This is a genomic window from Chromobacterium sp. LK1, from assembly GCF_001043555.1.
Lineage (GTDB): Bacteria > Pseudomonadota > Gammaproteobacteria > Burkholderiales > Chromobacteriaceae > Chromobacterium > Chromobacterium aquaticum.
In genome coordinates this window covers 1-56,350 of record NZ_LDUI01000029.1, presented here as the reverse complement: position 1 = coordinate 56,350, position 56,350 = coordinate 1, and the positions used below count along the sequence as shown (strand labels likewise).

Genomic DNA, 56,350 nt, shown 5'->3' with positions numbered 1-56,350 from the left:
CCGGCTGGGCAGCCGCGAATACGCCAGGCACAGCCATGTGCGCGGCCAGCTACTCTGCGTGGAAACCGGCCTGATCCAGATCCGCACCCCGCACGGCGCCTGGGTGCTGCCGCCGCACCGCGCCGGCTGGGTTCCGCCCGGCATGCCGCACCGGGTGCGCGTCAGCGGCGCGCTGGCCGGCTGGAGCGTGCTGCTGAACCCGGACTGGAGCCAGGCGCTGAGCCCGCAGCCGCGAGTGGTGGCGATCACCGAATTGATGCGCGCCGCGGTGCGCCGCGCGGTGACCTGGACGGATCACGCGCCATGGCGGCCGGAGCAGGAACGCATCGCCGCGGTGCTGCTGGACGAGCTGCGGCAAGCACCGCATCAGGCGCTCTGCCTGCCGATACCGGAACACCCGCGCATCGCGGCACTGGCCCAGCGGCTGCTGACCGAGCCGGCCGGCAAGCTCGCGCTGCCCGACTGCGCGACCGCCGCGGCGATGTCGCCGCGCACGCTGCGCCGCCACATCCAGGCGCATACCGGCATGAGCTTTGGGCAATGGCGACAGCAGGCGCTACTGATACGCGGCATGGAAATGCTGGCGCGCGGCGCCGCCGTGGCCGTGGTGGCCGATGAGCTGGGCTATGCCTCGCCCAGCAACTTCATCGCAATGTTCCGGCGCGCTTTCGGCGAATCGCCGGCGCGCTTTTTCGCGCGGCAAGGGCCGGCCTAGCGGATTGGAACTTGGGCAGGCTAAGCAAGCCGGCGAGGCGCTGGCGCTCAATAACGCTTTCGAGTGGGAAATTCAGATGTCGCAACAACACATTCATGAAACCAATCTTTTCGCCGCGATCCGGCAGTTCGTCCAATTGGTCCGCGCTGGCCGCGAACCCGAGATGGCGCCCCTGGCGGCCGCGACGGCCGCCCTGCCCTTGAAAAACCTCGAGTACTGGGAGCGCTTTCTGTCTTGGGAACGCTACCGGGCATGGCAGCTCGCCGCGCCCAGCAAATGGACGCTGTTATTCCGGCAAACTCCTGGGCCGACCTGGCTGGACCTATGCAGCGAAGACGGCTACCTGCGGGAAAAAACGCTGCGCGCGCTGAAGCACGGCGCGCCCAACGCTTTCTTCTTCGCCCTTGCCCTGCGCCGGCTGAACGATTGGGTGCCGCAAGTCCGAGCCGCGGCGCGCGAAACCCTGCCTGACATCGCCAGCCATACCGCGCCGCAACACGTCGCCGCGGCCTTGTGCGCGCTCCTGCCTAACTGGACATCCTGGGGGCGCCTGGAGGCCCTGGAACAGGAAACGCTGATGGCCATCTCCGCGCAGGACGAAGTGAAGCGCGCGCTCAAGGATAGCTTGATAACCAGCCCCTCCGGCCCCGTGGTCGCCGTGCTGGCGCAACTTGGCCGCAAGGATACGCTGGATGCGTATTTGCAGGACATCGCCAAGCAGGCCATCCAGCCCTCCTTGCGCGCCAAGGCCTATCGCTGCCTGCTGGAGGGCAGAATGACCTGGCTGGCTGGCCGCGAATGGGAATGGACGGATATACGCCGGGCCCAGAAGCGCCTCAAGCCGATACACGGCACCCGCGCGCTCAGCATCCCGGCCGCCTTCCCGGACATGGCGTGGCAAGCGGCCGAGGACCGCTCTCCCATCGTGAGACGGGTTGCCGGCGAAATGCTGATCCGCGACTGGGAAAAAACCGGCCAAGCCCCATTGCGCCTGGTACGGCAACTGGCCGCAGACACCTGCCCGTCCATCGCCGCGCGCGGCCGCTTCCTGCTGGACAAACTGGAACCGCCACCGGCCTGATGAATGTCAATCGAGTAGAATGATCAAGCCCCTGGCCTCGAACCATGGGATGCAAGGCGGATAAGCCGCTTCCTCTAGACGAGTAATGAGAGAAAGACCCCACATGGCGAACGCAGAGTCAGACAGCTTGATCATTCGGCGCGCCAGCGCCGCCGACGCCCCCGCGGTGTTGAGCATTTTCGATGAAATCATCGCCTGGTTTGCCGAAATACAAAATCCGGGACAATGGGGAGCGGAGCCTTGGTCCAGCCAGCCGCGGCAAGTGGCGAGGGTGGTCGAAGCCTGCTCGCTGCCCGGCGCCTGGGTGGCGGAGCAGCGCGACGGCCCTATCCGCGCGGCCTTGGTGCTGGGCGAGGCCATGCCCTATGTTCCGGCCGCGACGGCGCCGGAAATATATGTGCGATTGCTGGTCGCCTCGCGCCACTCCAGCGCACGCGGCATTGGCCGGCGCTTGATGGCTTTCGCGGAGGATCAGGCCAGGCTGGCGGAAGTGAAGCGCATGCGGGTCGATTGCTATGGCGGCGGCTCCGGCGCCTTGGTGCGCTTTTATGAATCCTGCGGCTACGAGCGAATCTCCGCCCTAGACATTGACGGCTGGCCCTGCCAGCTTTTGGGACGCGACGTGTGACGATGCACGATCTGCGTGGCGGCCGGACCAAGCTTCCGTGACCGCCTAAGAACCTGTTCAAAGTCTCGCGAGCAAGGGCGAGACAAGGCGAAAACGAGCGAAAAAGCGGAATGTACATGTGGTACATGAGCATTTTGAGCTCGGTTTCAACGCCGTATCGCTGAAGCGCAGCAGACTTTGAACAGGTTCTAAGACCGAAAGCACTGGCCACGCCCCCTGCCGGCCCCGCCTATTCCACTCGCGCAAACCCTAGGCCGGTTTGCCCAGAGGTCAGTGATTGCCATCGACGCCATCGCCGGCATGCCCGGACCGCTAGTGCCTCCTTCGACACCACCCGCACCGCGGTGCAGATGGTGCTGAACGACACGCAGGCACGCCATCCGGAGGTGAACATCATTCTGTCCCATGCCGGCGGCTTTCTGCCAAGGGATGTGGCGGGAGGAAAACGAAATGGCTGCGGAATAGCTTGGAGAGGCCAAGAATGTGAAACCGGAAGTATCGGCTGGCCGCACTTGGGGAGCATAAGCTGATCGCACACTGCACAAGCTAGGCTCATGGCAGACAGAAACGGCGGGCATTCACCCGCCGTGCACGATAGTGCCTCAGCTAGCCTTGCCTGCCGGAATCTGCTGGGTGATGCAGTGGATATTGCCGCCGCCAAGCAGTACCTCGCGCGCCGGGACGCCGACAATTCGGTACTCCGGGAAGATCTCCTGCAAGCGGCTGGCTGCCGCGGCATCGGTACGCTCATCCAGCAGCGGGAAAATAATCTGTCCGTTGCTGATCAGGAAATTGACATAAGAAGCGGCCATGCGCTCGCCAACCTCACGCGGCACGGCCTGCCCGCTAGCCACCACGCCAACCGTTTCATCCTGCTCATAGAACAAGGGACCCGGAGCCAGCATCTTGTGGATCTTGAGCTGGCGGCCCTTGGCGTCGCGCGCTTTGGACAGCACCTCGTAGGCGGCCTGCGAACGCGGATACTGCGGATCCTGTTCATCGTCGACCCAGTGCAACACAACCTCCCCAGGACGGGCAAAGCAGCACATATTGTCGATGTGACCGTCGGTTTCATCCATGAACACGCCTTCCGGCAGCCAGATGAAGTGCGTCACATTCAGATGCTCGGAAAGCAGGGCCTCGATCTGGGCTTTGGACAAATCCGGATTGCGATTGGGATTGAGCAGACATTCCGCGGTGGTGAGCAGCGTGCCTTCACCATCGACATGAATCGAGCCGCCTTCCAGCACCAGCGGGGCTAGGTAGCGATCAAAGCCATGGTGGGCCAACACCTGGCCCGCAACTTCACTATCCTGATCCCAAGGATGGTACAGCCCGCCATTGAAGCCGCCCCAGGCATTGAACTTCCAGTCCACGCCACGCAGCTGGCCCGCCGGATCGATCACCATGGTCGGCCCGCTGTCGCGCATCCAGCAGTCATCGCTATTCATGGCGACCAGGGTGACTTCGGAGGGCATCACTGCGCGCGCCTGCGACATGAACGGTTCTGGCACGGCCATGAACACAGGCGTGGCCGCCGAAATGGCTTTGGCGATGGCAGCAAAGGCCTGTTGCGCCTCGCGTCCGGCATGGCGCCAGTTATCCGGGCGCTGCGGCCAGATCATCCATACCGCCTGATGCTCCGCCCACTCGGCCGGCATGTGAAAACCATCGGCGGCAGGTAGGCTATTGTGCGTTTTATTGTTCATTTTGATCACCATCGACTTGATAAATGCCATCAGAAGTATTCAATAGATCGTGCATTTGCGGATGACAGACTCGGCTCGTCTCCCGATCTGCGCGATGCGGAGGCTCGACCAATGCACATTCGCCGGGCGGATCAGCGTTCTGGAACTGCAGATTTCCTCTGCAATGAACGACGAAGTGATTGACAGACGTAGTCTATGGAGAGCCAAACTATTCAGCAAATGAACAATACGAATACTTTCATAAATACGGTGAATGGTGTGAAGCTGCATCAACTGGATCTGAACCTGCTGCTGGCACTGGATGCCCTGATCAGCCTGCGCAGTGTCACACGGGCGGCAGAGAAACTGTTTGTCAGCCAGCCGGCGATGAGTCACTCGCTCAATCGCTTGCGGACATTCTTCGACGACCCGCTGCTGGTGCGCTCGCCGCACGGCATGCTGCCGACGCAAAAAGCACTCTATCTGCAACAGGGCGTCCATCAGGCGCTCAGCCTGCTGCAAAGCCATTTCAGCCAGCCGGAGGCCTTTGACCCAGCAACATCGGCGCGCCGCTTCACCCTGTGCACCACGGATTATGTAGAGTGCGTGCTGATTCCGCCTCTGGTGAAAAAACTGGCGGAGGAAGCGCCCAACGTTCATATCGACATCACCATCCTGCGGGAAGACATTCCGGAACTGGCGCTTGCCGACGGTGAAATCGATTTCCTGCTGGGTTTTGACGAATACATGTCCATCCCCAGCTATCTGTGCCGGGAAACCTGGCTGAACGAGCCACTGATCGGCATCTTACGCCATGATCACCCGCTCCAGAATGATAGGCTGACACTATCGGATCTGATTGCCTTGCCGCATGTCTTCCACGCGCCGCTGGGCAATCTGGGATCGTCAATGGATGATTTTCTTGCCGAGCGCGGCTTGCAGCGCAAGATCTCGGTGCACAGCCAAAGCTATATGGCCGCAGCCGCTATCGTCAGCAACACCGATCATTTGTTTATCCTGCCCAAGAAAGTAGCGGCGATGATGGCGGGCTACTGGCCGTTGAAGATGGTTGCGTTGCCGGAAGAATTGCCAGGCTATCACCTTAACTGCATCTGGCACCCGGTGCAGGATAGTAATCCTGCGCTGCACTGGCTGCGCGATTTGATGCGCAGCCTCATCGAATCCGATGATGCGGCCCCGGTATTCGCCGTATGAATAAGTGCATCAAAATGAATCATTTTCCCGCATAACGTTATCTCTTGTAGATTAGCCACCATATTGCAGAACAGCCCATGCGTGCGCTGACCCGCCTGCGCCTGCAGGAAACGGTCGCCGCGATGGGCATGAAATCCGTCTTCTTAGTGGAGGTAGTAGCATGATCGAGGTTACCGAGCTATCCATCGCCGAACTGCGCGCAGCGCTCGAATCCGGGCGTTCGACAGCGGTTGAACTGGTCAAGGCCTATCTGGCGCGGATAGAGGCCTACGATGGCCCCGCGACGGAGACCAGGCTCAATGCGGTGGTGGTGCGTAATCCGGACGCGATCAAGGAAGCCGAGGCATCCGATGCCCGTCGCGCCCGTGGTGAAACGCTGAGCCCGCTGGACGGCATCCCCTATACCGCCAAGGACAGCTATCTGGTGCAGGGGCTGACCGCCGCTTCAGGCAGCCCGGCGTTCAAGGATCTGCTAGCTCAACACGATGCCTTCACCATAGCGCGCCTGCGCGCAGCCGGCGCCATCTGCCTGGGCAAGACCAATATGCCGCCCATGGCCAATGGCGGCATGCAGCGCGGCTGCTACGGTCGTGCCGAAAGCCCCTATAACGCCAACTACCTGACGGCGCCGTTCGCCTCCGGCTCTTCCAATGGCGCCGGTACCGCGACGGCCGCCAGCTTCGCCGCCTTCGGCATGGCCGAGGAGACCTGGTCTAGCGGCCGCGGCCCGGCCTCGAACAATGGCCTGTGCGCCTATACGCCGTCCCGCGGGGTCATCTCGGTACGCGGCAACTGGCCATTGACGCCGACCATGGACGTTGTCGTGCCGTACGCCCGCACCATGGCGGACTTGCTCGAAGTGCTCGACGTCATCGTCGCGGACGACCCGATCAGCCGTGGCGACCTATGGCGCCTGCAGCCCTGGGTGGAGATTCCCAAAGCCTCGGCGGTCCGGCCAGATTCCTATTCCGGCCTGCTGGCTCAGCCCGAGATACTCAAGGGCAAGCGCTTTGGCATACCACGCATGTACATCAACAAGGACGAACTGGCCGGCACCAGCGAAACGCCTGGCATCGGCGGCCCGACCGGACAGCGCATCCATACCCGCGCGTCGGTGATCGATCTCTGGGAAGCCGCGCGTCAGGCACTGGAAGCCGCCGGAGCGGAAGTCATCGAAGTGGATTTTCCGCTGGTTTCCAACTGCGAAGGCGATCGTCCCGGCGCGCCCACCGTATTCAACCGCGGCATCGTCTCAGCTGAGTTTCTCAATGACGAGCTGTGGGAGCTGTCCGGTTGGGCTTTCGATGAGTTCCTGCGCGCCAACGGCGACCCCAAGCTCAACAAACTGGCTGACGCGGATGGTCCGAAGATCTTCCCGCACGATCCGGGCACCTTGCCCAACCGCGAAGGGGACCTGGCCGCCGGCATGGACGAGTACGTCAACATGGCCAAGCGGGGCCTCAAGTCCTATGACCGGATTGAAAGCGTGCCGGATGGTCTGCGTGGCCTGGAAAAGACCCGCAAGCTGGATCTGGAAGACTGGATGGATGCGCTAAAGCTGGACGCCGTGCTGTTCCCCACCGTGGCCGACGTCGGCCCGGCGGACGCAGACGTCAATCCGCGCTCAGCCGACATCGCCTGGAGCAACGGCGTCTGGGTAGCCAATGGCAACCTCGCCATCCGCCATCTTGGCGTCCCCACTGTTACCGTGCCGATGGGAGTGATGGCTGATATCGGCATGCCGGTGGGGCTGACTTTTGCCGGGCGCGCCTATGATGACAACGCGCTGCTGCGCTTCGCCGGCGCGTTTGAAGCCACCGGCAACAAGCGCATGATCCCGCCGCGCACGCCACCGCTAGCTCAATGAGCACCGGCTAGGGCAGATCAGGACGGGGGTTCAGCCGGTAGCAGTGGCTTGGAAGCCATCATTGCTTGCCTTGAGGGGAATTCCCGCTCTGGCCGAACCTTCATCCATGGGTAGTGGCGCTGGACGACGACTTCAGCTGAATAAGCACACAATAGCAACGACAAACCCGCCGTTAGGCGGGTTTGCTGGGATAGTGATGCACAGTTCAGTGTTATCTGCACGGGCCTAATGCCAATGCTTACGAACTCTCTCGTGTAAGGCCCGATCGCCTATCTTTGCAGCAGCTGCAAAAAAATTCGCTCTAGTTTCACGCAGGAAAAAACAAGAAGGGGGATTGGTGGACCGAAGGAGGATCGAACTCCCGACCTCTGCATTGCGAACGCAGCGCTCTCCCAGCTGAGCTATCGGCCCAAAGTGAACGCCATCATATGCCAATCGGCTGGGCTTTGCCAAGGCCCGCCGCTGGCGCGCCGCCAGGCTGGCGCATCCCCGCCACAGTCAAGCATTTAAATGGCATACCCGCGCCCGGTGGGACTACACTGCTCCGGTCCATCCATCCTCGCCGGAGATTCCCATGCTGCGCATCCTGGGCCGCACCAGTTCCATCAACGTCCGCAAAGTGCTGTGGACCTGTCATGAAATCGGCATCGACTACCAACGCGAAGACTGGGGCCGCGGCTTCCAATCCGCCAGCAGCCCGGAATTCCTGGCGCTCAATCCCAATGCTTTGATTCCGACCGTGGTGGACGACGGCCTGGTGCTGTGGGAATCCAACACCATCTGCCGCTACCTGGCCGATTCGCGCCGGGCCAGCCACTTGCTGCCCGCCGATCCGCGCAGCCGCGCCCAAGTGGAAAAATGGATGGACTGGCAGGCCACCGAGCTGAACGGCTCCTGGGGCTACGCCTTCCACGGCCTCAGCCGCCACAGCCCGGAACACCAGGACCCGGCGCTAATCCAGGCCAGCATCCAGCAATGGGGCCACTATATGGCCATTCTGGACCGGCAGCTGGCGTCGCAGGATACGCCCTATATCTGCGGCGATGATTTCACCCTGGCCGACATCGTGCTCGGCCTGTCCATCCACCGCTGGCAGCTGACGCCTTTCGACAAGCCGGAGCTGCCACATGCGCACGCCTATTACCAGCGGCTGATTCAACGGCCGGGGTTTGTGACCCATGGGAGTGTCGGCGTGGCTTAACCAACGCCTCATTGAAAAAGCCCGGCACCGCCGGGCTTTTCACTTCTTGGGCGGACTTAAACCTTCCTCACCTTGCCCTCCAGCTCAAAACTCGCCTCCACCGCCCGGTGGTAGTCATGCTGGCTATCGACATGGGCAAACACATCCAACCTGCGCACGCCCAGTGCCAGCACGCGTTCCAAATGGCGGAAGAACGCTTCCCACGCTCCGCGTTGCTGCGGGTTGGCGAAGTCGATGTCGCGGGCGATGCGGCCGAACAGGCCAGAGCCGACCAACAGCGGATTGTCCTTCAGCCATTGCAGCAGATGGGCTGCGTATTCGCGGCCATCGGCGCAGGCCTGTGGATAAGTATCGTAACTAGGCTCGATTTGCCAGTAATGGGGATAAGTGCGGCCGGGGATGAAGCTGACGAAGGGCAATAGCATTTCGACGGCTTCCAGCGATACGCCTTTATAACGGCGGCGCGGGGGGAAGAATGGATTCATATACAAGCTCCTGAGCAATGCCTGGCGCTGAACTTGCGCAGTTCAGCGCCAAGACCACATGAAAATGAAAAACGCGAATCTGATTTCATTTACCCATGTAGTTCTCTGAACCCACCTCTAATGGGGACAGACCAGAACGTAAGGGATTGGCGTACCGCCGTCACCATCATGGCCACTCACGCGGCGTGATGGTTGGCACGCGCGCGGTGTGCAACGCGTGTTCCTTACAATTCAGGTTTGCAGTCCCGGTGCCGCCATTGCGCGGCACAAGGCGGATTGTCGCCACAGCGACAGGGAGAGGTCAATCGAGCTTGGTCCGGGCATCACGCCCGCATATGCAGCCCGTAGTAAACCGTCTGGTTCCAGTGACCGGTGGTGAGGCCGGCCAGGTATTGCGCCGCGCGGAACAAGTCCGCCGCGCTGCAGCAGCCGGCGCTGACATTGCCGCGGTAGAGCCCGCTATTGGGATCGAACACCCAGATATAGTCACTGCCCTTGTAGACGCCGACGGCGTGGCCGGAAGCGCCGCCGTTGCGCATCAGGTTGAGGAACAGCGCGTCGCCGCGCACCATCAGGTTCTCCAGGATGTTCTGCCAGGCTTGGGCGCTGGCGCCGTGGGCGTTGTTGCAGTAGTGGCAGAAGGCGAGGCCGAAGGTTTCCGCGTGATTGGCGTCTCCCACCCGGTTGTGGGGAGCCACCGAGGGGTAGACCTGCTGTTCCAGGTAGGAGGCGAAGCGAAACAGGTAGGCGCCGTTGTCGAACTGCTGGTAAAGCGCGTCCGCCTGTTGGGTGGTGGGCAGGTAGTCGCCGGCGCTGCTGCCCATATTGAATTTCCCCACGCGGTCCTGGATGTGCTTGAGCCACAGGCAGACCGCGGCCTCGCACACCCCGGCGGCGTTGGCGCCGTTCCCGGCATTATTGAAAGCCCTTTGCAGCGACCACGCCATCGCGTCCCCCTCTTGCTATCCGTCGGTTTTCAGTTGGCAAAAATACGCGCCTGTCATGGCGCGATATTTTGGGATAAACCGTAAACGGCGTTTGCGCCAGTGGAATCCAGCGCGAACGCGGCCCGGCGGCGAGGCCGGGCCATGGCTGAGCGTGAGCGTTTCTCAACGGCGGAACAACTCGGCCTCGCTGGCCGGCTGCAGTCGCGGCGGGCCGGACAACGCTTGCAGGAAGGCATGCAATGCCTGCTTTTCCGCGGCGCTGAGGCCCAGCGGCTTGAGCAGCGGCGATGGCTTGGGCTGGGTGTATTTTTCCACGCCCACTGCTTCCACCAGATTGCCGCCGTTGTTGTAGAACTCGATCACGCCGGCGCCGTCCTCATCCAGCGGCATGTCGCCGCTGTGCATGTAGTCGCCAGTGTAGAGCAGGTCGCGCAGGGTGGGGGTGCGGAACTTGCCCAAATCGGCGTGCAGGCCGGTGACGCCGCCGCGGCCCAGGTCTTCCTTGTCGCGGCCGATGTAGTTGAGGCCGGTGTTGTGGAACTGGTTGTCGGACAGCAGCGGGCTGTTGTGGCAGTTGATGCAGCGCGCCTTGGTGCGGAACAGATGCAGGCCCCACAGCGCTTGGTCGTTCAGCGCGGCGCGCTCGCCCTTGAGGAAGCGGTCGAAGGCGCTGTCGTGGCTGATCAGCGTGCGCTCGAAGGTGGCGATGGCCTTGGCCATGCGCTCCAGGTCCACGCGGCTGTCGCCATAGGCGGCGGCGAACAGCGGCGCGTATTCCGGCGCGGCGGCGATCTTGGCCGCCGCCTGGCCCAGCGGCTGGTGCATTTCCAGCGGATTGACCACCGGGCCCTTGGCTTGCTCTTCCAGGCTGGCGGCGCGGCCGTCCCAGAACAGCGCGCCGACGTAGGCGGTGTTGAGCAGGGTCATGGCGTTGCGGCCGCCCAATTGGCCGATGTGGCCTTGGGACACTGGGCGCGGATCGCTCCAGCCGTGTTCCGGCGCATGGCAGCTGATGCAGGCGATGCGGTTGTTGCGGGACAGCCGTGGATCGCGGAACAGTTTGTCGCCCAGCGCCACTTTGGCGGCGCTATAGGGGTTGTCGGCCGGAAACGGCGCCGCCGGCAGCAGGCCCAGGTCGCGGAAGCCGGCTTGCACCGCCGCGTCCAGCGTGGGGGCGGGCCAGGCCGCCTGGCGCTCCGCGCCGGGCAGGTATTGGCTGTAACTGATCCGCCATTGCGCCAGCTGGGCGGCGTCCGGCGCCTCGCCGTCGCTGTCCGGCTGCGGCGGTTTGGCCGGGCGGATCGAGAGGGCGAGCAGCAGCGGCTGCTCGGCCTGGCCGGCGAGTTCGGCCGCGCTCTGTTTCCCGCCCTCGCGGTCCAGCGCGTAGAGTGAGCCGCGCGCGTCACGCGCCCATACTCGGGCGGCGGCGCTGGCAGCGGGATAGTGCTTGTCCTGTTGCAATTGCAGCCAGCGGCTGGCTTCGGCCACGTTGGGCAGCCGCCAATTGTCCTGCTGGCACAAGCGCTGCTGTTGCAGCGCGGCCAGCGTCGGATTGAGGCTGGCGGCGCCGGCCGGCCGCGGTTGGGCCTGCCACAGGATGATGTCGCGCCAGCTGTCCGGGTGCTGGTTGTCGTCGACGCAAGCGGCCTGGGCCGGCGTGGCCAGTTGTCCATCGGCGCTGACCGGGATGTAGGCCGGTTGCGGCGGCGGATTTTCTTCCGGGTTGGGATCGTCGGCCAGCTTGGAGCCACGAACCAGGCGCAGCCGCGCCGGCTGGCCCAGGCTGAGGCTGACGCTGGACAGGGTGCGGTGGGTGTCGTCGAAGGCCACCGCCAGCGCGCCTTCGCCGCGGCGGCTGGTGGCGGTCCAGTAGAAGGCGGCTTCGGCGTCCGGGAAGACGTGGCGGTCCATGGCCGGCAGGCCGCGCGAGCGGTCGTACTGGCTCCAGTCCAGCAAGGTTTTCAGTTCGCGCTCGGTGGGCAGCCGCCAGCCGCGTTCTTCGGCGATGTCTTCTTCGCTGTCTTCGAAGCCGCATAGTTTTTGCTTGCTCACGGCTTCGGTGTAGGTGACGGCCAGGCAGTCTTCCTGACCGGGTTCGCATTGGGCCGGGCGTTCCGGATTGCGGCTGGCGCTGGCGTAATAGCTGTGGAATTGGCTACGCAGGCCTTGCACGGATTTCACTTCCCAGATCAGGCCGGTCTGCTTGTCTTTCACGCAGCCGGCGCGTTCGCCGGCGTCGGTCAGCGGTGCGCCGTCCGCTTCGGCCAGTGCGGTGAAGCGCGGGCCGGGCGGCTGTTCGCGCAGCGCGGCCAGGCTCAGGCGGAAGTGGCTGGCGGCGTAGTCGGCGGCCACCACGCTGCGGGCGATGCCGGCCTGGTCGAGCAGGGTTTGCAGCTCGCCGGCCTGGGCCAGGCTTTGGCTGCGGCTGAAGCGGGCGGCGGTGTCGGCGCTGATCTGGATGCCGTTGTTGGGATTGTCGTCTTCGTCCAGCGTCAGCAGCAGTTGCACCTGGCGCAGCACGGCCGGGTCCGCCGGGTTCTGGCTGCCGGCCAGTTGCAATGGGGTGAGCTGGGCTGCGCCCAGGCCGCGGCCCAGTTCCAGCTTGCCGATGCGGAAGACGACGGTTTCGCCGTCCAGGTAGCGGAATTCGCCATTGGCGGTGGTTTTACCGGCGTGGCTGCCGCTGTCGTAGTCCAGGCCCGCCACCGGGCTGTCGACGAAGACGCCGGTGCGTACCGGCTGGGCGGCGGGGCCGCCGGAGCAGGCGGCCACTGCCAGGCTGCCTGCCAGAATGAGGGGGAGCAAGGGGCGCGAGTGCATTTTTGTAATTAATAATCATTTTTATTTAAAGACAGCGGATTATGCGTTTGTAAAGTTGTTCGTACAAGAAGCATGTCGGGGATAGGCAAGCCGGGGTCGCGCCTGGTTCAAGCGCGCCCATGGAGGGATGGTTGGATGGGGGCTTGAAGACCGCGCCGTTCTCGGCGCGGCATCAGGGGAATAGTGAGGCGCCGATGGTCAGAGCGGACGACCGGCCGCGCGCAGGGTGGATGGGCTGTCGGAACGGACCGCGACGTAGCCCGGCGAGGATTTGGCACCGCCATGCGGCAATGGCTCGTCGGCCAGTTTGGGGCCACGCACCAGACGCCCCCTTGCCGCTTGGCCGTGGCCCAGGCTGAGACTGCCCAAGCTGCGGTGAGTGTCATCGAAAGCCACTGCCACCGTGCTCTCCTCGGAATGGCTGGTGCCGGTCCAGTAGAAGGTGGCCGCCGCATCCGGAAACGCATAGCGATCCAGAGCCGGCAGACCTTGGGCTTTATCGCGCTGGCTCCAGTCCAGCAGCGTCTTCAGCTCCCGCTCGGAGGGCAAGCGCCAACCGCGATCGCCGCCCGCGGTCTCATCGTCGAAACCGCACAGCTTCTGTTGCCGGACCGCCTGGACATAGCTGGCAAGCAGGCAATCCGTCTGGCCAGCAGCGCATTGGGCAGGCGGCTGTGGATTGCCGCCGGCGCTGACGTAGTAGCTGTGGAACTGGCTGCGCAGGCCTTTTTCGGCCTTCACTTCCCAGATCAAACCGGTTTGCCTGTCCTGCACGCAGCCGGCGCGTTGCGCGGAGCCGTTCAACGGCGTGCCGTCGGCTTCGGCCATGGGGGTGAAACGCGGAGTGGGCGCTTGCGCGCGCAAGGCGGCCAGGCTGAGCCGGAAATGGTTGGCGGCGCGATCCACGCTGACCAGGCGGCGGGCGATGCCGGCCTGATTGAGCAGGGTTTTCAGTTCACCAGCCTGCTCTAGACTCTGGCTACGCGAGAAGCGGGTGGCGGTTTCCGCCGCGATCTGGATGCCATTGTCGGGATTGCCGTCTTCATCCAGCGTCAGCAGCAGCTGCACCTGGCGCAGCGCCTTGGGCTCGGCCGGGTCCTGGCTGCCGGCCAGTTGCAGCGGGGTGAGCTGGGCCGCGCCCAGGCTGCGGCCCAGTTCCAGCTTGCCGATGCGGAAGACAACCGTTTCGCCGTCCAGGTAGTGGAACTCGCCGCTGGCGGTGGTTTTGCCGGTATGGCTGCCGCTGTCGTAGTCCAGGCCCGCCACCGGGCTGTCGACAAACACGCCAGTGCGTACCGGCTGAGCGGCGGGGCCGCCGGAACAGGCGGCGAGCACCAGACAGGCTGCCACCGCAAGGGAAAACGGGAAATACCTATTCATTCTTACAGCAAAATATCATTTTTAGGACGAGTGATTATGCGTTTGTAGATTAATCCGTACAAGGAAAATGTCGGAAACAAGCAAGCCAAGGTCGCGATCAGGCCCGGCTATCGGATCGTCTCCACGCTGCTCACACCTCGGCAACAGCATCCCTTGCCTTGATGGTTCAGCAGCTGAACTTATCATTCTTATCAATTATTCGAATGATATTCCAATAATCACATCAATATACTAATAAGCAATCTCCGCCGCGCCGCGGCCGGGAAACCAAGCAATGGGAGATTGCGATGCATAGCGTTTCACTCGCGGCCGTCGGCGCCGCGCTGCTGCTGGCGACCATGCCGGCGCTGGCGACGGAGCCGGCATTGGCTCTGGCGCAAAAGAACAACTGCCTGTCCTGTCACGCGGTGGACCACAAGCTGGTGGGGCCGTCCTATCGCGAGGTAGCCAAGAAATACGCCGGTCAGGCCGGGGCCTCCCAGTTATTACAGGCCAAGATCAAGGCCGGCGGCGGCGGCACCTGGGGACCGGTGCCGATGCCGCCCAATCCGCAGGTGTCGGACCTGGAGTTGCGCCAGATCGTCGCCTGGCTGCTGAAGCAATAAGCCCGTCTTCATCTTGCCGTTCACCGCCTCCCCACACCGCAAGTGCCTGCGCGTCGGAGATGGAGGCACAGTGAGCATGGCCATGAAATGCCAATGTGCTATCTATGAATTTCGCACTATCAGCCGCTTGCGCCTTGTCCCGCCCAAGTGCGCGGGGCGTTGAACAGCTTCTTAATGGAGGCAGACATGCAATCCGATGACTTTGATCTACGCCGCCGCGCGGTGCTGAAAGGCGGGCTGGCCGCCATGGCTTTGCTGGGCCTGTCCGGCCGCTCGCTGGCGGCGAACTGGCTGGATCAGGGCTTTGCCAACGGCTGGCGCGAACGGGTGCCGTATCCGCAGAAAATGCCGCTGCTGCGCATCACCACGCGGCCAGTGCATCTGGAAACGCCGTTCAGCCAGTTCGATCAGGGCCTGATCACGCCCAATGAGGCGGTGTTCGTGCGCTACCACTTGTCCGGCCAGCCGCTGGACATCGACGAGGCCGAGCACCGGCTGGTGATCAAGGGCAGGGTGCGGCGGCCCTTGTCGCTGAGCGTGGCGGAGTTGCGCCGCCGTTTTGAAACCGTGCGTCAGACCGTGGTGCTGCAATGCGCCGGCAACGGCCGCGGGCTGATGCAGCCGCGCGTGCCGGGCGCGCAGTTGGGCAATGGCTCGATGGCCTGCGTGGAAATGACCGGCGTGCGGCTGCGCGATGTGCTGCAAGCGGCAGGCCCGCTCCCAGACGCGATACAGATCGCTTACCGCGGCACCGATCAGCCGGCCTTGGAGGCGACGCCGGCCTTCATCCGCTCGCTGGACCTGGCGGACGCCCTGAACCCGGAGGTGCTGATTGCCTGGGAGATGAACGGCCAGCCTCTACCGGTGCTGAACGGTTTCCCCATCCGTCTGGTGGTGCCGGGCTTTTATGCGCCGTACTGGATGAAGCATTTGTCGGAGATCGAGGTGATCGATCATGTATTCGACGGCTGGTTCGCCAGCCAGGCCTATGTGGTGCCGGACACGCCGGACAACGGCGTCGCGCCAGGCAGTCCGCCCGGCAAGACGGTGCGCTTGAAGCGGCTGAAGGTGCGCAGCTTCATCACCAATCTGGAAAGCGGCCAGCGCGTGACGGTGCCGGACGGCCAACTGACGCTGCGTGGCATCGCCTTCGACGGCGGCAGCGGCATCGGCGGCGTGGAGGTATCGGCCGACGGCGGCCGCAGTTGGCAGCCGGCGCGGTTGGACCAGGCCGCCAGCCGTTTCGCCTTTCACCCATGGCGGCTGACGCTGCGAGACGTGCGGCCTGGTGCCTTGCGGCTGATGGCGCGGGCCACCGCCAATAGCGGGGAGCGGCAGCCGCTGGAGCAGCCGTGGAACCCCGGCGGTTACGCTCGCAATGTGGTGGAGCGGGTGGATGTGACGGTGGACGGATGAGGAGAACACGATGAACAAGATCTGGATGCTGGCGATACTGGCCTGGGCCTGCTGCCATCCGGCGGCCGCGACCAGCATTGCCCTGCCCAACGAGACCGCGATGTACCCGGCCACCAGCCACCCCGGCTATTTGCCGGCGCTGCAAAAATGCCTGATCTGCCATTCCGCTGATTACGCGGCCCTGCAACCGCCGCTGTCCGAGGCCCACTGGCGGGACATCACCGAGAAAATGCGGCTGGCGTTCAAGGCGCCGCTGACGGCAGAAGAAGCGGCGCTGATCGCCGGCTATCTGGCCGACGCGCAGCGCCAGGGGGTGTTGAGCAGCCGGCCAACGCCGCCAGGAAGCCGCTGAAAACCGGCTCACGATCGGCTGAGCGTCTCGGAGCATGACGCAGCGAGTAAACCGATCTCCGCTTCCATTGCAAAAGCAGCCCGCGGGCTGCTTTCTTATTTAGCGCGCGTGTCAGCGTCGCGCGGCATCCGGCCACACCCAGTCGCCGGGCGGCGGGGTCTGGCTGGCGGACGGGCTCAGCACCTCGGACCAGGCCTTGATGCTGCCCGCGTATTTGCACAGCGCGGCGAAGGCGGAAACATTGCCGGCGTTGCCGTTGTAGACGCCCACCTGCACGCCCTTGGGCGACAGCAGCGGGCTGCCGGAGTCGCCGCCACGGCCCACGGTGCCGTTGGCCAGCAGGGACACGCCGTTGGCCAAGGGCGACGGCCCCAGCCGCTGGATATTGGCGACGCGGACGTCCATCAGGCTGGCCGCCAGCTGGCCGCCGGTCTCGGCCATGCGCAGATTGGCCTGCATCGCGCCAAGCGCGGCATTGCAGTCCTCCTGCGCCACCACCGGCACGGTTCTGGCGCCGTTGACGCCGGCGATGGGACGGGACAGTTTCAGCAATGCCAGATCCACCGCCACGCCGTGATGGTCGAACTTGATCCAGTTGGGCTTGGCGTTGTTGCGCTCGGTGTCGACGCGCTGGGCGAAATGGCGGCCGTAATGGGCGGTCACGCCGCTCCAGTTATCCAGGATGCAATGAGAGGCGGTCAGCACCAGGTCCGGCCCCACCAGCGAACCACCGCAGATATTGCCGCCGTACGGGCTGCGGAAATCCAGTTTGACGTAATGGGTTTCCGCCGGGGAAAACGGCGCGGCGGCGGCGAATTGCGCGCCGGCCAATAGGCATGAGGCGACGATGAGTTGTTTCACGGAATATCCTTTTCAAGAATCATTATTACACTTGCATCATCCAAAAAGACCGGCCGGGCCGCGGGCCTGACTCCGCGCGGGATCTGCCAATCCCCCGCCGTGAGCGCTCCCGTCCGGTTGCAAATATTATGTGATTTGAAAAAAGATTTTTATTCGTGAATTTTTCATATCTCGCTGCCGGCGAAATAACATGGTCATAGGTTTTTATTAAAACCTTTTAATTTATTCTTCGCTAAGCCCGGCCTGACGGGCAATACATGATTCTTGCCGGAGATGAAATAGCCTGTTTGTTAATTTTCACCGTGCCGACGCGTATTTTAATAATCCATATTTAATTAATTTTGAATTGAATATTATTTTGGAAGATTAAATAAATAAAAACCGCATCATCAACGATGCGGTTTTTATCTGATTCCAGCCGGCATTCAATGGACGGAGGCGGCTACACCTCCAGTTATCCACAGCCCTCCAGGCATGCCTGGCTTATCCACAGCCGCGCGCGGGCTCCGCCGGCAGCAGCCGCGGCGTCAGGGCCAGCAATATCGCCCACAGCGGCGCCAAGGCCGTCAGCATCAGCCACAACGACACGCCCGGCATCAGCGCGCGCAAGCGTATGCCAACCCAATAGGCCAAGGGCCCGGCGATCGCGCCGATGACAGCCAGCAGCCGCGGCGATGGACGCCAGTCTTTCAACAAAGCCAGCCACCAGACACTGAAGCTCAGCCACAGCGTCGCCGTCCACAAGGGCAGGGCACCGACGCCGGCGAAACGGTATAGCCCCAGGCTGACTGCGGTGAGATCGAGCAGACAGCCCGCCGCGGTCAGCAGCAGCGCGCGGGTTTTAAATCCTGCCGGCAGCGCTTGCCAGGCCAGCAGCGCGCCGGCCAGCAACAGCACCACGTAGCGGTCGCGGAAGCTGAACAGCAGCCAGGCACCGACGCCGAAGATCAGGCTAGCCAGCAGCAGCCTGGGCCAGGGCTTGCGCGCCTCAGGCGTCATAGCCCAGATTGGGGGCGAGGTCGCGTTCGGCCTGTTCCACGCTGACGCCGCGGCGTTCGGCGTAGCTGGCCACTTGGTCGCGCTCTATCTTGCCGACGCCGAAGTAGCGCGCGGCCGGATGGCTGAGGTAGAAGCCGGACACCGCGGCGGTGGGCAGCATCGCGTAGCCTTCGGTCAGCGTCATGCCTATGGCCGGCGCGTCCAGGAGTTCGAACAGCGCGCTCTTGACGGTGTGATCCGGACAAGCCGGGTAGCCGGGCGCGGGGCGGATGCCCTGGTACTTTTCGTCGATCAGCGCTTCGTTGTCCAGTTGCTCGGCGGCGGCATAGCCCCAGAATTCGCGGCGCACGCGGGCGTGCATCAATTCGGCGAAGGCTTCGGCCAGCCGGTCAGCCAGCGCCTTGAGCAGGATGGAGGAGTAGTCGTCGCCGGCGTCCTCGAAGCGCTGGACGTGCGGCTCGATGCCGATGCCAGCGGTGACGGCGAAGGCGCCGATATAGTCCTGCACGCCGCTGTCCCGCGGCGCGATATAGTCGGCCAGCGCCCAGTTGGCCTTGCCGTCCATCTTGGGCAGTTGCTGGCGCAGGCCCACCCAACTCATCAGGCTGGCGCGCGTGTCCGGGTCGCGGATTTCAATATCGTCGTGGTTGACGCTGGCGGCCGGGAACAGGCCGATCACCGCGTTGGCTCCCAGCCAGTTCTCGGCAATGATCTGCTTGAGCATCACTTGCGCGTCCTCGTACAAGGCGCGCGCGGATTCGCCGACGATCTCGTCGTTCAGGATGCGCGGGAAGCGGCCGGCCAGCTCCCAGCTCTGGAAGAACGGCGTCCAGTCGATGTAGGCGGCGATCTCGGCCAGCGGGTAGCGCTCGAAGCGACGCACGCCCAGCCATCGCGGCGTGGGCGGCTGGTAGGCGGCCCAGTCTATCGCTTCCTTGTTGGCGCGCGCCTGCTCCAGGCCCACCACCTTGCGGCTCGCCTTATTGGCGTGGCCCTCGCGCGCGCGATCCTGCTCGGCCTGGTTTTCCGCGACGAAGCCGTCGCGCAGGGTGTCGGACAGCAGGTTGGAGCAGACGCCGACGGCGCGGCTGGCATCCGGCACATAGATCACCGGATGCTGGTAGTGCGGGGCGATCTTGACCGCGGTGTGGACCTTGGATGTGGTCGCGCCGCCGATCAGCAGCGGGATGCTGAAGCCCTGGCGCTGCATTTCCTTGGCCACATGGCTCATTTCTTCCAGGCTGGGGGTGATCAGGCCGGACAGGCCGATGATGTCGGCCTTGTGCTCGATGGCGGCGTCCAGGATTTTCTGGCAGGGCACCATCACGCCCAGGTCTATCACCTGGTAGTTATTGCAGCGCAACACCACGCCGACGATATTCTTGCCGATATCGTGGACGTCGCCCTTGACCGTGGCCATGATGATCACGCCCTTGGCCGGCGCGTCGGCCAGGCCCAGGCGAATCTTTTCCTCTTCGATGAAGGGCTCCAGGTGGGCGACGGCGGCCTTCATCACCCGCGCGGACTTGACCACCTGCGGCAGGAACATCTTGCCGGCGCCGAACAGGTCGCCGACCACGTTCATGCCGTCCATCAACGGGCCTTCGATCACGTGGATGGGGCGCGCGGATTTCTGCCGCACTTCCTCGGTGTCCTCGACGATGAAGGTGGTGATGCCCTTGACCAGCGCGTGTTCCAGCCGCTTTTCCACCGGCAGCGCGCGCCAGGCCAGGTCTTCGCCCTTTTTCTCGCCGGTGGCTTCGCCCTTGTATTTTTCCGCCAGCGCGATCAGGTGTTCGGTGGCGTCGCCGCCGTCCTTGGGCGCGCGCATCAGCACCACGTCCTCGATCCGTGCGCGCAGTTCCGGGTCCACCTCGTCGTAGACCTCAAGCGCGCCGGCGTTGACGATGCCCATGGTCATGCCGCGCTGTATCGCGTGGTAGAGGAAGACGGCGTGGATGGCCTCGCGCACCTTGTTGTTGCCGCGGAAGGAGAAGGAGACGTTGGACACGCCGCCGGAAATCTTGGCGTGCGGCAGCTGTTGCTTGATCCAGCCGGTGGCTTCGATGAAGTCCAGGCCGTAGCGCGCGTGCTCCTCGATGCCGGTGGCGACGGCGAAGATATTGGGGTCGAAAATGATGTCTTCCGGCGGGAAGCCCACTTCGTCCACCAGGATGCGGTAGCTGTTCTCGCAGATTTCTATCTTACGCGCATAGGTGTCGGCCTGACCGGCTTCGTCGAAGGCCATCACGATCACCGCGGCGCCGTAGCGGCGGATCAAGCGCGCCTGCTCGACAAATTTGTCCCGACCTTCCTTCATCGAGATCGAGTTGACGATGCCCTTGCCCTGTATGCACTTGAGGCCAGCCTCGATCACTTCCCACTTGGAGGAATCGATCATGATGGGCACGCGGGCGATGTCAGGCTCCGACGCGATCAGGTTGAGGAAGCGCACCATGGCGGCGTGGGCATCCAGCATGCCCTCGTCCATATTGATGTCGATGACCTGGGCGCCGTTTTCCACTTGCTGACGCGCCACGTCCAGCGCGGTGGCATAATCGCCATTGAGAATGAGCTTGGCGAAGGCGCGGCTGCCGGTGACATTGGTGCGCTCGCCAACATTGACGAACAGATCGCCATCGCCGATGTTGAACGGCTCCAGGCCGGACAGCCGGCACTTGGCCTCGATCCGCGGCAGCGGCCGCGGCGCGACGCCGTCCACCGCGCGGGCGATGGCGGCGATATGCTCCGGCGTGGTGCCGCAACAGCCGCCGACGATGTTGATCAGGCCGGATTCCGCCCATTCGCGCACGTACACGCCCATCGCCTCCGGCTCAAGATCGTAGCCGCCAAAGGCATTGGGCAGGCCGGCGTTGGCGTGCACCGACACATAGCTGGCGGACACCCGCGCCATTTCCTCGACATAGGGCCGCAGCAGGTCCGGGCCCAGCGCGCAGTTGAGGCCGTAGCTGACCGCGTCGGCGTGGGACAGCGAGTTGTAGAAGGCCTCGGTGGTCTGCCCGGTCAGGGTGCGGCCGGATTGGTCGGTGATGGTGCCCGAGATCATGATGGGCAGCCGCGGCGCGTCCGGGCGCTCGTCGAAATATCGATGGATGGCGAACACCGCCGCCTTGGCGTTCAGGGTATCGAAGATGGTTTCCACCAGCAGCAGGTCCGCGCCGCCTTGCACCAGGCCGTCTATCGCCTCGGTGTAGGACCTCACCAGCTCGTCGAAGCTGACGTTGCGGTAGCCCGGATCGTTGACGTCCGGGCTGATGCTACAGGTACGGTTGGTGGGGCCGAGCACGCCGGCGCAATAGCGCGGCTTGGCCGGATTGGCGGCGCTGGCCTTTTCGCACAGTTCCTTGACCAGCCTGGCGGCGGCATGATTGATTTCCCAGACCAGGCTTTCCATCGCGTAATCGGCCATGGCGATGGAGGTGGCGTTGAAGGTGTTGGTTTCGATGATGTCGGCGCCGGCGTCCAGATAAGCCTGGTGGATGCCGCCGATCACGTCCGGGCGCGTCAGCGCCAGCAAGTCGTTGTTGCCCTTGACGTCGCAAGGCCAGTCGGCAAAGCGTTCTCCCCGGTAATCGGCCTCCTGTAACTGATGGCGCTGGATCATGGTGCCCATGCCGCCGTCCAGGATCAGGATGCGCTGGTCAAGGTGTTGCCGGAGGCAATGCGGGGATGTTTTTGTCATGGCGGCTGAACTTTTTTTGTCTACAACAATAACAAGTGCAACGGACTCAAAAGATCATCTTAACACTCGCGATCAACTGTTCGGACGCTTGCTTAAGAATAAAGAGAGAAGATCCATATGGCGATTACGAATAAGCTGTGGCTGCTGGCGGGACTGGCTGCGGCATGGGGCGAGGAGGCCTGGACGGCGGGCAATTTGCGGATAGGCGTGGCGGATACCGACGCGGCGCCGGTGGTGGTGCTGTCGCCGGACGGCGAGCATCTGCGCAGCGGGCTGTCCAAGGATATCGGCGAGATGCTGGCATCGGAACTGGGTATGCGGCCCGAATTCATGCTGATCGCCCGCAAGCGGGTGGAGGTTTCCATCGAAACCGGGCGCGTGGACATCGTCTGCAACGCCAACCCGGACTGGTTCGGCAATGCGGCGCGGCTGGGCTGGACCCACGAAATCTACCCCCAGCTCGAGCGCCCGCTGACGCTGAAGCAAACCACTGAGCTGCGCCAGACCGGCGATCTCGCCGGCAAGCGCATCGTCACCATCCGCGGCTACAACTACCCGACGCTGGAACGCTTCTGGCGCAGCAACCCGGCCTCGCACAACGAGGAGGCGCGGATGGAGCTGCTGGTGAAGTCGGTGCAGAAAAGATTGAGCGACGTCGCCATCGTGTCGGAGCTGGAGTTCGCCGCCTGGGCGCGCAATTGGCCGCAGGAAGCCGCCTCGCTCAAGCTGCATCCGCTGGTGGTTACCTTCATGCCCACCATGTGCGCAGTGTCGCCGCATTCCGACATCAAGGTGGCGCAGCTGAACCAGGCGATAGACCGCCTGCAGAAAAGCGGCCGCATCAAGACGGTGCTGAAGACCTATCAGTGGCAGCCGCAGGAATGAGCGCCGCCAGCCGGCGGCGCCGGCTCTAATCCTGATCGCGGAAGCGCTGCTCCAGCTGGTGCAGCACCGCCAGCGTGGTCTCCATCTGGCTGGCGGGAATATCCGCCAGCGCGTGCCGGAAAAACGCTTCGCGCCGCGGCTGCACCTCGTCTATCAGCACCTGTCCGGCCGGCGCCAGCGTCACCAGGGTCTGGCGGTTGTCGGCCGGGTCGGTAATGCGGCGCACCAGCGCGTCCCCCTCCATCGCTTTCAACTGCCGGGTCAAGGCGCCGGGGTCCATGGACAGCCGGGTGGCCAGCTGTTTCTGCGTCGCCTGTTCCAGGTCGATCAAGGCCGCCAGGATGCGCCAGCGCGGCAAGGGATAGCCCACTTGCTGTTCAAACGCCGCGTACATCGCGCGGCCGGTGCGGCCGATTTGCTGCAACAGATTGGGGGCGCACTCAGTCATGGATGACCGCCGTTTTGGTTTTGACATCGCGCAATTCTACATGCGGCACCCGTCTCACCAGCAAGACGCCCAGCACCACCAGCGCCGCCACCAGCCACTGGCTGACGTGAATCGCGTCCACCAGCGCCAGCCGCGAGGCGCCGAGCAGCGCGCCGCCGTTGAGCTGGGCCGCCGCCGCCAGTTGTTCGAAACGGGCGGAAGTCTCGGCGCTGAGCAGGATCTGCGGATCGCGCAGCCAGCCCTGCCACTGCGGCGCGATGGGCAAGGCGTTGACGCCGGCCACGTAGTGGTGGGTAACGAAGACGCCGACCAGCGCGGTGCCCAGCATGCCGCCTATCATCCGCGTGGACTGTATCATCGCCGTGGCCACGCCCAGTTGCTGACGCGGCGCGCTCTGCTGCACGAAGATGGTCAGATTGGGCAGCAGCAAGCCCAGACCCAAGCCACCCACCGCCATTAGCACGGCTACCAGCCAGTGCTTGGTGGCGGCGTCCACCCAGCCCAGCGCGCCGGCGGTGAAGGCGAACAACAACAAGCCCAGCGCCAGCAGCCGCGTCGGGCGGCGCACCCGGGTGACGATGCGCCCGTTCAGAATGCTGCCCAGGGTGATGCACACCACCAGCGGCGTCACCAGCAGGCCGGCCTGATTCGGCGACAGGCCGAAGCCACCCTGGAACATCAGCGGCGCGTAGTACATCACCGCGAACATGCCGCCGCCCAGCAGCAACGACAGGCCGAACAAGGGCGCCAGGCTGCGGTGGCTCAACATGTCCAGGGGCAGCAGCGGGTTGGGGCAGCGCCGTTCCCACCATAGCAGCAGGCCCAGCGCGGCCAGGCCGCTCAGACCCAGGCCGGCCATCAGCCACAGCGGCTTATGCAGCGGCAGCCATTCCACCAGCAGCTGCATCGAGCCCAGCAAGATGGCGATCAGCAGCGCGCCCTGCCAGTCCAGCTTGCTGGCCGGGCCGGCGCGGCGCATCGCCGGCAGATGGCTCCACACGAACCACAGGCTGGCCGCGCCCACCGGCAGATTGACGAAGAACACCCAACGCCAGCCCAGGTATTCGGTGAGAAAGCCGCCCAGCGTCGGGCCCACCGCATTGGCCAGGCCGAAGGCGGCGGTCAGCATCACCTGCCAGCGCAGGCGCTGCGCGGTTTCCGGGAACATGTCCGGCACGCAGGCGAAGGTGGTGGCCACCAGCATGCCGCCGCCCACGCCTTGCAGCGCGCGCGCCAGCACCAGCTCCAGCATGTTCTGGGCCAGGCCGCACAGCATGGAGGCGGCGGTGAACAGGATGATGGCGGTCAGCACGAAGGGTTTGCGGCCGTGATCGTCGCCCAGCTTGCCGAAGATGGGCACGGTGATCACCGAGGTGAGCAGGTAGGAAGTGCCGACCCAGGCGTACAAGTCGAAGCCGTGCAGCTCCGCCACCACGGTGGGCATGGCGGTGCCGACCACGGTCTGGTCCAGCGCCACCATCAGCAGCACGAAACACAGGCCGAGCATGGCCAGCACTTTTTGGCGGAAATCCAGCGCGCCGGCCGCTCCAGCGGTTGCGGCTAAGGTGTTCATTTCTATTGACCCATCAATAATTGACTAGTCAATTATTTTGCGCCGAGAAGGGCCAGGAATCCAGTGGCGGACACAAAGATTTACAAAGCAGGCTTTAGAACAGCATCTTAGAACCTGTTCAAAGTCTCGCGAGCAAGAGCGAGACAAGGCGTTGCGGCTGAGAAAGCGGAATGTACAAGCGGTACATGAGCATTTCGAAGTTGTTTTCAACGCCGTATCGCCGAAGCACAGCAGACTTTGAACAGGTTCTTAGGCGGCGGTGCGGACGCGCCGCCGCGCGCTTCAGTAACCGCGCCGCGCCAGCCAGCTGCTGGCCTCGCTCTTGGCCAGGATGGCCACCAGCCAGTCGCGGAACACCTTGACCTTGGGCAGCTCCGCCAGCTCGTGCGGATACACCAGGTAGTAGCTCCACTCGGTCTCCAGCACGGTGTCGAAAGGCATCACTAGCCGGCCGGAATCCAGGTCCTGAGTCACCATGGATACCTGGGCCAGGGTCACGCCCATGCCGGCGACGGCGGCGTGCAGCGCGTATTCGGAAGCGTCGAAGGTCACGCCGCTTTCCGGATTCACGCCGTTGACGCCGGCCAGCTTCAGCCAGCGCTTCCAGGTGTCCTGATCGCGCCACGGATGCAGCAGGGTGTGGTGGCGCAAATCGTCCGGGGTGTTCAGCGGGTGCTTGCCATTGAGCAGGGCCGGGGAACAGACCGGGATCAGTTTTTCGCGGCAAATGCATTCGGTGCGCAGATCCGGCGCCACTTCGGCGCGCGCCATGCCCACCACCGCCAGATCGTATTCGGCGCGGTTGAACGGCTTGTCGTGGATCAGCTGGGTCACCAGGTGCAGCGTGTATTCCGGATAACGGGTCTGGAAGTCCGGCAGATTGGGCAGCACCCAGCGCATCGCCGGGGTGGGCGGCATGCGCACGCGCAAATCGCTCTGCCGCAGCCGCAGCGCTTCGCTGGCCTCGTTCAACAATTGGAAGGCCTCGCGCGCCGGCTTGATCAGCGCCTCGCCCTCGGCGGTCAGCGACAGGCCGCGCGCCTGCCGGGTGAACAGGGTGGCGCCGTAGTATTCCTCCAAAGTCTGCACATGGCGGCTGACCGCCCCCTGGGTCAGACTCAGCGCGGCGGCGGCGCGGGTGAAGGATAAATGCTCGGCGGCAACGACAAATACGCGTAATGCATTCAGCGGTGGCAGCTTCATCTTACATGCCTTTTTATCATGGTTATCATGAAATTAACTGCTTTGTCATGCCGAGCGCAACATCGTATGCTTGGCATGCTGGCCGCGGCGCGGCCGCCAACGGGCGGATTCCGGCAGCCATGCATCAATGGCATGGCATTTGTCGCCTGCCACTGGATTGCATGGCGGGTCCGCTTGGCCGCGCGTCCCGATTCCTGACGCGGCGCCTTGCACACGGGCCTAGCCTGTCGGCGTGCTCGGCGGCGTCTTCCCCAAGCCCGGCGTTTTATCCGCACTGGAATAGTAACGGATTATAAATATTACAGAATGACATCCGCTTGCAATGGGGAATTTCCACCACTTATCGCGCGGCTGCTGAATGCGGCGGCGCCAGATTGACTGCCAATCCACGTTGGGCATTGCCGGGTTCAGACAGGGCCCGGCCTTTTTTTTGCCCACGCGCGACGAGCAGGCAAGAAAAAAGGCCACTATCGAGTGGCCCAAAGTTCGGAGAATAAGCCCGCGCGGCGATCATGCCGCCAAGCGGGCGCGGGCGGAAATCCGCCCGTTCTTGAGTCTGCGAGTGTAGCGCGTTGCGCCGGCAGCGGCAACGCAATAATCCTTGCTAGTACCGTAGGCTGTCACTCGCCCAATTCCGCCAGCAGTTCCGCCTGCTGTTCGGCGATCAAGGCATCGGTCAGCTCGCTCAGATCGCCGTCCATCACGTAGTCCAGCTTGTACAAGGTCAGGTTGATGCGATGGTCGGTGATGCGGCCTTGCGGATAGTTATAGGTACGGATGCGCTCGGAACGGTCGCCGGAGCCGATCAGGCTCTTGCGCTCGGCCGCCTCCTTTTGCTGCTGCTCGCGGCGCTGGATGTCCATGATGCGCGCCGCCAGCACTTGCATGGCGCTGGCCTTGTTGGCGTGCTGGGAGCGTCCGTCCTGACACTCCGCCACAATCCCCGTCGGAATATGGGTGATGCGCACCGCGGAATCGGTCTTGTTGATGTGCTGACCGCCGGCGCCGCTGGCCCTGAAGGTGTCGATGCGCAGATCCGCCGGGTTCAACACCACGTCGGCCAGTTCGTCGGCCTCGGCCATCACCGCCACGGTGCAGGCCGAAGTATGGATGCGGCCCTGGGTCTCGGTGGCCGGCACCCGCTGCACGCGGTGGCCGCCGGATTCGAACTTGAGCCGGGAATAAGCGCCAAAGCCGATCAGGCGCACGATGACCTCTTTATAACCGCCCAGATCGGATTCGCTGGCGGAGACGATCTCCACCTTCCAGCGGTTGCGCTCGGCGTAACGGGTGTACATGCGCAACAGGTCGCCGGCGAACAGCGCCGCCTCGTCGCCGCCGGTGCCGGCGCGGACTTCCAGGAAGATGTTCTTTTCGTCGTTGGGATCCTTGGGCAGCAGTTGCTTCTGCAGCTCCAGGTCCAGCGCCGTCAGCTTGTCCTTGCCCTCGGCGATTTCCGCCTGCGCGAATTCCTTCATTTCCGGGTCCGACAGCATCTCTTCCGCCGCGGCGATGTCGCTCTCGCACTGGCGGTAGCTGTGGTAGGTTTCCACCACCGGGGAGAGTTCGGCATGCTCGCGGGTGAGCTTGCGGAACGCATCCATATCTCGGGTGGCCGCCTCGCTGGCCAGGAGGTGGGTCACCTCTTCCAGACGGTCGGCCAGTTGCGCCAGTTTGGCCGCAATCGACGCTTTCATTACGACTCCGGGTGTAAACGATAAAGACGCGCGACGGCTTCCACCTGCGCGTCATGCTCCGCGCCGCGCCCGGACGACAAGGCCCGGGTGGGCGGGTGCATCAATTTATTGGTCAGTTGCACCGACAGGGTTTCCAGTACCCGCTCTGGCGCTTCGCCGCGCGCCAGTTGCTTGAGCGCAGCGTCCAGCGCCACGCGCCGCAGCCGGTCGGCGTCGTCGCGCAGCGCGCGGATCAGCGGCACGGTTTCGCGCTTCTTCAGCCAGTCGCTGAACTCGCAAACCCGGGCCTGGATGATGGTTTCGGCTTCCGCCGCCGCGCTCTGGCGCGCTTCCTTGCCCACTTCCACCACGCTGGCGATGTCGTCGACGCTGTACAGGAACACGTCGGCCAGCTTGCCCACTTCCACTTCGATGTCGCGCGGCACCGCCAGGTCCAGCATGAAGATGGGACGGTGGCGGCGCGCCTTGATCGCGCGCTCCACCATGCCCTTGCCGATGATGGGCAACTGGCTGGCGGTGGAGGTGACCAATACATCGTAGCGCGGCAGGATGTCCGGCAGCTCGGAGAGGGTGACGGCATTGCCGCCAAACTGCTCCGCCAGCCGTTGGCCGCGCTCCAGCGTGCGGTTGGCCACGGTGATACAGGAAGGATTGCGCGCGGCGAAATGGGTGGCCACCAGCTCTATCATTTCACCGGCGCCGACGAACAGGATGTTCAGTTCGCCTATGGTGGGGAAGATCTGCTCGGCCAGCTTGACCGCCGCCGCCGACATCGACACCGAACTGGCGCCGACCGCGGTGTTGGAGCGCACTTCCTTGGCCACGGCGAAGGTGCGCTGGAACAGGCCGTTGAGCAGAGTGCCCATGGTGCCGGCGTGCTCGGCGCTGCGCACCGCGTCCTTCAACTGGCCCAGGATCTGAGTCTCGCCCAGCACCATGGAATCCAGGCCGGAGGCGACGCGGAAAGCGTGGCGCGCGGCATTGGCCTCGTCCAGCTGGTACAGATAGGGCTGCATCTCCGCCAGCGCCAGGCCGTGATACTGCGCCAGCCAGCTGAGCGCCGCCTGCGGATCGCCGCCGGTGCAATAGATCTCGGTGCGGTTACAGGTGGAGACGATGGCCGCCTCGCGCGCCGCATGCGAGCTGACCAGGCTGTCCAGCGCCTTGGGCAACACCTCCGCAGGAAAAGCCAGCTTTTCCCGGATGGAGAGCGGTGCGGTATGGTGGTTCAAACCAAGGGCGAACAGATGCATGGGCGGAAAAGCCGCGGCAGTGAAATGGGGTATTTTAGCCTAACTTGAACCTCAAGTCCTGCGCTCCAGCGCGATGGCGCCGTCGCCGTCGCGTTCGACGGCTATGGCGAGTGCGCAAGGTTTGATCTGCGGCCTTATCCCACCGCGGCAAACTGGCATAAGATGAGCGCCCAAGGAGGATGAAATGTCGCTGAACCTCGCAGACATCCGCAAGGATTTTTCCAAGAAAGAATTGTCGCCGGAGGAGTGCCTGCCGGACCCGCTGGCGCAACTGGAAAGCTGGCTGAACGAAGCCATCGCCGCGCAAGCGCCGGAACCCACGGCGATGAACCTGGCCACCGCGGGCGCGGATGGCCGCCCCACCTCGCGCATCGTGCTGCTCAAGGGCGTGGAAGACGGCCAGTTGCTGTTCTACACCAATTATCTGAGCCGCAAGGGCCACCAGCTGAGCGATAACCCCTATGTGGCGCTGACCTTCTTCTGGCCGGAGCTGGAGCGGCAGATTCGCATCGAGGGCCGCGCCGCCCAGGTGGCGCCGGAGGTGTCCGACGCCTATTTCGCCAGCCGTCCCTACACCAGCCGCGTCGGCGCCTGGGCCAGCGAGCAGAGCAGCGAAATCAGCTCCAAGAGCGTGCTGGTGACGCGCGCGGCGATGTTCGGGGTCAAGCACCCGCTGAACGTGCCGCGGCCGCCACATTGGGGCGGCTACGCGGTGACGCCGGACCGGTTGGAGTTCTGGCAGGGCCGACCCAGCCGCTTGCACGACCGGGTACAGTATTCCTTGCGGGAAAACGGCGGCTGGGCGATAGCGCGGCTAGCGCCGTGAACCGGTCTCCGGTGAGGGCAACTCATTGAAATCATGAATTTTACGCATAAGCAAAAAACTGCAACCTTCCAAAATTAGACAGTTTGTCCGCTTTTATAGCAATTTGGATGTTGCCGCATCACAACAAGCCGCATCGGGATGATGCGGCTTTTCATTTTCTTGATGTTTCACCCGCGTCCTCCATTGCCGCAAAAATGCGGCATCCCGCTTTGATTTGGCTCATGCCGGCCGCGAGCGGGTCCCAGGCAACTGACCGTTAGGACAGATGCATATCAAGCCGGAAAAAACAATACATCATTCATGCATTTGGCAAGTGGCCGACAGAACAAGCCAAGCCAACGCCCTCTGATTTCAGCCGTTCCTTTTTCCAATCCCCAGAGGGATGTCCCATGTCGGGAATGCATGCAGGACGCGGTGAAGACCTTTCCTGGCAGGTGGCGCCCGCCACACCCGAAACGTTTTCCCGACGTCCGCAACGACGGGCGCAAGCCCGTCCGGCGCCGGCGGTCTTTACGCAAGGCTAGCCGGCTTGACGCGGGCCATTACCGTGTCCCGCTGATCTACATTGGAGAAAACTTCGTGATGAAAACCCAAACTGCGATGGTTCGCGCCCTGGTGCTGTCCGCTCTCGCCCTGGCTTACGGTTCCGCCCACGCCGCCGAGCGCGTCAACCTGGAAGCGCTGGCCAAATCCAGCAAACTCGTCGACGGTGCCAGCGTGTTCAGCGCCGCCGGCATCAACCAAGGCGAACTGAAAGCGCAGCGCAGCGCCCAGTTCCCCAACGGCAAAGTAGTCACCCGCTACCAGCAGTTCTATCAGGGCGTGCCGGTATGGGGCGAGGCCGTGGTGGAAGAAAAACAGTTCGCCAAAGGCTCGGCCTCCGCCGCGGCCAGCAAGCTGTCCGGCTACTATGTACGCGGCATCGGCTCCGACCTGGCTTCGGTCAAGCCGGCGCTCAGCGCCTCCCAGGTGCTGGCCAGCGCCAAGGCGCTGAAGGCCAACGGCTACGAAACCCGCAATGAGAAGACGGAACTGGTGGTCCGTCTGGACAACAACACCGCCCAGCTGGTGTACCTGGTGTCCTTCCTGGTGGAAGGCGGTAAGGAGCCCAGCCGCCCGCACCTCATCATCGACGCCAATAGCGGCCAGGTGCTGAAGCAGTGGGAAGGCCTGAACCACGCCGAAGCCAACGGCCCCGGCGGCAACGCCAAGACCGGCAAGTATCTGTACGGCACCAACTACGGCCCGCTGATCGTCACCAGCGATTGCAAGATGGACAGCGGCAATGTCGCCACCATCAACCTGAACGGCGGCACCAGCGGCACCACCCCGTACAAGTTCGCTTGCCCCACCAACACCTACAAGGCCATCAACGGCGCCTACTCGCCGCTGAACGATGCCCACTACTTCGGCAATGTGGTGTTCAATCTGTACAAGGACTGGTTCAACCTGCGTCCGATCAACCAGAAGCTGCTGATGAAGGTGCATTACAGCCGCAACTATGAAAACGCGTTCTGGGACGGTAGCGCGATGACCTTCGGCGACGGCGCCACCCGCTTCTATCCGCTGGTGTCGCTGGACGTGTCCGCTCACGAAGTCAGCCACGGCTTCACCGAGCAAAACTCCGGCCTGGTCTACAGCGGTCAATCCGGCGGCATCAACGAAGCGTTCTCCGACATGGCCGGCGAAGCCGCCGAGTACTACATGAAGGGCAAGAACGACTTCCTGGTGGGCGCGGAAATCTTCAAGCAGACCGGCGCGCTACGCTACTTCGCCGATCCGACCAAGGACGGCCGCTCCATCGGCCACGCCAAGGACTATACCAGCGGCCTGGACGTGCACTACTCCAGCGGCGTGTACAACAAGGCTTTCTACCTGATCGCCACCAGCGCCGGCTGGAACACCCGCAAGGCCTTTGAAGTGTTCGTGGACGCCAACCGCCTGTACTGGACCTCCAACGCCACTTACAACAGCGCCGCTTGCGGCGTTGAAAAAGCGGCCGAAGCGCGCGGCTACAGCAAGGCCGACGTGACCAAGGCCTTCACCGCCGTGGGCGTGGCTTGCGGCAGCTGATGACCGCCTGACGGCGCGGCCATGACGGCCCGCGCCGTTTCTCCCATCCGCCGGCCATGGCCCGTCCATGGCCGGCACCGCTCAGGAATTCCGGAATGCTCACTCTCAAACCGAGTCTCGTCGCACTCTTGGCCGCCACCAGCCTGGCCGGCGCCGCCCAGGCCACCCCGGTATGGATTTCCATAGGCGACGACGCCTACCAGCTATTGCAACAGGTCAGCCCGAAAAGCCGCAGTCAGGAAAGCCGCCAGCTGGCGGTGAGCGCGCTGCCGGCCGGCGTGTCCGCCAAGGGCGTGGCCACCGAGAAAGTCCACCTGGTGCAAGTGGACGACAGCGTGCTGCCGCAATTGTCGGACGCCATCCACCACAGCCTGCGCCATTGCGGCGGCTTCATCGTGCACAAGGATCTGCAGGACGCGCGCACCGCGCTGAAAGCCCCTGTCGCCAGCGCGCTGCTGCCCAGCTACCAGATCAACGACCAGGCCGCCGTCAACAAGCTGTTGCCGCAGCTGCAGGACAGCAACATCCTCGGCACCATCCAGTCCCTGTCCAACTACCAGAACCGCTTCTATACCACCAGCCACGGCGTCAACGCGTCCAACTGGATCGCCAGCCAATGGCGGCAGCTGGCTGCCGGCCGCGGCGACGTGAGCGTGGAGCAGTTCGCCCACAGCGCCTGGCCGCAGAAATCGGTGATCCTCACCATCAAGGGCAAGGATAACGCCGCCGAAACCCTGGTGCTGGGTGGGCATCTGGACTCCACCGTGGGCAACGGCACCGGAGAAACCAGCCGCGCGCCGGGCGCCGACGACGACGCCTCCGGCATCGCCAGCCTGACCGAGGTGATCCGCGTGCTGATGGCCAACAACTACCAGCCGCGCCGCACCATCAAGTTCATGGCCTACGCGGCGGAAGAAGTGGGCCTGCGCGGCTCCTCCGACATCGCCAACCGCTACAAGCAGCAGAAGGTCAACGTGGTGGGCGCCTTGCAGCTGGACATGACCAACTACCAGGGCAGCGCGGAGGACATCTTCCTGTTCACCGACTACACCAACTCGGCGCAGAACACCTTCCTCGCCAACCTGGCCAAGGTCTATCTGCCCAATCTGAAAGTGGGCTACAGCTCGTGCGGCTACGCGTGCTCGGACCACGCCTCCTGGCACAAGAACGGCTACCCGGCGTCCTTCCCGTTCGAGTCCGCCTTCAACCAGTCCAACCCCAACATCCACACCGTGCGCGACACCCTCGCCAGCGCCGACAACCAGGCGCGCCACGCGCTGAAGTTCTCGCAGCTGGCGCTGGCCTACGCGGTGGAATTGGGCAGCGACGGCCCGGCGGTCAAACGCTGAGCCCAATGCCCGGCCTGATGCGCCCACCCCCTCGCGGGGGTGGGTTTTTCATTGTGGGCCATGCCGCGAGCGCTCAGAACGTGTTTACGATCTCGCGAGCTAAGGCGAGACAAGGCGAAAACCGCTGGGAAAGCCGGTGTACACGTGGTACATGAGCATTTCGAAGCGGTACTCACCGTGCCACGTCTCACGAAGCGCGGCAGACGATGAACAGGTTCTCAGACGCCAGCCTCGCGCCGCATGTCCACATGCAGAATGCCGCCGTCGTCGTATGGCTCGGACACCACGCCAAAACCGAAGCTCTCGTACAAGGCCTGCGCATCGGTCTGCGCCGACAACATCATCGCCGCCTGCGGAAAATGCGCGCGGCACTGCGCCACCGCCTGCGCCAGCAAGGCCTTGCCCAGACCTTGGCCGCGCGCCTCCGGCGCCACCACCACCCGGCCTATCGCCGCCGCGTCCGGGTATTTCTCCCCCGGCGCGATCAGGCGCGCATAGGCCAGCAGCCGGCCGCCGTCGTCGTGGCCGGACAGATGCAGACAATGCGGGTCCACCCCGTCGACATCGCCGTAGATGGATTGCTGCTCCACCACGAACACCCGGTCGCGCAGTTGCAGCACCCGGTACAAAGCCAGCGGCGTGAAGCCGTCGAAACGGTGGCAGTGCCACGCTACACGGTTTGCCATAGTAGAATCCCCCCAAACTGGTCCATTGCCTGTTGCCGGCTCTAAGAACCTGTTTACGATCTGAGATCGTAAACAGGTTCCAAGCGCGCGGCGCGTCGTCGCCAAGATTACGTCAAGCCGCCGTCGCCAGCTATAACCGTGAAGACGGCGTTTGCCATGGCGCAAGCGCCGGCCTATGGACGCTAACCGATTTCACATCCTGCCTTGCCCATATGAACGATAACGATCTGTTTGCCGAAAACCTGCCGGACAGCGCCGCCGACCTGACCCCTCCGCCGCCGCCCGCGCCCCCTGCCGACACTGCCGACGGCGAGTGGATTCCGCTGGACTTGTACGCCGAGCGCGCCTACCTGGAATACGCGATGAGCGTGGTCAAGGGCCGCGCGCTGCCGGAAGTGGCCGACGGCCAGAAGCCGGTGCAGCGCCGCATCCTGTACGCGATGCGCGACATGGGCCTGGCCCACGGCGCCAAGCCGGTGAAATCGGCGCGCGTGGTCGGCGAGATCCTGGGTAAGTACCATCCTCACGGCGACAGCTCCGCCTACGAGGCGCTGGTGCGCATGGCGCAGGACTTCACGCTGCGCTATCCGCTGATCGACGGCCAGGGCAACTTCGGCAGCCGCGACGGCGACGGCGCGGCGGCGATGCGTTACACCGAGGCGCGGCTGACGCCGATCGCCGATCTGCTGCTGTCGGAAATCGACATGGGCACCGTGGACTTCGTGCCCAATTACGACGGCGCCTTCGAAGAGCCGCGCTTGCTGCCGGCGCGCCTGCCCATGGTGCTGCTCAACGGCGCCTCCGGCATCGCCGTGGGTCTCGCCACCGAAATCCCGCCGCACAATCTGACCGAGGTGGCCAACGCCTGCGTCGCGCTGCTGGACAATCCGGAACTGGACACCGCGGCGCTGATGCAATACGTGCCCGGACCGGACTTCCCCGGCGGCGGCCAGATCATCACCCCGGCCGAGGACATCCTCGCCGCCTATGAAAGCGGCCGCGGCAGCGTGCGCGTGCGCGCCAAGTGGGAAGTGGAAAAACTGGCGCGCGGCCAGTGGCGCGTGATCGTGTCCGAACTGCCGCCCGGCTCCAGCGCGCAGAAAGTGCTGGCGGAAATCGAGGAAGCCACCAATCCCAAGGTCAAGACCGGCAAGAAGGCGCTGACCCAGGATCAGCAAAACCTGAAGAGCCTGATGCTGTCGCTGCTGGACCGCGTGCGCGACGAATCCGACAGCGAGTGCCCGGTGCGCCTGGTATTCGAACCCAAGTCCAGCCGCCAGGATCCGGACGAGTTCATCAACACCCTGCTGGCGCAAACCAGCCTGGAAGGCAATGCCTCGATGAACCTGGTGATGATAGGCCTGGACGGCCGGCCGGGTCAGAAAGGCCTCAAGCCCATCATCAGCGAATGGCTGGACTTCCGCCGCACCACCGTCACCCGCCGCCTGCAGCACCGGCTGGCCCAGGTGGAAAAACGCATCCACATCCTGGAAGGGCGGATGATCGCCTTCATCCACATCGATGAAGTGATACGCGTGATCCGCGAATCCGACGAACCCAAGCCGGACCTGATCAAGGCCTTCGGCCTGACCGAACTCCAGGCCGAGGACATCCTGGAAATCCGCCTGCGCCAACTGGCGCGGCTGGAAGGCTTCAAGCTGGAGAAAGAGCTGTCCGACCTGCGCGAGGAGCGTGAAGGCCTGCGCCATGTGCTGGACACTCCGGACGCGCTGCGCACCATGATGCGCGAGGAAATCCAGGCCGACGCCGCCAAGTACGGCGACAAGCGCCGCAGCGAGATCAAGACCGCTGAGCGCGCGGTGCTGACCCAGACCATAGCCGACGAGCCGGTCACCATCATCCTGTCGCAAAAGGGCTGGATCCGCGCCCGCGTCGGCCACAATGTCGACCTCGCCGCGCTGGCCTTCAAGGACGGCGACGCGCTGCACACCGTGGTGGAGACCCGCACCGTGTGGTCGGTGATCGTGCTGGACTCCAAGGGCCGCGCCTACACCGTGGATCCGGCCGACGTGCCCACCGGCCGCGGCGACGGCGTGCCGGTAGCCTCGCTGGTGGACTTGCAGGACGGCGCCAAGCCGGTGCAAATGCTGTCCGGCAAGGACGAGGCCCGCTTCGTGGTCGCCGGCTCCGGCGGCTACGGCTTCATCGCCAAGCTGGGCGACATGGCCGGCCGGGTCAAGGCCGGCAAGGCCTTCCTGACGCTGAACCCGGAGGAAAGCGTGCTGACTCCGGCGCCGCTGCCGGCAACCGGCCTGGGCGAAGCCACCCAATTGGTGGCCGCCGCCGACAACGGCCGGCTGCTGGCCTTCCCCGCCGCCGAGCTCAAGGAATTGGCCAAGGGCCGCGGCCTGATGCTGATGGCGGTGGACAACGGCGAAGCCGTCACCGCCATCGGCCTCGTCAACGGCGACAAGGCGCTGCTGTCCACGCTGTCGGTGCGCGGCAAGGCCTCCGACGAGAAGCTGGCGCTGGCCGAGTTCATCGGCAAGCGCGGCAAGAAGGGCAAGCTGATGCCGAAGAAATGGAGCGTCGGCGCCATTCGCGAGCTGCCAAGCGCATGAATCCGGACCGCGCGCCGGCGCCATTGACCCCGCGCAGCGCGCTGGTGTTCATCAACAGCTTCCGCGCGGCGCTGCTGCTGGTGCTGCTGGCGATGTCGCTGTTCGCCAACCGCGACGGCGAATCGCTGGTGGCAGGCGGCAAGGTCTTCTACCTGTGGGGCGGCGTCTACGCCGTGCTGATCGGCGCCTGGTTCCTGCTGCGCGACGGCCGGCTGGCGCACACTCTGCAGCTGACGCTGGCCATCGCCGCCGACATCGCGATGATCGTGCTGCTGATGGGCATCAACGACGGCGTGCGCAGCGGTTATGGCATCCTGCTCCTGCCCTATCTCGCGGTGGCCGGCCTGCTGTCCTCAGGCCGCTACGCGCTGTTCTACGCCTCCATCGCCACGCTGATGCTGCTGTCCGCCGTCGGCGTGGAACAATACCTGGGCCTGGGCCGCGGTTCCGATTTCTACTACTCCGCGCTGCTGGCCACCGCCGGCTTCGTCACCTCCATCGTCACCTGGAAGCTGGGCCGGGTGGCGCGCGATTCCGAAGCGCTGGCCACCCGCCGCGGCGGCGAGATCGCCAACCTCAACCGCCTGAACGAGCTGGTGCTGCAAAGCCAGCGCGACGCGGTGGTGGTGCTGGACGAATCCGGCCTGCTGCGCCAGTTCAACAACCAGGCGGCGCGCTACTTCGGCACCATGCGCCGCGGCGAGGTGGTGGCGGAACTGCTGCCGCTGGTGGAGCGCTGGCGCCAGAACGGCTACCCACCCAACCCCGGCTTCATCGACCGCAATATCCGCGGCCGCCAGCTGGTGGGCCGCATGGTGCCGGTGCTGGTGGGCGACGACCGCGCGCTCTTGCTGTTCATGCGCGACATGGCCGATATGGCCGAGGAGGGCAAGCGCATCAAGCTGGCGGCGCTGGGACGGCTCACCGCCAATATCGCCCATGAAATCCGCAATCCGCTGGCGGCCATCCACCACGCCGCCGATCTGCTGGCCGAAGACGAAACCGATCCGGCGCGCCAGCGGCTGATCCGCATCGTGCAGGGCAATAGCACGCGCATCAATCACCTTGTACAGGAAGTGCTGGCCTTGAACCGCCGCGACCGGATCAAGCCCGAGCCCATCCGGCTGCAGCCCTTTCTGGATGAATTGCTGGACCATTTCGGCATGGTGGAAGCCGCCGCAGCCGGCGCGGTTCGCTGCGTCTGCCAGCAGCAGGCCGTGGCGGTCCAGTTCGACCGCGGCCATTTCGGCCAGATCCTCAACAATCTGCTGGCCAATGCCTGGCGCTACTCCAGCAAGCAGCCGGGCGCGGTGCGCATCGAAGTGGCCGCGGTGGAAAACCACCTGACCATCAAGGTGATGGACGATGGCCCCGGCATGAGCGAAGATGCCCAGGCCCGCTTGTTCGAACCCTTTTTCACCACGGAAAGCGCCGGCACCGGACTGGGCCTGTACATCGCGCGCGAACTGGCGGAAGCCAACGACGCGCGGCTGGACTACTGCCCGCCCGGCGGCGTGTTCCGCCTGATCTGTCACAAGGCTTATGGCTAAATCTTCCCTGCGCGTGCTGGTGATCGACGACGAACCGGACATCCGCGAACTGCTGGAACTGACCCTGATCAAGATGGGCCTGGACGTGGCCACCGCCGCCAGCGTCGGCGCCGCCAAGCTCAGCCTGAACAAGCAGCCCTTCGACCTGGCGCTGACCGATATGCGGCTGCCGGACGGCGAAGGCATAGAAGTGGTGCGCCATATCGCCGAGCAGGGGCTGGACGTGCCCATCGCGGTGATCACCGCCTACGGCAACACCGACAACGCGGTGCAGGCGATGAAGGCCGGCGCCTTCGACTATCTGCAAAAACCGGTCAGCCTGGCGCAATTGCGCAGCTTGGTGAAATCGGTGCTGCGCGTGGACAATGGCAAGGCCGCCGCCGCGATGCGGCTGGACGGCGAATCGCCGGCGATCCAGGAAGCGCTGCGCCTGGTCGGCAAGCTGGCGCGCAGCCAGGCCGCGGTCTATATCAGCGGCGAATCCGGCACCGGCAAGGAACAGGCGGCGCGGATGATACACGAGCAAAGCGCGCGCGCGGAGCGGCCGTTCATCCCGGTCAACTGCGGCGCCATCCCGGAAACGCTGATGGAAAGCGAGTTCTTCGGCTATCGCAAGGGCGCGTTCACCGGCGCGGACAGCGACCGCGATGGCTTCTTCCAGCAAGCCAACGGCGGCACTCTATTTCTCGACGAAGTGGCCGACCTGCCGCTGACGATGCAGGTCAAGCTGCTGCGCGCGATCCAGGAAAAGAAAGTGCGTCGTCTGGGCAACGCCCAGGAAGAAGCGGTGGACGTGCGCATCGTCTGCGCGACGCACAAGGATCTGGCGGCGCGGGTGGATGCCGGCAGCTTCCGCCAGGATCTGTACTACCGGCTGAACGTGCTGCCGCTGCGCATGCCGCCGCTGCGCGAATTGCGCGAAGACCTGCCGCGCTTCATCGCCAGCCTGCTGGAACGCTTCTCCCCGGACCAAAAACCGCGACTGGCGCCGGCGGCGCTCAAGGCGCTGCTCGCTTACAACTATCCGGGCAATTTCCGCGAGCTGGAAAACATCCTGGAACGCGCGGTGGCGCTGGCCAGCGACGCCCGCATCGAAACGGACGATCTGCAGCTGCTGCCCAGCAAGCAGGCCGGGGACGACGGCGACGCGCCGGCCTGCGCCGCCGGCGAAGCGCTGCAGGACTTCCTGGACCGGGTGGAGCGCGAGGCGATACTCAAGGCGCTGGAAGGCACCCGTTTCAACCGCACCCAGGCCGCCAAGCTGCTGGGCGTGACCTTCCGCTCGATGCGCTACCGGATGGAAAGGCTGGGCATCAAGTAAACGGACCTGGCACGAAGAGCCTAGTTTACGATCTGCTGCGCGTCGTGGACGCGTTACACGGTGAGTACACCTTCGAAATGCTCAGTACCACCGTAGTACGGCAAGGAGGCGCAGCGCAGGATCAGGGGTTTTGTTGGCGGTTTAAATGACGGCAAGACATTGTTCACGGCGCTAGGCACGCCGTTGCGCGAAATCCTGCGCCCAAGCCACATTCTGGCTTTTTGTCGAACAATGGGCAAAACAGCGGCCCATGGGGCCGCCCGCTCGTTACAATGCGCGCAGCCGCCCAACGCATACTAGCGGCTATAAAGAAGCAAACCGGCGCGCCCAGCGGCGCGCGCCACCGAAACCAGACGAACACGCTAACGCATGGCCTTCCCGCCCATCCACCTCGCCCGACACGCCTTGCTGGCGCTGCTGCTTGGCGCGCTCAGCGCCCATCCCGCCGCCCACCCCACGCTACGGGTGGCGCTGGGCGAGACCAAGCTGCCCTATGTCGACGCCGAACAAGGCAAGGGCGTGGAATACGATATCGTCACCCAGGCCTTGAGCCTGGCCGGCTATCAGCCGCAAGTGCGCTTCGCCCCCAATCTGCGCGCCCACAACTGGCTGGCCAGCGGCCAGGTCGACGCCGCCATCGCCAACGGCGGCGGCCATGTTTCCGATCCCTACATCGTTTATCAGAACATGGCGATCACGCTGTGCCGGCGTCACATCCACCTACGGCGGCTGGACGATCTGACCCGTTTGCGCGTGGCCGCGTTTCAAGGCGCCCATCTTTACCTGGGCGCGGACTTCGCCGCGCTGGCACCGCAAATCCCGTCCTATCGCGAAGAATCGCCGCAAGCCACCCTCAACCGCCTGCTGCTCAGCGGCCGCGCCGACGTGGCTATTTCCGACGTCAACATCTTCCAGCAGTTGAGCAACGAGCTGCGGCATGAGCTCGACATCAGCCCCACGCTCTGTCCCTACGCATTGTTCACTCCCACCCATTACCGGCTGGCATTCCGCAACGCTCAGGACCGCGACCGCTTCAATCGCGGCCTGCGCCGCTTCGCCGCCGACGGCGGCTATGAAAAATTGGCCGAGCGCTACCAATTGCCCACCCGACGCGGGCGTCCCTGGTTCAAGCCCTAAGAACCTGTTCAAAGTCTGCTGCGTTCGTGAAGCGTCACACGGTGAGTACCAGCTCAAAATGCTCATGTACCACTCGTACATTCCGCTTTTTCGCTCGTTTTCGCCTTGTCTCGCTCTTGCTCGCGAGACTTTGAACAGGCTCCAACGGCCGGCTGGCATGTTCCCGGCCAGCCAAAGGACCGGCGTCTGCCCTGGATCAAACCGGCCGGCCAAACCCCGGTGTTAGCATGATTAAGACGTATCCGCCCGTTGACGACGGCAACTTGCTTTTTCACGCCAGACTGTTACGGTGTGCCTAGGCTCCGGCCCGCGTCGTCAGCCGCTCCAAAGTATCCACCCGCTCAAGGAGTTGCCCATGTTTCCCGAATACCGCGAACTGATCAGCAAGCTGAAAACCGAAGACGAGCACTTCACCCGCCTGTTCAACAAGCACAACGACCTGGATCAGAAAATCAAGAATATGGAAGCGCGCATCGAGCCTTCCGTCGATTTCGAAATCGAAACCCTGAAAAAGGAAAAGCTGAAGCTGAAGGATGAGCTGTACATCATCCTGAAACGGGCCGCCGGCTGAAACGGCCACCGGCAACGATAAAGCCCGCCGTCAGGCGGGCTTTTGCGTGGCGGCGGATCAGATCACACCTTGGGACTGTCCTTTTCCAACTCCGCCAGGATCGCGTCCGGCTCCTGGGTGATTTCCAGCACCTTGCGGATGCGGTTGAACGCCACGCAGGCATCGGCCGGATACTTGCCGAACGGGGTCAGCCCGCCATGGCCCCAGCCCGCGGCGGCCAGCACATCCTTGCGGAATTGCGAACCGTCGGCGCTGCCGCCGGCGATCTGCTGCAAGGCCCGGTCGATCAGAATATGCGGAAACGGATTGCGGGACAGCGTGGTGAAATGCTCTGGGCGAACTTCGTCGAACTGCATGGCGCACTCCTGATGCGGGAACATGATTCATCTAAGTCCAAACCAAGACGATTCGCCAGCAGACTGTGAAGACTCACACGCCGTCGCCACGAATAGCGACGGCGCGGCCCGGTTAACGCTCGCGCTCGCGCGCGAGCTTGAACCAGTGTTAGCGGTTCACCAGCACTTTGGGATTGGAATTGCCCCACACCGTGTAGAGGTCGGCCAGCAAGGCGCCATTGATGTCCTCCAGCTCGGCGGCGCCAATCTCGGCCTTGCCCTGCTTGCCGAACAGCACCACCTCATCGCCGATCTTGGCGCCCGGCACCTCGGTCACATCCACCATCAGCGTGTTCATCGACACCTTGCCCACCACCGGCACGCGCTGGCCGTCGATCAGCACATGCGCCTTATTGGTGAAGGCGCGGCGGTAGCCATCGGAATAGCCGACCGGAATATTGGCCAGCAAGGATTCGCGCTTCAGGGTGTAAGTGCGGTCATAGCCGACGGTATTGCCGGCCGGATAGCGGTTCACCGCCGCCACTCGCGATTTGAACGCCATCACGCGCTGGTATTCGGTGTGGCTGGGCACGGTGTCGCCGAAGATGGCGCCGCCCGGACGCACCATGTCCAGATGCGCTTCCGGCACTTCCAGCGTGGCGAAGCTATTGGCGCAATGCAGGGTGATCTTGCTGCGGTCCAGGCCGCCGGCCTTGATCAGCCAGGCGCTTTCCTGCTTGAAAGCCGCCAGGCCTTTTTGCACATCGGCCTTATCCTCCACCGGGAAGTGGGTCATGATGCCCACCACTTGCAGATTGGGCAGCTTGAGCATGGCCAGCGCATCCGCGCGGCCCTGCTTGCTGGCCAGCTCCACGCCGTTGCGGCTGATGCCGGCGGAATTGATGGCCAGATGAATCTGCAGGGTCTTGCCCTCGCGCTTGGCCAAAGCCGACAACTGGCGCGCCAGTTCCAGATTGCCCACCAGCTCCTGCATATCGTATTGCAGGCCATCGGCGATTTCCTGCTGGGTGGCGCTGCGCACGCGCGCCACCACGCCCTTGTAGCCGCTGGCGCGCGCTACCCGGGCTTCTTCATTGCTGGCGATGCCGACGCAGGGAATGCCCTGGGCGATGATGGACGGCATCACATTGGCGATGCCGTGGCCGTAGGCGTCGGCCTTCAGAATCGCGCACACCTTGGTGTTGGAGCCGACCAGGCGCTTGAGTTCGGCCAGGTTGTGATCCAGCGCCGCCTTATCGATTTCCAGCCAGGCATTGCTGCGCGCGGCTTCCACGGTGGAGCCGCTGTTGGCGGTGGTCAGCGGCGGCGCCGCCATGGTCAGCGCGGGCGCCAACGCCAGACCCAAAGCCATGGCCAACAGAGTTTTCTTGAATTGCATAATGTCCCCCGAGAGTAAGTGCCGCTTGCCGACAAGGCCGTTCGGCATCCGGAGGATGATAGGAGGCTGATATATTCATGTCGATATGAATATTTACTAGTAGTCCTTGTTTTGCATGGCCGCTTGACGCCGCGCAAACCCGGCGGCGCCAGGCCGGACTTGCGCGCCGGAGCGCCGCTATCCATCATGGAACAGCGCGGTGTCGCGCTGATCACGACCGGGGCGGGCAATGCGGCAATACCTGAAGTTTCGGCGCTTGGCCGCTTGCTGGCTAAGCGCGCTGGCCCTGCTTGGCGGCTGGCAGCCGACGGCGCGAGCCGCCATGATGGTGTATACCGGCCATGCGCCGGAAAGCGTGGACGACGAGCGCTACGATTACCACTGGGCGGTGCTGCGCGCCGCGCTGGACGCCACCCGGCCGCAATGGGGCGATTACAAGCTGCGCTTCGCGCCGCGCATGAACGAGGCGCGCCAGCTGCAGGAGCTGGGCCAACCGCGCGGACGGCTCAATGTGCTGATACGCGAAACCAACCGCGACTACGAGCGCCGCTACCTGCCGGTGCGGATTCCGATAGACCGCGGCCTGCTCGGCTACCGCGTGCTGCTGATCCGCGCCGCGCGGCAGCCGGAGTTCGCCAAGGTGACGACGCTGGCGGAACTGCGCCGCTTCAGCATCATCCAGGGCGAGGGCTGGGGCGATATCGCCGTGCTGCGGCGCGCCGGCCTGAAAGTGGAAACCGACTCCAGCTACGATGGACTGTTCCGCATGCTGGAGCGCGGCCTGGGCGACGCGTTCTCGCGCGGGGTGACCGAGGTGGAGCGGGAAATTCGCGACTACCGGCCGCAATACCGGCAACTGGCGCTGGAGCGGGAATTACTGCTCTACTACCCGCTGCCCACTTACTTCTGGTTTGGCCGCGACGCCGACGGCCAGCGGCTGGCGCGGCGCGCCGAGCAGGGCATGAGGCTGCTGCTGCGCAACGGCGAATTCCAGCGCCTGTTCCAGGCCTACCACGCCGGCCTGATCCAGCGGCTGGATCTCAAGCACCGCCGGCTGATCCGCATCGACAACCCCTTCCTGCCGCCGGACACGCCGTTCGCCGACGCCAGCCTGTGGTTCGACCCGACCACGGCCAAATAACAGCGCTCATTCCCCCTGCAAGGCTTTGCGCACGCACAGGCGCTGGGCGATTTCGCGGTCGGCGCATTTGAGTTCGGCTTCGGCGCGGGCGCGGCAACGCGCAGGGTTGGCCGCGCGCGCGCAATCCGGCGGCGGCAGACGCTCGTTGATGCACAAGCGGCGCGCCTTGCCTTCCAACCCGCCGCAGGAACTGTGCGCGGCGCGCAGCGCCTCGCAGCGCTTGGCGTCGCGCTCGCGCAGACAACTCAAGGCCGGCGTGTAAAACTGCAGGCAGGCATGCCGTCCGTCGGCGGGCAGATCATTGCAGGACACATTGCCCTGGCGGTTCAGTTCGCAGCGCTGCGGCGCGGTGGCTCGGCTGCAATCCGCTTCCGCCGCCGCCACGCCGCCGGCCAGCCAGCAAAGCGCCAGCCCCCATCCCCAGGCGCGCCGCAACGCGCCGTATCCCCTATTGTTTTTCAAGGCATGCCCCTTGCGCATGACCGGTTATCGCTCCGCTCAACAGATGGGCGCAGCATGACGCTGCGCGCTATCGGCCCAGCGGACGGCCAGCCAGGATCAAGGCGGCGGCGCCCAATCTCGGCGCTGGCCTGTCCTGCGATGAATGATTTGAATTGGAATGAAACCGGCTGGCGTTCTCTGTTCAAAGCTTATCAACAGAAACCCCGCTTCGCCAGCGCCGGCTTGGCCGCGCGGCTATTCAGAGCCGTGTTTGCGGCGGTCGCGCCAGAAATGGGGTTTGCCGCGTTCCGGCGGCGGAGGCGGCGGCGCGGCGCCGTCCGGATTGGAACGCCAGTAAGACGGCGGCGGCTGCCTATGCATCAGCTCCGGCGGTAAATCGCCGTCCTGCACCGCTTCGCGCAGGCGCAGATTGCGCAGGCGCCGCAATTCTCTGCAGTCGACGTCAGGCGGCGCCTGGCAGCGCCGTGCCGGCGGCGGCTCCATGTCCGGTGGCATGGGGCCGCGTTCCTTCCCTCGCGCCAGGGCCGGCGCGCCGGCAAGCGCTTGCAGCAAGGCAAAGATGAGAAGAATCGGCAGCCGCGTCATGAAAGCTGTTTTATCCTGTCGAAAGTACTGGAAAAAGGGCCACGGTTCCAAGATCCGAACCGGCGAGGGCGGACAGCATACACCATGCGCCACCGATGCCAAAGGCATCGCCTAGCGGTCAAACCGCCGGTAGGCCTCATTAGGCAGCCTAGACTCGCGGCATGAGGCAGACATGAGCGACAATCGCTGATTTGTTAAGGTGTGTGATCGCGAGAACCGGCTTAACATATCTTCATCAGGCGCGCTGCCGCAGCCCGGGACCAGCCGCTAAGCTGACACTCCGCTCCGAGGAAAAATCGCATGGAACACAATAAGATCCTGGTCGTCGACGATGATGCCAAACTGCGCGAACTGCTTACCCGCTATCTGAGCCAGCAAGGCTACGCGGTGGAAGCGCTGCCGGACTCCAAGGACCTGGACCGCAAGCTGGCGCGCAATCGTCCGGACCTGATGGTGCTGGACGTGATGATGCCGGGCGAGGACGGACTGGCGGTGGTGCGCCGGCTGCGCGCCCAAGGCGAAACCATTCCGGTGATCATGCTCACCGCGCGCGGCGAGGACATCGACCGCATCCTCGGCCTGGAAATGGGCGCCGACGACTACCTTCCCAAGCCGTTCAATCCGCGTGAGCTCACCGCCAGGATCCAGTCGGTGCTGCGCCGCCACCACGCCACGCCGGCGCTGGGCGCGCGCCACGACGCCGATGAAGAAGTGAACTTCGGCGAATTCGTGCTCAATCTGGGCCAGCGCGAGCTGCGCAAGGCCGGCCAGCCGGTGACGCTGACCAGCGCCGAATTCGCGGTGCTGTCGGTGCTGGTCAGCCATCCGCGCCGGCCGCTGACGCGCGAGCAATTGATGGAAATGGCGCTGGGCAAGGGCAATGGCGAATCGCTGGACCGCAGCATAGACGTGCACATCTCCCGGCTGCGCAAGGCGCTGGAAAGCGGCGACAGCCAGCTGCGCTTCATCCAGACGGTATGGGGCTACGGCTATGTGTTCGTGCCGGACGGCACGCCGCGGGAGTAAGCCGTGCGCAAACTGAGCGGCTCGCTGTTCTTCCGGCTGGCGGTATTGGTGGTGCTGGTGGTGCTGACCACCCAGTTCGTCACCTTGTGGATGGCCGCCGGCGAGCGCCACAAGCTCTTGGACAAGCAGCTGTACTCGCAGACCGTGGACACCCTGGCCTTCCTGGAAGGCACCATGGAGGCGATGACCAATACCGAGCGCGCAGAGTTCCTGGCCGGCTACAACCGGCCCGGCCTGCCGCGCCTGCTGCCCATCAACGCCGACCAGGGCGTCAACTTCACCGACTATGTGCCGCGGCTGGGCGAAACCTTGGCGCAGCGGCTGTCGCACGGCCTCAACGAGCCTATCGAGGTGCGCTACGCCCAGATCGACGACCGCCGCGAGTTGTGGGTCAATGTGCACGTGCTGGACCAGGCCTACTGGCTGGTGCTGCCCTTCGGCCGCTACAGCGACCGCCCGATCAACACCATCATCCAGGCGGCCTTGCTGGCGTCCATCGTCGCCAGCCTGCTGGCCTTCGCCGTCGCCTGGCGCGTGGCGCGGCCCATCAGCCGCGTGGTGCTGGCCAGCCGCGAACTGGCCGCCGGCACCATGCCGGCGGCGGTGCCGGAGGACGGCCCGCGCGAGGTGAAAGTGCTGGCGCACAACTTCAACCTGATGGCCCAGGCGCTGGACAATGCCGCGCGCGAGCGCCGGCTGATGCTGGCCGGCCTGTCCCACGACCTGCGCACGCCGCTGACCCGGCTCAAGCTGACGCTGGAACTACAGCAGGACAGCCCGGACCAGCACGATATGCTGGCCGACATCGACGAGTTGTCGCAGATCGTGCGCCAGTTCATCGATTTCGCCCGCGCCGAGGAAACCACCCGGCTGGAGCCGGTGGCGCTGGCCGATCTCGCCGCCAGCGTGGTATCGCGCTTCGCCCGCGAAGGCATGCAGGTCAGCCTGCGCCGGCTGGCCGAACCCGAGCTGCTGGCCGACGGCCTGGCGCTGGAACGTCTGCTGTCCAACCTGCTGGAAAACGCGCGCCGCTACGGCGCGCCGCCGGTGGAGGTCTGCGTCGAACAAGACAACGGCTTCGCCGTGCTCAGCGTGCTGGACCACGGCAAGGGCATTCCGGCCGAATTGCGCGAAACCGCGCTGGCGCCGTTCGAACGGCTGGCCGAACACCGCGGCACCGACGGCGGTAGCGGCCTCGGCCTCGCCATTGTCAGCCGCGTGGTCAAGCAACATCGCGGCCGGCTGGAGTTCTGCGATCAGGCCGACGGCTTCAAGCTGGCCGTGCATCTGCCGCTGAACGCCGCTTGATAACGCGGCCCGAGCGTCGCCCGTCTCCCGGGCGGCGCTCAGCGGAAGCGCAGCATCATCCACAATCCGCCCATGCTCAAGGCCATTCCGCCCAATTTGCCCAGCGACGGCTGCTCGCGAAACAGCAGATAGCCCAGCGGCAGCAACACCAGCGCGGTCAGCACATTGGAACTGAGCGCCGCGTAGCCGACATGCCAACCGGCGCGATAGGCCAGCAAAAAGCCCAGTTCGATGCCGACAATGCCCGCCGCCACGCCCAGGCTGCTCCAGTTCAGCGCGGCCAGCCCGCGCTGGCCGCCGCCGGGCAGCCACCACATTCCCAGCACGCACACCAACATGGCCACGCCATAACTAACCGCCAATGAAAAGAAGGGATTCGCCGCTTCCGGCACCTGCTTGATCGACAGGTGATAGACGATGGAGCCGACGACAGCCAATAGCAAAGCGGCGATAAACATGGTGAGAGCCTCGTTCAGGATATTGGCCCTCAGCCTAAACATTTCAGTCAGTTATAGGCAGACTGAAATTTCGTGGCATTGTTATAAGAAAAAATTATGACCGATGATCTGGACACCACCTTGCTGCGCGCGCTGATCGCGGTGGCGCGCCACGGCAGCATCAACCGCGCCGCCGCCGCGCTGGGCCGCACCCAGCCGGCCTTGAGTCTGCAATTGCGCAAGCTGGAACAGCATTGCGGCCAGGTGCTGTTGCAGCGCTCGCCGCGCGGCGTCAGCCTGAACGCGGCGGGGCGGCAACTGCTGCCCTACGCCGAACGCATCATCGGCCTGACCGAGCAAATGCGGCCGACGACGGCGCCCACCGCCGCGCGGCGCTGCCGAGTGGGCCTGATCGAGGATGTGATCAGCCGCCACCTGCCGCAGGTGCTGGCGGACTTCGCCGCCACCCAGCCACAATGGCAGCTGGAGGTGCGAGTGGCGCTGGAGCGGGAACTCAGCCCGGCTTTTCGCCAGGGAGAACTGGATTTGCTGATCGTCAATCCGCGCCAATGCGGGCTGCAGCAAACGCCGAGCTGGGTGCTGGAATACCCATTGCAATGGCTGGCGCGCGACGGCGTCAAACCGGAAGCGGAGATCATGCCTCTGGTGATGTTCGCCGCGCCCTGCAGCTGGCGCGACGCGATGCTGCGCGCCTTGCATCAAGTCGACCAGCCTTATCGCATCGTCTTCGAAAGCAGCAGCCAGCTGGCGGTGCAGGCGGCGCTGGAAGCGGGCCTGGGCGTGGGCGCGCTGTTTCCCGACGCCATTTCCGAACGGCTGCTGCCCTTGCCGGAACACTGCCTGCCGCCGTTGCCGGCGGTGCCGCTGGCGCTTTACCGCCAGCGCGACGACGACGGGCTGGAACTGTTGTCCCGGCTGTTCTTCCGCGCGCTGGGCCAGTTCGCCGTCTAGGCTGGCTGCAGGCCGGCCAGCACCGCGCTTTCCCAGCCTATCAACTCCACTTTGCGCTCCGGCCCCCAGCGGTATTCGCCCAACACGCCCTCGGCGCGGATCACCCGATGGCAGGGAATCAGCCAGGCCACCGGATTGGCGCCCACCGCGCTGCCCACCGCGCGCGCGGCGCGCGGCCGCCCCAGCGCCGCGGCGATCTGGCCATAGCTGGCGAAAGCGCCGTAGGGAATCGACAATAGCGCGCGCCAGACCTGGATCTGAAAATTGCTGCCTTGCACCCGCAAGGCCAGCGGCGTCTGGCCATCGGCCTGCAAGGGTTCGAACATCGCGGCGGCCACCGCCGCGCCGCCGCCCGGGCGGTGCTTGAGCGCCGCATTCGGCCAGCGCTGGCGCAGCCAGGCGGCTGCTTCCATCTCATCGGCGACGAATTGCGCCGCGCACACGCCGCGCGCGGTGCGCGCCACCAAGACCGGGCCGAAACGGCTGGCTTCCACGCTCCACTCCATGTCCAGACCGGCGCCGCCGTTGCGGTATTCGCCCGGCGTCATCGCCTCCAGCGTCACGAACAGATCATGCAGCCGGCTGCCGCCGGACAAGCCCAGTTCGTGGGACAGCGACAGCACGCCCTGGCCATCCTTGAGCCGCGCCTTGGCCGCCTCGCAGGTCAGTTGCTGCAAAAAACGCTTGGGACTGACACCGGCCCAACGGGTGAACAAGCGCTGCAGCCGCGATTCCGACAAATGCAGCGCGCCGGCCAGCTCCGCCAGCTCCGGCTGGCGGTCGGCATGAACCACCAGATAACGGATGGCGTCGCGGATGCGGCCGTAGTCGCGGTCGTCCTCGACCCAATCGCTATGTTGTCGCATGGCGGGCTCCTCATCTCTATCACAGGCCCAGCATAAGCAAATCGGGCCGCCGCAGCGACCCGATTCTTGCCGATTTTCGCGCCGGAGCCGGCGCCGCCCTTGAAGTCATATCGCATGCATTAATGAATATTGAATTTCCGACAAGGCCTGCGGCACGCGGATGAAGGAAAGCGGCATGCCCAGCAGGCGCGCCATATGGGATGTGGAAAACAGGCCGCACAACTCATGGTGGCCGCTGCCCGGATTCAGCTCCACCACCAGCGCGTGCTGACGTCCCATCTGCTTCATCGTCGCCACCATGTGACCGACGCTGGCGTGTTCGATATCCCCCAGGCTCAGCGCCTCCAGCTGCTTGCGCGGCGTCATCACGTCGCCGACGCCGATGTCCGCATAGTGCTTGCCATGCTCCTTCATGCACTGGATCGGCCGCTCGCCCAACAGGTCGGAAGCGGTGATCAGACCGGTGAATTGCCCGTCGCCGTCGTGGACGAACAATAAACGGATGCCGTGGCTGATCATGCGGTCGTGCGCTTCGCGCAGGCTCGCGCCCTGGTGGATGCCCACCGGGTTGACCACGCGCAGATCGGTCATCACTTCCAGCGCCGCGCTGTGCAGCGTGATCGGCGGGTGCGGGCGCTGGTCCAGCCGCACCAGGTCGGTGGTGGGCGGCAAGCTTATCGTGGGCAAAGCACTGTAGTTGGCTGACATGGTAGCTCCTTGTCTGGTCAGACAGCGGAGTCGACGCGGCGGCGCGCTTAGCGCCAGTCATTTCGACCGGTCCGCTCGGGATGTTTTCCGATGGCTTGAGCCGGCAGGGGCATGGCAGGATTGACGCACGTCCGTCCCGGGCCGGCGGCCTCGGGGAGCCGGCGCGGCGCGCGGCTCTTGTTTGAAGAGTAGAAGACGCCGCGGCGGGCTGCGGCGGCGGAATGATTAATTTTTTCGAGAAGGTTTGCCGTTTTGTAGCGCGCGGCGGCGCTCAAGCCCGGTTCTCGCCGCCTGAAGCGGACAGCTTGCGGCGGAACAACTCCACCATGCGCACGCTGGCGCCGCGATGAGCGGCGCTGAAATCCAGGGCCGCCTGCCGCATCGCCCGATGGCTATCCCCATCGGCCAGCAATTCCGCCGTCGCGTCCATCAGCTCGGCGGCGCTGCCCACCTGGCGCGCGGCGCCGGCGGCCAGGGCCAAGGCGGCCGCCTGCTTGAAATTGAACACCGAGGGGCCGAACAGCACCGGCACGCCGACGCTGGCCGGCTCGATCAGATTGTGGCAGCCCAGCGGCAGCAAGCTGCCGCCGACGAAGGCGAGATCGGCGCAGGCGAAGTAGGCGAACACCTCGCCCATGCTGTCGCCTATCCAGACCTGGGTGGCCGTGTCCAGCGGGCCGCCGGCGCTGCGGCGCTGCACGCGCAGGCCGCGGTCTTCGGCCAGCCGCGCCGCTTCGCCGAAACGCTCGGGATGACGCGGAATCAATACCAGCAAGGTATCGGCCAACCGCGGTGCCGCCTGCCAGGCATCCAGGATCAATGCTTCCTCGCCGTCGCGGGTGCTGGCGCATACCAGCACGCGGCGTTGGCCTATCCAGGCCTTGAAGGTTTCCGCCAATTCCAGCTGCGCCGGCGGCGGCTGGATATCGTATTTGGTATTGCCGCAGACTTCGATATCGCCTGCGCCCAATTGACGCAGGCGCTCGCCGTCTTCCGGCGTTTGCGCGGCCACCGCGCGCAGCTTGGCCAGCGCCGGCGCCACCAGACCCTTGATTTTCAAGTAACCATGCAGGGATTTTTCCGACAAACGGGCATTGGCGAGGAAAAGCGGAATGTTCTGCTCGGCGGCGGCATGGATCAGGTTAGGCCACAGCTCGGTTTCCATCAACACGCCCAGGCGCGGCTGGTAAGCGGCGAGAAAAGCTTGCACCGCCTGGGGATAATCGTATGGCAGATAGCGGACCTCGGCGTCCGGATACAGCTGCAGCGCGGTGGCGCGCCCGGTAGGCGTCATCTGCGTCATCAATAGCGGCGCGTCCGGCCAGGTCTGGCGCAAGGCCTCCACCACGGGCTGCGCGGCTCGGGTTTCCCCCACCGACACCGCATGGATCCAGATCGCCCCGGTCGCGCGCGGCCGCAGCTGGCTGCCGAAACGCTCATCCCAATGCTGCAGATAAGCCGGCGCCTTGCGCGCGCGCTTTTTCAGGTAATGACGCACCAGCGGCGTGGCCAGCTGCCAGGCCCAGGAATACAGGCGGCGTTGCCAATTCATGTCCAGTCCTTGCGCGCGAACAGTGCTTGCAGCACCGCGTCCACCGACGGGCACTGACCGATATCGCCCAGATTGGTCGCCCACGGCGTTTCCACCACGCCGGTGGCGGCCGGATGAGTATCGGTGTAGATCGCCACCAGCGGTACGTTCAAGGCATTGGCCAGATGGGTCAAGCCGGTGTCGACGCCGATCACCGCATTGGCGTGGCCGATCAGGCCGGCGGCCTCGGCCAGGCTCATCTTGGGCGCCACCACCGCGGCCGGCATCTGCGCGGCCAGGCGTTCGGCGCGCTCGCGTTCCCGCGGATTGCCCCAGGGCAGCACCATCACCAGGTCATGCTGCAAGGACAGGCGCTTGCCCAATTCCACCCAATGGCTTTCCGGCCACTCCTTGGACGCCTTGCTGGTGGCGTGCAGCAGCACCGCGTAGCGGCCGGACAACACCCAGCCGGGCCGCGCGCCGGCCGGCACGCCGAAACGCGGCTCGCCCTGCGGCTCGTAGCCGAACACGCGCGCGAACAACAGTCGGTTGCGCTCGATCGCCGACAACGCCCAACTCACCTTATGGCGTTTATCGTAAAACAGGCTGGCCAGCGATTCGCGCGCGCTGCCCCAGGCGTAACCGGTCAACGGCGCCTTGGCCCAGCGCGCCGGCAAGGCGCTTTTCAACAAACCCTGGCTGTCCACCACCAATTCCCAATGAGTCTCACGCAACTGGCGTCGCAATTCGCGGATCTCGCGCCAAGTGGACGGCAGCCACCAGCGTTTGCGCCAGCGCCGCCAGTTCAAGGCGATCACCCGGTCCACCGCCGGGTGCAAACGCGCGATGTCGGCAAAAGCTTCCTCAGCCAGCCAACTGACGCGGAAATTGGGGTAATGCGCTTTCAACTCGGAAATGGCGGGCCAGGTGTGGATAAGGTCGCCCATCGACGAGGTGCGCACAATCAGCACATTCATCATGGCGCGCATTGTACCCGAGCATGGCTGTGGTTAACCAAGTAAAATCCCTGCGACCAGTTTGTGGATAAATGGCTGTGGGTAACTGGCTCGATATTTATCCACATCTTGTGTTGTCGCAGCGCACCCAAACTATCCAAAGGCCATCAACAGGACAAGTTACTGAACCTTTTGATATTTTTCCGTCTTATCCACAGTAATGGCCGCCTATATCAGTTTCATCAATATAAAATTGCGTTAAAGAGTTATCGGTGCTGACAAACTGGTTTCACCTCAAAATTCACGCATGCACAGGCTCATGAGCACAACTGGAATCCAGCTTGTGGACAAGTGGAAACTTCAGCTAGACAGCAAATTTATCCACAGTTGTTCCGTCAGCAACACCTGTGGCAAGCAACAAGATTTCACTATCGGCAAGATCATGAAAACAAAGAAAAAAACATGGTTATCCACAGAAGTTGGCCTACTTCTACCAGTTTCTTCAAATTACATACAGGAAAACATATAACAAGATGCGTGCACGAATCAGCGCGGTGCTAATCACCAAGAATGCGCAAACCTTGCTGGAAAAATGCCTGGACAGCGTGGCTTTCGCCGACGAGATCGTGATTGTGGATTCCGGCAGCAGTGATAGGACATTGGCGATAGCTTCCGCCTATAAGGCCAAAGTTATCCACCAAGATTGGTTGGGATTCGGTCCGCAGAAGCAATTGGCGGTACAAGCTGCCAGCCACGACTGGGTTCTGTGTCTGGACGCCGATGAGTGGCTGTCTCCAGAATTGATAAATGAAATCAAAGCGCTACTGGACAATCCACAAGCGCTGGCTTATCAATTTCCGCGCTGCAACCGTTTCATGGGTCGTTTCCTCAGACATGGCGAAGGTTATCCGGACTGGTCGCTGCGGCTGTTCCATCGCGGACACGCGCGTTGGTCCGACGACCTGGTGCATGAGTACGTGATCGCGGAAACACCTGTGCACAAGCTGCGTCATGAGCTGATGCATGAGTCCGGCGAAGACATCGCCCTGTATCTGAACAAGCAGAACCGCTATACCAGCTTGCAGGCGGAGCAGCTGTTCCAGCGTGGAAAACATGTGGGCAGCGCCAAACTTATCCTCAGTCCGCTGCTGCGCTTCGTGAAGTTCTACGTTTTCCGCCGTGGTTTTCTCGATGGCATCCCCGGCTTGGTCCACATCGTCATCGGTTGTTTCAACAGCTACATCAAGTATGCAAAGCTGATCGAGCTGCGCCGGCTGAAAAACAAATAGCCGGCTTGCCTCCGGTCCGGCCTTGTGCTGACAATGTCATTTCCTAGAAGCAACTGGGCGAAGACAGATGGTTGAAATCAGGACAATGCGGACGGAGGACGCCGCAGCGGTGGCGCGGCTATGCCTGGATCTGGGTTACGAGGCGACGGAGGCGGAGATCCGCGAGCGATTCGCCAGACTGTCGACCCTGGAAGACAACCAGGCGTGGGTGGCGTTATCGGAAGGGGCCGTGGCCGGCTGGGTGCATTGCCGCGGCGTGCATCAGCTGCAAGGGCCGTCGGCGATAGAGATCATCGGCATCGTGGTCAGCCCGGCCTGTCAGGGCCAGGGTTTGGGGCGGGGTTTGTTGAGCGCTTGCCAAGACTGGGCGCGGCAACGCGGCTATCAGCGGATTCGGCTGCGTTCCAGCATCCATCGCATCGAAGCCCACGCCTTCTATCGCCATCTCGGTTATCGACAACTGAAGACCAGCCATAGCTTTGCGCTGGAATTGAGCGATGAAGCAGGCCAGCCTTGAGGTTTATCCACAGGAGCAAGCACCGATGATGGTTTTCCCCGCGCCATTGCGGCCTGGCGACCGCGTCGCCGTCACCGCTTTTTCCTCAGGAGTGCCGGCGCTGCTGCATCAGCAGCTGGATCTCGCCTTGCAATGCTTGCGCGATCAGGGCTGGCAGGTGGTGGAGGGGGCTTGCCTGCGCGGGGAATTTCAGGACGCCAGCGCGCCGGCCGCCGAGCGGCTGGCGGAGTTGAATCACTTCCTGTTCGATCCGTCGATACGCGCCATCTTGCCGCCCTGGGGCGGGGAGCGCGCGATCGAGCTGCTGGCCGGCATAGACTTCGCCGCGCTGGCGCGGCTGCCGCCGAAATGGCTGGCTGGTTTCTCCGATGTTTCCACGCTGGCCGTGCCGCTGACCTTGCTGTCCGGTTGGGCGACGCTGCATGGGCCCAATCTGTTCGATCTGGGCGATCCGCGGCGGCAAGAGGAGAATTCAGCGCTGCTGCATGCGCTGCACCATGGTTTGCCGCCGTCTCAGAGCCGCTACAGCGCGTTTTGGCGCTGGGACGCTCCGGGAGAGCGGTATCCGACCACGCTGCGCGTGTTGGGCGCGCAAACGGCCCGTATGGCCGGCCGACTGATCGGCGGCTGCCTGGACACGCTGAGCCGGCTGCAGGGCAGCCCTTATTTCGATTTGCATGCGTTTAAACGGGAGCCGACGCTGCTGTACCTGGAAAACTGCGAGATGAGGCCGTGCGAGCTGCTGCGCGCCTTGCACGGCCTGCGCCTGTCCGGCGTGCTGGATGGTTTGAGCGGCTTGATCCTGGGGCGCAGCAGCGGGCCGGACGCCGCCGACGCCAATGCGCTGACTTACCGGCAGACGCTGGAAACCGTCTTGAGCGGCCTGCCTTACCCGGTGGTGGTGGATGCCGATATCGGCCATGTGCCGCCGCAATGGACCCTGATGAACGGCGCCTGGGCCGAACTGGAAGTGGACGCGGGCCAGGCGACGCTGCGTTTCGAGAAAGGATGCGCATGAGCTGGCAATACCGTTTGGCTGGCGCGGCGGATGTGGACGCGCTGCGGAAACTGATCATGGAACACGGGCCCAATCCGTGGAACTGGCTGCCGGAGGAGGGCGTGGAGCGTAGCTTGCGCCAGGTGGCGGACGGGGAGGCCTGGGCGGCCTTGTTCGAGCGTGACGGCCTATTGGGCGCCGCCATCCTGTACCGGATGCACGATGCTTTTCCCCAGCATCGGCCGGCTGGTGTCGCCACGGAAGCCGCCGGCTACATCATGGAAGCGGTGGTGCGCCGCGATCAGGCCGGGCAGGGGTTGGGCAGCCTGCTGCTGGGCCAGGCCTGCGAGGACCTGGCCGCGCGCGGCGCGCGCTGGGTGGTGGCGGACCGCCACGAGGAAAACGCCGCGTCCGGCGGCATGATGCGCAAAGCCGGTTTCGTCGAACTGGCCAGTTTCGACGACGCGGAGCGCCGCGCCAGCGGCAGCCGCCGCAGCACGGTATGCGGACGCTTGCTGGGCTGAGCGCTTAAGAACCTGTTCATAATCTGCTGCGCTGCGGCGATACGGCGTTGAAAACAAGCTCAGTGCTCATGTACCACGTGTACATTCCGCTTTTTCGCTCGTTTTCGCCTTGTCTCACCCTTGCTCGCGAGATTTTGAACAGGCTCTAAGAACCTGTTTACGATCTTTTTGTAAGCGATA

At 64.2% G+C, this 56,350-nt stretch carries 50 protein-coding genes, 1 tRNA gene and 1 pseudogene (1 of these 52 cut by a window edge); 27 read left to right on the top strand and 25 right to left on the bottom strand.

Annotated elements, in window-relative coordinates; translation table 11 throughout:
• The 4 genes and pseudogenes from VI26_RS12890 to VI26_RS25320 form a co-directional block, all read left to right on the top strand.
• A protein-coding gene (locus tag VI26_RS12890; RefSeq protein WP_048410150.1) for a helix-turn-helix domain-containing protein crosses the window boundary here: on the top strand, positions 1-715 show its 3' portion. The gene continues 110 nt to the left of window position 1, outside the view; 715 of the gene's 825 nt are visible here — the last part of the coding sequence; its start codon lies beyond the left edge, outside the window; its stop codon occupies positions 713-715.
• Between the two features lie 76 nt (positions 716-791).
• Entirely contained in the window at positions 792-1,796 is a 1,005-nt protein-coding gene (locus VI26_RS12885; protein WP_048410183.1) for a hypothetical protein, read from the top strand.
• A 103-nt stretch (positions 1,797-1,899) separates the two neighbouring features.
• On the top strand, positions 1,900-2,424 hold the full coding sequence (locus VI26_RS12880) for a GNAT family N-acetyltransferase (protein ID WP_048410149.1): 525 nt from the start codon (positions 1,900-1,902) through the stop codon (positions 2,422-2,424).
• 279 nt (positions 2,425-2,703) lie between these two features.
• Positions 2,704-2,849: pseudogene (locus tag VI26_RS25320) on the top strand (amidohydrolase); the annotation flags it as partial.
• Positions 2,850-3,026: 177 nt separating this feature from the next.
• Here VI26_RS25320 and aguA read toward each other — a convergent pair.
• Positions 3,027-4,163, bottom strand: coding sequence for an agmatine deiminase (gene aguA / locus VI26_RS12875; RefSeq protein ID WP_231464373.1), 1,137 nt, complete (start codon positions 4,161-4,163; stop codon positions 3,027-3,029).
• A 165-nt stretch (positions 4,164-4,328) separates the two neighbouring features.
• On the opposite strand from aguA, the gene VI26_RS12870 reads away from it, so the two are divergent.
• Positions 4,329-5,327: a LysR family transcriptional regulator gene (locus VI26_RS12870; protein ID WP_197081456.1), complete on the top strand. Its 999-nt coding sequence runs from the start codon at positions 4,329-4,331 to the stop codon at positions 5,325-5,327.
• Between the two features lie 160 nt (positions 5,328-5,487).
• Positions 5,488-7,194, top strand: coding sequence for an amidase (locus tag VI26_RS12865; RefSeq protein WP_048410148.1), 1,707 nt, complete (start codon positions 5,488-5,490; stop codon positions 7,192-7,194).
• 335 nt (positions 7,195-7,529) lie between these two features.
• Here VI26_RS12865 and VI26_RS12860 read toward each other — a convergent pair.
• Positions 7,530-7,605: transfer RNA gene (locus VI26_RS12860), tRNA-Ala, on the bottom strand.
• Positions 7,606-7,768: 163 nt separating this feature from the next.
• On the opposite strand from VI26_RS12860, the gene VI26_RS12855 reads away from it, so the two are divergent.
• Positions 7,769-8,395, top strand: coding sequence for a glutathione S-transferase family protein (locus VI26_RS12855; protein ID WP_048410147.1), 627 nt, complete (start codon positions 7,769-7,771; stop codon positions 8,393-8,395).
• 56 nt (positions 8,396-8,451) lie between these two features.
• Here the strand turns inward: VI26_RS12855 and VI26_RS12850 are convergent, their stop codons facing one another.
• The 4 genes from VI26_RS12850 to VI26_RS12835 all read right to left on the bottom strand — a co-directional run bounded on the left by VI26_RS12850 (position 8,452) and on the right by VI26_RS12835 (position 14,027).
• The gene (locus VI26_RS12850) at positions 8,452-8,880 is read right to left on the bottom strand and encodes a hypothetical protein (RefSeq protein ID WP_048410146.1); all 429 of its coding nucleotides are present in this window, start codon (positions 8,878-8,880) and stop codon (positions 8,452-8,454) included.
• Positions 8,881-9,203: 323 nt separating this feature from the next.
• Positions 9,204-9,827: a hypothetical protein gene (locus VI26_RS12845; RefSeq protein ID WP_048410145.1), complete on the bottom strand. Its 624-nt coding sequence runs from the start codon at positions 9,825-9,827 to the stop codon at positions 9,204-9,206.
• Positions 9,828-9,989: 162 nt separating this feature from the next.
• Positions 9,990-12,632 (bottom strand): cytochrome c peroxidase, encoded by a 2,643-nt coding sequence (locus tag VI26_RS23275; protein WP_197081455.1) that lies wholly within the window; start codon positions 12,630-12,632, stop codon positions 9,990-9,992.
• 213 nt (positions 12,633-12,845) lie between these two features.
• Positions 12,846-14,027 carry a DUF1566 domain-containing protein gene (locus VI26_RS12835; protein ID WP_082151044.1) on the bottom strand — a complete coding sequence of 394 codons (1,182 nt, stop codon included), beginning with the start codon at positions 14,025-14,027 and terminating at the stop codon, positions 12,846-12,848.
• A gap of 287 nt (positions 14,028-14,314) precedes the next feature.
• Here VI26_RS12835 and VI26_RS12830 point away from each other — a divergent pair, with 287 nt between their 5' ends.
• From VI26_RS12830 to VI26_RS12820, 3 genes are all read left to right on the top strand, one after another.
• Positions 14,315-14,632, top strand: a complete 318-nt coding sequence (locus VI26_RS12830) for a c-type cytochrome (protein ID WP_048410143.1) — start codon at positions 14,315-14,317, stop codon at positions 14,630-14,632.
• A gap of 186 nt (positions 14,633-14,818) precedes the next feature.
• Positions 14,819-16,048: a molybdopterin-dependent oxidoreductase gene (locus tag VI26_RS12825; protein ID WP_048410142.1), complete on the top strand. Its 1,230-nt coding sequence runs from the start codon at positions 14,819-14,821 to the stop codon at positions 16,046-16,048.
• A gap of 10 nt (positions 16,049-16,058) precedes the next feature.
• Positions 16,059-16,400 carry a hypothetical protein gene (locus VI26_RS12820; protein ID WP_048410141.1) on the top strand — a complete coding sequence of 114 codons (342 nt, stop codon included), beginning with the start codon at positions 16,059-16,061 and terminating at the stop codon, positions 16,398-16,400.
• Between the two features lie 111 nt (positions 16,401-16,511).
• Here VI26_RS12820 and VI26_RS12815 read toward each other — a convergent pair whose 3' ends face one another.
• The 3 genes from VI26_RS12815 to metH form a co-directional block, all read right to left on the bottom strand.
• The gene (locus VI26_RS12815; protein ID WP_082151043.1) at positions 16,512-17,261 is read right to left on the bottom strand and encodes a trypsin-like serine protease; all 750 of its coding nucleotides are present in this window, start codon (positions 17,259-17,261) and stop codon (positions 16,512-16,514) included.
• 483 nt (positions 17,262-17,744) lie between these two features.
• The gene (locus VI26_RS12810; RefSeq protein ID WP_048410139.1) at positions 17,745-18,260 is read right to left on the bottom strand and encodes a DUF2878 domain-containing protein; all 516 of its coding nucleotides are present in this window, start codon (positions 18,258-18,260) and stop codon (positions 17,745-17,747) included.
• Positions 18,250-21,963 (bottom strand): methionine synthase, encoded by a 3,714-nt coding sequence (metH, locus tag VI26_RS12805; protein WP_048410138.1) that lies wholly within the window; start codon positions 21,961-21,963, stop codon positions 18,250-18,252. Before metH ends, VI26_RS12810 begins: the two co-directional genes overlap by 11 nt.
• A 117-nt stretch (positions 21,964-22,080) precedes the next feature.
• Between metH and VI26_RS12800 the strand changes: the two genes are divergently transcribed.
• Positions 22,081-22,848 (top strand): ABC transporter substrate-binding protein, encoded by a 768-nt coding sequence (locus VI26_RS12800; protein WP_048410137.1) that lies wholly within the window; start codon positions 22,081-22,083, stop codon positions 22,846-22,848.
• A gap of 25 nt (positions 22,849-22,873) precedes the next feature.
• Here the strand turns inward: VI26_RS12800 and VI26_RS12795 are convergent, their stop codons facing one another.
• The 5 genes from VI26_RS12795 to hemA form a co-directional block, all read right to left on the bottom strand.
• Positions 22,874-23,296: a MarR family winged helix-turn-helix transcriptional regulator gene (locus VI26_RS12795; RefSeq protein WP_048410136.1), complete on the bottom strand. Its 423-nt coding sequence runs from the start codon at positions 23,294-23,296 to the stop codon at positions 22,874-22,876.
• Entirely contained in the window at positions 23,289-24,869 is a 1,581-nt protein-coding gene (locus VI26_RS12790; RefSeq protein WP_048410135.1) for an MFS transporter, read from the bottom strand. The genes VI26_RS12795 and VI26_RS12790 overlap by 8 nt, the downstream gene beginning before the upstream one ends.
• A 282-nt stretch (positions 24,870-25,151) precedes the next feature.
• Positions 25,152-26,072 carry a transcriptional regulator GcvA gene (gene gcvA, locus VI26_RS12785; protein ID WP_019102440.1) on the bottom strand — a complete coding sequence of 307 codons (921 nt, stop codon included), beginning with the start codon at positions 26,070-26,072 and terminating at the stop codon, positions 25,152-25,154.
• A 620-nt stretch (positions 26,073-26,692) separates the two neighbouring features.
• Positions 26,693-27,769 carry a peptide chain release factor 1 gene (gene prfA / locus VI26_RS12780; protein ID WP_048410134.1) on the bottom strand — a complete coding sequence of 359 codons (1,077 nt, stop codon included), beginning with the start codon at positions 27,767-27,769 and terminating at the stop codon, positions 26,693-26,695.
• The gene (hemA, locus tag VI26_RS12775) at positions 27,769-29,022 is read right to left on the bottom strand and encodes a glutamyl-tRNA reductase (protein ID WP_048410133.1); all 1,254 of its coding nucleotides are present in this window, start codon (positions 29,020-29,022) and stop codon (positions 27,769-27,771) included. The genes prfA and hemA overlap by 1 nt, the downstream gene beginning before the upstream one ends.
• Positions 29,023-29,206: 184 nt before the next feature.
• Here hemA and pdxH point away from each other — a divergent pair, with 184 nt between their 5' ends.
• The 3 genes from pdxH to VI26_RS12760 all read left to right on the top strand — a co-directional run bounded on the left by pdxH (position 29,207) and on the right by VI26_RS12760 (position 33,270).
• Entirely contained in the window at positions 29,207-29,848 is a 642-nt protein-coding gene (gene pdxH, locus VI26_RS12770; protein WP_048410132.1) for a pyridoxamine 5'-phosphate oxidase, read from the top strand.
• Between the two features lie 582 nt (positions 29,849-30,430).
• Positions 30,431-31,921, top strand: a complete 1,491-nt coding sequence (locus tag VI26_RS12765) for a M4 family metallopeptidase (protein ID WP_156183866.1) — start codon at positions 30,431-30,433, stop codon at positions 31,919-31,921.
• 95 nt (positions 31,922-32,016) lie between these two features.
• Positions 32,017-33,270, top strand: coding sequence for a M28 family metallopeptidase (locus tag VI26_RS12760; RefSeq protein WP_048410130.1), 1,254 nt, complete (start codon positions 32,017-32,019; stop codon positions 33,268-33,270).
• Positions 33,271-33,488: 218 nt separating this feature from the next.
• Here VI26_RS12760 and VI26_RS12755 read toward each other — a convergent pair whose 3' ends face one another.
• Complete coding sequence (locus tag VI26_RS12755; RefSeq protein ID WP_048410129.1) at positions 33,489-33,956, bottom strand: GNAT family N-acetyltransferase; 468 nt, start codon at positions 33,954-33,956, stop codon at positions 33,489-33,491.
• Between the two features lie 212 nt (positions 33,957-34,168).
• Between VI26_RS12755 and parC the strand changes: the two genes are divergently transcribed.
• From parC to VI26_RS12730, 5 genes are all read left to right on the top strand, one after another.
• Entirely contained in the window at positions 34,169-36,538 is a 2,370-nt protein-coding gene (gene parC / locus VI26_RS12750) for a DNA topoisomerase IV subunit A (RefSeq protein ID WP_048410128.1), read from the top strand.
• Positions 36,535-38,088, top strand: coding sequence for a nitrogen regulation protein NR(II) (locus tag VI26_RS12745; RefSeq protein ID WP_048410127.1), 1,554 nt, complete (start codon positions 36,535-36,537; stop codon positions 38,086-38,088). The genes parC and VI26_RS12745 overlap by 4 nt, the downstream gene beginning before the upstream one ends.
• Positions 38,081-39,409 carry a sigma-54 dependent transcriptional regulator gene (locus VI26_RS12740; RefSeq protein WP_048410126.1) on the top strand — a complete coding sequence of 443 codons (1,329 nt, stop codon included), beginning with the start codon at positions 38,081-38,083 and terminating at the stop codon, positions 39,407-39,409. The genes VI26_RS12745 and VI26_RS12740 overlap by 8 nt, the downstream gene beginning before the upstream one ends.
• A 369-nt stretch (positions 39,410-39,778) precedes the next feature.
• Positions 39,779-40,546, top strand: coding sequence for an ABC transporter substrate-binding protein (locus tag VI26_RS12735; protein WP_048410125.1), 768 nt, complete (start codon positions 39,779-39,781; stop codon positions 40,544-40,546).
• Between the two features lie 355 nt (positions 40,547-40,901).
• A complete protein-coding gene (locus tag VI26_RS12730) occupies positions 40,902-41,117 on the top strand; it encodes a YdcH family protein (protein WP_048410124.1) in 216 nt (71 codons plus the stop codon).
• 62 nt (positions 41,118-41,179) lie between these two features.
• On the opposite strand, the gene VI26_RS12725 is transcribed toward VI26_RS12730, so the two are convergent.
• Positions 41,180-41,473: a hypothetical protein gene (locus VI26_RS12725; protein WP_048410179.1), complete on the bottom strand. Its 294-nt coding sequence runs from the start codon at positions 41,471-41,473 to the stop codon at positions 41,180-41,182.
• Between the two features lie 148 nt (positions 41,474-41,621).
• Positions 41,622-42,851 carry an alanine racemase gene (gene alr / locus VI26_RS12720; protein ID WP_082151042.1) on the bottom strand — a complete coding sequence of 410 codons (1,230 nt, stop codon included), beginning with the start codon at positions 42,849-42,851 and terminating at the stop codon, positions 41,622-41,624.
• A 229-nt stretch (positions 42,852-43,080) separates the two neighbouring features.
• Here alr and VI26_RS12715 point away from each other — a divergent pair, with 229 nt between their 5' ends.
• Positions 43,081-43,992: a hypothetical protein gene (locus VI26_RS12715; protein WP_053074398.1), complete on the top strand. Its 912-nt coding sequence runs from the start codon at positions 43,081-43,083 to the stop codon at positions 43,990-43,992.
• A 6-nt stretch (positions 43,993-43,998) separates the two neighbouring features.
• Here VI26_RS12715 and VI26_RS12710 read toward each other — a convergent pair whose 3' ends face one another.
• Together VI26_RS12710 and VI26_RS12705 are read right to left on the bottom strand one after the other, a co-directional pair.
• Complete coding sequence (locus VI26_RS12710; protein WP_156183865.1) at positions 43,999-44,454, bottom strand: hypothetical protein; 456 nt, start codon at positions 44,452-44,454, stop codon at positions 43,999-44,001.
• A gap of 234 nt (positions 44,455-44,688) precedes the next feature.
• Positions 44,689-44,949: a hypothetical protein gene (locus tag VI26_RS12705; RefSeq protein WP_156183864.1), complete on the bottom strand. Its 261-nt coding sequence runs from the start codon at positions 44,947-44,949 to the stop codon at positions 44,689-44,691.
• A gap of 390 nt (positions 44,950-45,339) precedes the next feature.
• Between VI26_RS12705 and ompR the strand changes: the two genes are divergently transcribed.
• Both ompR and VI26_RS12695 read left to right on the top strand, forming a co-directional pair.
• Positions 45,340-46,065 carry a two-component system response regulator OmpR gene (gene ompR / locus VI26_RS12700; RefSeq protein ID WP_048410122.1) on the top strand — a complete coding sequence of 242 codons (726 nt, stop codon included), beginning with the start codon at positions 45,340-45,342 and terminating at the stop codon, positions 46,063-46,065.
• A 3-nt stretch (positions 46,066-46,068) separates the two neighbouring features.
• Positions 46,069-47,373: an ATP-binding protein gene (locus VI26_RS12695; protein WP_048410121.1), complete on the top strand. Its 1,305-nt coding sequence runs from the start codon at positions 46,069-46,071 to the stop codon at positions 47,371-47,373.
• A gap of 38 nt (positions 47,374-47,411) precedes the next feature.
• On the opposite strand, the gene VI26_RS12690 is transcribed toward VI26_RS12695, so the two are convergent.
• The gene (locus tag VI26_RS12690) at positions 47,412-47,831 is read right to left on the bottom strand and encodes a membrane protein (protein ID WP_048410120.1); all 420 of its coding nucleotides are present in this window, start codon (positions 47,829-47,831) and stop codon (positions 47,412-47,414) included.
• Between the two features lie 96 nt (positions 47,832-47,927).
• Here VI26_RS12690 and VI26_RS12685 point away from each other — a divergent pair, with 96 nt between their 5' ends.
• Entirely contained in the window at positions 47,928-48,782 is an 855-nt protein-coding gene (locus VI26_RS12685) for a LysR family transcriptional regulator (protein ID WP_048410119.1), read from the top strand.
• Here VI26_RS12685 and VI26_RS25250 read toward each other — a convergent pair.
• From VI26_RS25250 to waaC, 5 genes are all read right to left on the bottom strand, one after another.
• Complete coding sequence (locus tag VI26_RS25250) at positions 48,779-49,648, bottom strand: methylated-DNA--[protein]-cysteine S-methyltransferase (protein WP_048410118.1); 870 nt, start codon at positions 49,646-49,648, stop codon at positions 48,779-48,781. The genes VI26_RS12685 and VI26_RS25250 overlap by 4 nt on opposite strands.
• 105 nt (positions 49,649-49,753) lie before the next feature.
• Positions 49,754-50,356 (bottom strand): CBS domain-containing protein, encoded by a 603-nt coding sequence (locus tag VI26_RS12675; RefSeq protein ID WP_048410117.1) that lies wholly within the window; start codon positions 50,354-50,356, stop codon positions 49,754-49,756.
• A 47-nt stretch (positions 50,357-50,403) separates the two neighbouring features.
• The gene (locus VI26_RS24560; RefSeq protein WP_156183863.1) at positions 50,404-50,631 is read right to left on the bottom strand and encodes a hypothetical protein; all 228 of its coding nucleotides are present in this window, start codon (positions 50,629-50,631) and stop codon (positions 50,404-50,406) included.
• Positions 50,628-51,908, bottom strand: coding sequence for a lipid IV(A) 3-deoxy-D-manno-octulosonic acid transferase (gene waaA, locus VI26_RS12670; protein ID WP_048410116.1), 1,281 nt, complete (start codon positions 51,906-51,908; stop codon positions 50,628-50,630). The genes VI26_RS24560 and waaA overlap by 4 nt, the downstream gene beginning before the upstream one ends.
• Positions 51,905-52,864, bottom strand: a complete 960-nt coding sequence (gene waaC, locus VI26_RS12665) for a lipopolysaccharide heptosyltransferase I (RefSeq protein WP_048410175.1) — start codon at positions 52,862-52,864, stop codon at positions 51,905-51,907. Before waaC ends, waaA begins: the two co-directional genes overlap by 4 nt.
• Positions 52,865-53,322: 458 nt before the next feature.
• Between waaC and VI26_RS12660 the strand changes: the two genes are divergently transcribed.
• From VI26_RS12660 to VI26_RS12645, 4 genes are all read left to right on the top strand, one after another.
• On the top strand, positions 53,323-54,132 hold the full coding sequence (locus tag VI26_RS12660) for a glycosyltransferase family 2 protein (RefSeq protein WP_231581014.1): 810 nt from the start codon (positions 53,323-53,325) through the stop codon (positions 54,130-54,132).
• An 85-nt stretch (positions 54,133-54,217) separates the two neighbouring features.
• Positions 54,218-54,649, top strand: coding sequence for a GNAT family N-acetyltransferase (locus VI26_RS12655; protein ID WP_053074396.1), 432 nt, complete (start codon positions 54,218-54,220; stop codon positions 54,647-54,649).
• Between the two features lie 25 nt (positions 54,650-54,674).
• Entirely contained in the window at positions 54,675-55,667 is a 993-nt protein-coding gene (locus VI26_RS12650) for a S66 peptidase family protein (protein ID WP_197081453.1), read from the top strand.
• On the top strand, positions 55,664-56,170 hold the full coding sequence (locus VI26_RS12645; protein ID WP_048410173.1) for a GNAT family N-acetyltransferase: 507 nt from the start codon (positions 55,664-55,666) through the stop codon (positions 56,168-56,170). Before VI26_RS12650 ends, VI26_RS12645 begins: the two co-directional genes overlap by 4 nt.
• Positions 56,171-56,350 lie beyond the last annotated feature (180 nt).

What these genes read in the sequence shown, in the direction of transcription:
- VI26_RS12865 (WP_048410148.1), top strand. Translation starts at nt 5,488, where the DNA reads ATGATCGAGGTTACCGAGCTATCCATCGCCGAACTGCGCGCAGCGCTC.
- VI26_RS12855 (WP_048410147.1), top strand. Translation starts at nt 7,769, where the DNA reads ATGCTGCGCATCCTGGGCCGCACCAGTTCCATCAACGTCCGCAAAGTG.
- VI26_RS12765 (WP_156183866.1), top strand. Translation starts at nt 30,431, where the DNA reads ATGAAAACCCAAACTGCGATGGTTCGCGCCCTGGTGCTGTCCGCTCTC.
- VI26_RS12740 (WP_048410126.1), top strand. Translation starts at nt 38,081, where the DNA reads ATGGCTAAATCTTCCCTGCGCGTGCTGGTGATCGACGACGAACCGGAC.
- VI26_RS12760 (WP_048410130.1), top strand. Translation starts at nt 32,017, where the DNA reads ATGCTCACTCTCAAACCGAGTCTCGTCGCACTCTTGGCCGCCACCAGC.
- aguA (WP_231464373.1), bottom strand. Translation starts at nt 4,163, where the DNA reads ATGGCATTTATCAAGTCGATGGTGATCAAAATGAACAATAAAACGCAC.
- prfA (WP_048410134.1), bottom strand. Translation starts at nt 27,769, where the DNA reads ATGAAAGCGTCGATTGCGGCCAAACTGGCGCAACTGGCCGACCGTCTG.
- VI26_RS12825 (WP_048410142.1), top strand. Translation starts at nt 14,819, where the DNA reads ATGCAATCCGATGACTTTGATCTACGCCGCCGCGCGGTGCTGAAAGGC.
- alr (WP_082151042.1), bottom strand. Translation starts at nt 42,851, where the DNA reads ATGCAATTCAAGAAAACTCTGTTGGCCATGGCTTTGGGTCTGGCGTTG.
- VI26_RS12685 (WP_048410119.1), top strand. Translation starts at nt 47,928, where the DNA reads ATGACCGATGATCTGGACACCACCTTGCTGCGCGCGCTGATCGCGGTG.
- VI26_RS12845 (WP_048410145.1), bottom strand. Translation starts at nt 9,827, where the DNA reads ATGGCGTGGTCGCTGCAAAGGGCTTTCAATAATGCCGGGAACGGCGCC.
- metH (WP_048410138.1), bottom strand. Translation starts at nt 21,963, where the DNA reads ATGACAAAAACATCCCCGCATTGCCTCCGGCAACACCTTGACCAGCGC.
- hemA (WP_048410133.1), bottom strand. Translation starts at nt 29,022, where the DNA reads ATGCATCTGTTCGCCCTTGGTTTGAACCACCATACCGCACCGCTCTCC.
- gcvA (WP_019102440.1), bottom strand. Translation starts at nt 26,072, where the DNA reads ATGAAGCTGCCACCGCTGAATGCATTACGCGTATTTGTCGTTGCCGCC.
- parC (WP_048410128.1), top strand. Translation starts at nt 34,169, where the DNA reads ATGAACGATAACGATCTGTTTGCCGAAAACCTGCCGGACAGCGCCGCC.
- VI26_RS12820 (WP_048410141.1), top strand. Translation starts at nt 16,059, where the DNA reads ATGAACAAGATCTGGATGCTGGCGATACTGGCCTGGGCCTGCTGCCAT.
- VI26_RS12880 (WP_048410149.1), top strand. Translation starts at nt 1,900, where the DNA reads ATGGCGAACGCAGAGTCAGACAGCTTGATCATTCGGCGCGCCAGCGCC.
- VI26_RS12885 (WP_048410183.1), top strand. Translation starts at nt 792, where the DNA reads ATGTCGCAACAACACATTCATGAAACCAATCTTTTCGCCGCGATCCGG.
- VI26_RS12795 (WP_048410136.1), bottom strand. Translation starts at nt 23,296, where the DNA reads ATGACTGAGTGCGCCCCCAATCTGTTGCAGCAAATCGGCCGCACCGGC.
- VI26_RS12800 (WP_048410137.1), top strand. Translation starts at nt 22,081, where the DNA reads ATGGCGATTACGAATAAGCTGTGGCTGCTGGCGGGACTGGCTGCGGCA.
- VI26_RS12835 (WP_082151044.1), bottom strand. Translation starts at nt 14,027, where the DNA reads ATGAATAGGTATTTCCCGTTTTCCCTTGCGGTGGCAGCCTGTCTGGTG.
- VI26_RS12735 (WP_048410125.1), top strand. Translation starts at nt 39,779, where the DNA reads ATGGCCTTCCCGCCCATCCACCTCGCCCGACACGCCTTGCTGGCGCTG.
- VI26_RS12715 (WP_053074398.1), top strand. Translation starts at nt 43,081, where the DNA reads ATGCGGCAATACCTGAAGTTTCGGCGCTTGGCCGCTTGCTGGCTAAGC.
- VI26_RS12730 (WP_048410124.1), top strand. Translation starts at nt 40,902, where the DNA reads ATGTTTCCCGAATACCGCGAACTGATCAGCAAGCTGAAAACCGAAGAC.
- VI26_RS12870 (WP_197081456.1), top strand. Translation starts at nt 4,329, where the DNA reads ATGGAGAGCCAAACTATTCAGCAAATGAACAATACGAATACTTTCATA.
- waaC (WP_048410175.1), bottom strand. Translation starts at nt 52,864, where the DNA reads ATGAATGTGCTGATTGTGCGCACCTCGTCGATGGGCGACCTTATCCAC.
- ompR (WP_048410122.1), top strand. Translation starts at nt 45,340, where the DNA reads ATGGAACACAATAAGATCCTGGTCGTCGACGATGATGCCAAACTGCGC.
- VI26_RS12655 (WP_053074396.1), top strand. Translation starts at nt 54,218, where the DNA reads ATGCGGACGGAGGACGCCGCAGCGGTGGCGCGGCTATGCCTGGATCTG.
- VI26_RS12850 (WP_048410146.1), bottom strand. Translation starts at nt 8,880, where the DNA reads ATGAATCCATTCTTCCCCCCGCGCCGCCGTTATAAAGGCGTATCGCTG.
- VI26_RS12690 (WP_048410120.1), bottom strand. Translation starts at nt 47,831, where the DNA reads ATGTTTATCGCCGCTTTGCTATTGGCTGTCGTCGGCTCCATCGTCTAT.
- VI26_RS12790 (WP_048410135.1), bottom strand. Translation starts at nt 24,869, where the DNA reads ATGAACACCTTAGCCGCAACCGCTGGAGCGGCCGGCGCGCTGGATTTC.
- VI26_RS25250 (WP_048410118.1), bottom strand. Translation starts at nt 49,648, where the DNA reads ATGCGACAACATAGCGATTGGGTCGAGGACGACCGCGACTACGGCCGC.
- VI26_RS12645 (WP_048410173.1), top strand. Translation starts at nt 55,664, where the DNA reads ATGAGCTGGCAATACCGTTTGGCTGGCGCGGCGGATGTGGACGCGCTG.
- pdxH (WP_048410132.1), top strand. Translation starts at nt 29,207, where the DNA reads ATGTCGCTGAACCTCGCAGACATCCGCAAGGATTTTTCCAAGAAAGAA.
- waaA (WP_048410116.1), bottom strand. Translation starts at nt 51,908, where the DNA reads ATGAATTGGCAACGCCGCCTGTATTCCTGGGCCTGGCAGCTGGCCACG.
- VI26_RS12705 (WP_156183864.1), bottom strand. Translation starts at nt 44,949, where the DNA reads ATGCCACCGGACATGGAGCCGCCGCCGGCACGGCGCTGCCAGGCGCCG.
- VI26_RS12745 (WP_048410127.1), top strand. Translation starts at nt 36,535, where the DNA reads ATGAATCCGGACCGCGCGCCGGCGCCATTGACCCCGCGCAGCGCGCTG.
- VI26_RS12675 (WP_048410117.1), bottom strand. Translation starts at nt 50,356, where the DNA reads ATGTCAGCCAACTACAGTGCTTTGCCCACGATAAGCTTGCCGCCCACC.
- VI26_RS12725 (WP_048410179.1), bottom strand. Translation starts at nt 41,473, where the DNA reads ATGCAGTTCGACGAAGTTCGCCCAGAGCATTTCACCACGCTGTCCCGC.
- VI26_RS12755 (WP_048410129.1), bottom strand. Translation starts at nt 33,956, where the DNA reads ATGGCAAACCGTGTAGCGTGGCACTGCCACCGTTTCGACGGCTTCACG.
- VI26_RS12650 (WP_197081453.1), top strand. Translation starts at nt 54,675, where the DNA reads ATGATGGTTTTCCCCGCGCCATTGCGGCCTGGCGACCGCGTCGCCGTC.
- VI26_RS12830 (WP_048410143.1), top strand. Translation starts at nt 14,315, where the DNA reads ATGCATAGCGTTTCACTCGCGGCCGTCGGCGCCGCGCTGCTGCTGGCG.
- VI26_RS12810 (WP_048410139.1), bottom strand. Translation starts at nt 18,260, where the DNA reads ATGACGCCTGAGGCGCGCAAGCCCTGGCCCAGGCTGCTGCTGGCTAGC.